The sequence below is a fragment of the Enterobacter sp. ku-bf2 genome, assembly GCF_001742765.1.
Taxonomy (GTDB): Bacteria; Pseudomonadota; Gammaproteobacteria; order Enterobacterales; family Enterobacteriaceae; genus Enterobacter; species Enterobacter quasiroggenkampii.
Genome location: NZ_MDVW01000001.1, coordinates 1,194,016 through 1,251,686, shown reverse-complemented (window position 1 = coordinate 1,251,686; position 57,671 = coordinate 1,194,016). Strand labels below are relative to the sequence as shown.

Annotated in this window: 56 protein-coding genes (2 of these 56 only partly in view); 35 read left to right on the top strand and 21 right to left on the bottom strand. The window is 55.3% G+C overall.

What is annotated here, in order from left to right:
• A protein-coding gene (gene rne / locus BFG58_RS05990; protein ID WP_069719451.1) for a ribonuclease E crosses the window boundary here: on the bottom strand, positions 1-618 show its beginning. 2,502 nt of this gene lie to the left of the window's left edge; only the first 618 of its 3,120 coding nucleotides appear in the window; the start codon lies at positions 616-618; its stop codon lies beyond the left edge, outside the window.
• Between the two features lie 572 nt (positions 619-1,190).
• Between rne and rluC the strand changes: the two genes are divergently transcribed.
• A complete protein-coding gene (gene rluC, locus BFG58_RS05985) occupies positions 1,191-2,138 on the top strand; it encodes a 23S rRNA pseudouridine(955/2504/2580) synthase RluC (RefSeq protein ID WP_048027428.1) in 948 nt (315 codons plus the stop codon).
• A gap of 79 nt (positions 2,139-2,217) precedes the next feature.
• Here the strand turns inward: rluC and BFG58_RS05980 are convergent, their stop codons facing one another.
• Complete coding sequence (locus BFG58_RS05980; RefSeq protein ID WP_069719450.1) at positions 2,218-2,802, bottom strand: nucleoside triphosphate pyrophosphatase; 585 nt, start codon at positions 2,800-2,802, stop codon at positions 2,218-2,220.
• A gap of 140 nt (positions 2,803-2,942) precedes the next feature.
• On the opposite strand from BFG58_RS05980, the gene yceD reads away from it, so the two are divergent.
• The 14 genes from yceD (at position 2,943) to ptsG (ending at position 15,268) form a co-directional block, all read left to right on the top strand.
• Entirely contained in the window at positions 2,943-3,464 is a 522-nt protein-coding gene (gene yceD, locus BFG58_RS05975) for a 23S rRNA accumulation protein YceD (RefSeq protein ID WP_014883375.1), read from the top strand.
• 16 nt (positions 3,465-3,480) lie between these two features.
• Positions 3,481-3,654, top strand: coding sequence for a 50S ribosomal protein L32 (gene rpmF, locus BFG58_RS05970; protein WP_003857964.1), 174 nt, complete (start codon positions 3,481-3,483; stop codon positions 3,652-3,654).
• 80 nt (positions 3,655-3,734) lie between these two features.
• Complete coding sequence (gene plsX, locus BFG58_RS05965) at positions 3,735-4,769, top strand: phosphate acyltransferase PlsX (protein WP_063621375.1); 1,035 nt, start codon at positions 3,735-3,737, stop codon at positions 4,767-4,769.
• Positions 4,770-4,775: 6 nt separating this feature from the next.
• Positions 4,776-5,729: a beta-ketoacyl-ACP synthase III gene (locus BFG58_RS05960; protein WP_008500797.1), complete on the top strand. Its 954-nt coding sequence runs from the start codon at positions 4,776-4,778 to the stop codon at positions 5,727-5,729.
• A 15-nt stretch (positions 5,730-5,744) separates the two neighbouring features.
• Positions 5,745-6,674: an ACP S-malonyltransferase gene (gene fabD, locus BFG58_RS05955; RefSeq protein WP_045910200.1), complete on the top strand. Its 930-nt coding sequence runs from the start codon at positions 5,745-5,747 to the stop codon at positions 6,672-6,674.
• Positions 6,675-6,686: 12 nt separating this feature from the next.
• Complete coding sequence (gene fabG, locus BFG58_RS05950) at positions 6,687-7,421, top strand: 3-oxoacyl-ACP reductase FabG (protein ID WP_008500795.1); 735 nt, start codon at positions 6,687-6,689, stop codon at positions 7,419-7,421.
• Between the two features lie 154 nt (positions 7,422-7,575).
• A complete protein-coding gene (gene acpP / locus BFG58_RS05945; protein WP_003857954.1) occupies positions 7,576-7,812 on the top strand; it encodes an acyl carrier protein in 237 nt (78 codons plus the stop codon).
• A 91-nt stretch (positions 7,813-7,903) separates the two neighbouring features.
• Entirely contained in the window at positions 7,904-9,145 is a 1,242-nt protein-coding gene (gene fabF, locus BFG58_RS05940) for a beta-ketoacyl-ACP synthase II (protein WP_045910201.1), read from the top strand.
• Between the two features lie 120 nt (positions 9,146-9,265).
• Positions 9,266-10,075 (top strand): aminodeoxychorismate lyase, encoded by an 810-nt coding sequence (pabC, locus tag BFG58_RS05935; RefSeq protein ID WP_069719449.1) that lies wholly within the window; start codon positions 9,266-9,268, stop codon positions 10,073-10,075.
• A gap of 2 nt (positions 10,076-10,077) precedes the next feature.
• A complete protein-coding gene (gene yceG, locus BFG58_RS05930) occupies positions 10,078-11,100 on the top strand; it encodes a cell division protein YceG (protein WP_069719448.1) in 1,023 nt (340 codons plus the stop codon).
• Positions 11,090-11,731 (top strand): dTMP kinase, encoded by a 642-nt coding sequence (gene tmk / locus BFG58_RS05925; protein ID WP_045910204.1) that lies wholly within the window; start codon positions 11,090-11,092, stop codon positions 11,729-11,731. Before yceG ends, tmk begins: the two co-directional genes overlap by 11 nt.
• The gene (gene holB / locus BFG58_RS05920; RefSeq protein WP_048027447.1) at positions 11,728-12,732 is read left to right on the top strand and encodes a DNA polymerase III subunit delta'; all 1,005 of its coding nucleotides are present in this window, start codon (positions 11,728-11,730) and stop codon (positions 12,730-12,732) included. Before tmk ends, holB begins: the two co-directional genes overlap by 4 nt.
• Positions 12,733-12,742: 10 nt before the next feature.
• Entirely contained in the window at positions 12,743-13,537 is a 795-nt protein-coding gene (locus BFG58_RS05915; protein ID WP_069719447.1) for a metal-dependent hydrolase, read from the top strand.
• A gap of 297 nt (positions 13,538-13,834) precedes the next feature.
• Positions 13,835-15,268 carry a PTS glucose transporter subunit IIBC gene (ptsG, locus tag BFG58_RS05910; RefSeq protein ID WP_008500788.1) on the top strand — a complete coding sequence of 478 codons (1,434 nt, stop codon included), beginning with the start codon at positions 13,835-13,837 and terminating at the stop codon, positions 15,266-15,268.
• A gap of 144 nt (positions 15,269-15,412) precedes the next feature.
• Here ptsG and fhuE read toward each other — a convergent pair whose 3' ends face one another.
• On the bottom strand, positions 15,413-17,602 hold the full coding sequence (gene fhuE / locus BFG58_RS05905; RefSeq protein ID WP_069719446.1) for a ferric-rhodotorulic acid/ferric-coprogen receptor FhuE: 2,190 nt from the start codon (positions 17,600-17,602) through the stop codon (positions 15,413-15,415).
• Between the two features lie 350 nt (positions 17,603-17,952).
• Here fhuE and hinT point away from each other — a divergent pair, with 350 nt between their 5' ends.
• The 8 genes from hinT (at position 17,953) to BFG58_RS05865 (ending at position 24,041) form a co-directional block, all read left to right on the top strand.
• Positions 17,953-18,312: a purine nucleoside phosphoramidase gene (gene hinT / locus BFG58_RS05900; protein WP_008500786.1), complete on the top strand. Its 360-nt coding sequence runs from the start codon at positions 17,953-17,955 to the stop codon at positions 18,310-18,312.
• A 1-nt stretch (position 18,313) separates the two neighbouring features.
• Positions 18,314-18,688 carry a YcfL family protein gene (locus tag BFG58_RS05895; RefSeq protein WP_045910208.1) on the top strand — a complete coding sequence of 125 codons (375 nt, stop codon included), beginning with the start codon at positions 18,314-18,316 and terminating at the stop codon, positions 18,686-18,688.
• 10 nt (positions 18,689-18,698) lie between these two features.
• Positions 18,699-19,346, top strand: coding sequence for a penicillin-binding protein activator LpoB (gene lpoB, locus BFG58_RS05890; RefSeq protein WP_045326975.1), 648 nt, complete (start codon positions 18,699-18,701; stop codon positions 19,344-19,346).
• Positions 19,327-20,151, top strand: a complete 825-nt coding sequence (gene thiK, locus BFG58_RS05885) for a thiamine kinase (protein ID WP_069719445.1) — start codon at positions 19,327-19,329, stop codon at positions 20,149-20,151. Before lpoB ends, thiK begins: the two co-directional genes overlap by 20 nt.
• Positions 20,152-20,162: 11 nt before the next feature.
• On the top strand, positions 20,163-21,188 hold the full coding sequence (nagZ, locus tag BFG58_RS05880) for a beta-N-acetylhexosaminidase (RefSeq protein ID WP_032655375.1): 1,026 nt from the start codon (positions 20,163-20,165) through the stop codon (positions 21,186-21,188).
• Between the two features lie 34 nt (positions 21,189-21,222).
• Entirely contained in the window at positions 21,223-21,765 is a 543-nt protein-coding gene (ycfP, locus tag BFG58_RS05875; RefSeq protein WP_008500781.1) for an alpha/beta hydrolase YcfP, read from the top strand.
• 238 nt (positions 21,766-22,003) lie between these two features.
• The gene (locus tag BFG58_RS05870; protein ID WP_008500780.1) at positions 22,004-23,308 is read left to right on the top strand and encodes an NAD(P)/FAD-dependent oxidoreductase; all 1,305 of its coding nucleotides are present in this window, start codon (positions 22,004-22,006) and stop codon (positions 23,306-23,308) included.
• Positions 23,309-23,501: 193 nt separating this feature from the next.
• Positions 23,502-24,041 carry a glycine zipper 2TM domain-containing protein gene (locus BFG58_RS05865; RefSeq protein ID WP_008500779.1) on the top strand — a complete coding sequence of 180 codons (540 nt, stop codon included), beginning with the start codon at positions 23,502-23,504 and terminating at the stop codon, positions 24,039-24,041.
• A gap of 59 nt (positions 24,042-24,100) precedes the next feature.
• On the opposite strand, the gene comR is transcribed toward BFG58_RS05865, so the two are convergent.
• Complete coding sequence (gene comR, locus BFG58_RS05860) at positions 24,101-24,736, bottom strand: TetR family copper-responsive transcriptional repressor ComR (RefSeq protein WP_028015740.1); 636 nt, start codon at positions 24,734-24,736, stop codon at positions 24,101-24,103.
• Positions 24,737-24,980: 244 nt separating this feature from the next.
• On the opposite strand from comR, the gene bhsA reads away from it, so the two are divergent.
• Positions 24,981-25,238 carry a multiple stress resistance protein BhsA gene (gene bhsA / locus BFG58_RS05855; protein ID WP_045910210.1) on the top strand — a complete coding sequence of 86 codons (258 nt, stop codon included), beginning with the start codon at positions 24,981-24,983 and terminating at the stop codon, positions 25,236-25,238.
• 75 nt (positions 25,239-25,313) lie between these two features.
• Here the strand turns inward: bhsA and BFG58_RS05850 are convergent, their stop codons facing one another.
• The 3 genes from BFG58_RS05850 to BFG58_RS05835 all read right to left on the bottom strand — a co-directional run bounded on the left by BFG58_RS05850 (position 25,314) and on the right by BFG58_RS05835 (position 31,432).
• Positions 25,314-26,279, bottom strand: a complete 966-nt coding sequence (locus BFG58_RS05850) for a L,D-transpeptidase family protein (protein ID WP_069719444.1) — start codon at positions 26,277-26,279, stop codon at positions 25,314-25,316.
• Positions 26,280-26,762: 483 nt separating this feature from the next.
• Positions 26,763-30,209: a transcription-repair coupling factor gene (gene mfd / locus BFG58_RS05840; protein WP_048027458.1), complete on the bottom strand. Its 3,447-nt coding sequence runs from the start codon at positions 30,207-30,209 to the stop codon at positions 26,763-26,765.
• Between the two features lie 149 nt (positions 30,210-30,358).
• Positions 30,359-31,432, bottom strand: coding sequence for an acyltransferase family protein (locus tag BFG58_RS05835; RefSeq protein ID WP_048222560.1), 1,074 nt, complete (start codon positions 31,430-31,432; stop codon positions 30,359-30,361).
• A gap of 255 nt (positions 31,433-31,687) precedes the next feature.
• Here BFG58_RS05835 and lolC point away from each other — a divergent pair, with 255 nt between their 5' ends.
• Genes lolC through cobB form a run of 5 tightly spaced genes read left to right on the top strand, consistent with a single transcriptional unit; the run spans position 31,688 to position 36,626 of the window.
• The gene (gene lolC, locus BFG58_RS05830) at positions 31,688-32,887 is read left to right on the top strand and encodes a lipoprotein-releasing ABC transporter permease subunit LolC (RefSeq protein WP_069719443.1); all 1,200 of its coding nucleotides are present in this window, start codon (positions 31,688-31,690) and stop codon (positions 32,885-32,887) included.
• Positions 32,880-33,581: a lipoprotein-releasing ABC transporter ATP-binding protein LolD gene (gene lolD, locus BFG58_RS05825; RefSeq protein WP_008500772.1), complete on the top strand. Its 702-nt coding sequence runs from the start codon at positions 32,880-32,882 to the stop codon at positions 33,579-33,581. Before lolC ends, lolD begins: the two co-directional genes overlap by 8 nt.
• A complete protein-coding gene (lolE, locus tag BFG58_RS05820; RefSeq protein ID WP_045352893.1) occupies positions 33,581-34,825 on the top strand; it encodes a lipoprotein-releasing ABC transporter permease subunit LolE in 1,245 nt (414 codons plus the stop codon). The genes lolD and lolE overlap by 1 nt, the downstream gene beginning before the upstream one ends.
• A gap of 53 nt (positions 34,826-34,878) precedes the next feature.
• Positions 34,879-35,790, top strand: a complete 912-nt coding sequence (gene nagK, locus BFG58_RS05815) for an N-acetylglucosamine kinase (protein WP_069719442.1) — start codon at positions 34,879-34,881, stop codon at positions 35,788-35,790.
• Positions 35,791-35,804: 14 nt separating this feature from the next.
• Entirely contained in the window at positions 35,805-36,626 is an 822-nt protein-coding gene (cobB, locus tag BFG58_RS05810; RefSeq protein WP_021240739.1) for a Sir2 family NAD+-dependent deacetylase, read from the top strand.
• Between the two features lie 45 nt (positions 36,627-36,671).
• On the opposite strand, the gene BFG58_RS05805 is transcribed toward cobB, so the two are convergent.
• Positions 36,672-38,603, bottom strand: a complete 1,932-nt coding sequence (locus tag BFG58_RS05805; RefSeq protein WP_069719441.1) for a methyl-accepting chemotaxis protein — start codon at positions 38,601-38,603, stop codon at positions 36,672-36,674.
• Between the two features lie 237 nt (positions 38,604-38,840).
• Here BFG58_RS05805 and BFG58_RS05800 point away from each other — a divergent pair, with 237 nt between their 5' ends.
• Positions 38,841-40,070 (top strand): EAL and HDOD domain-containing protein, encoded by a 1,230-nt coding sequence (locus BFG58_RS05800; protein ID WP_069719440.1) that lies wholly within the window; start codon positions 38,841-38,843, stop codon positions 40,068-40,070.
• A gap of 47 nt (positions 40,071-40,117) precedes the next feature.
• On the opposite strand, the gene potD is transcribed toward BFG58_RS05800, so the two are convergent.
• The 4 genes from potD to potA are packed head-to-tail and all read right to left on the bottom strand — an operon-like array spanning position 40,118 to position 43,920.
• Positions 40,118-41,152 (bottom strand): spermidine/putrescine ABC transporter substrate-binding protein PotD, encoded by a 1,035-nt coding sequence (potD, locus tag BFG58_RS05795; RefSeq protein ID WP_069719439.1) that lies wholly within the window; start codon positions 41,150-41,152, stop codon positions 40,118-40,120.
• Positions 41,149-41,940, bottom strand: a complete 792-nt coding sequence (gene potC, locus BFG58_RS05790; RefSeq protein ID WP_069719438.1) for a spermidine/putrescine ABC transporter permease PotC — start codon at positions 41,938-41,940, stop codon at positions 41,149-41,151. Before potC ends, potD begins: the two co-directional genes overlap by 4 nt.
• Complete coding sequence (gene potB / locus BFG58_RS05785; protein ID WP_069719437.1) at positions 41,937-42,794, bottom strand: spermidine/putrescine ABC transporter permease PotB; 858 nt, start codon at positions 42,792-42,794, stop codon at positions 41,937-41,939. Before potB ends, potC begins: the two co-directional genes overlap by 4 nt.
• A complete protein-coding gene (gene potA, locus BFG58_RS05780; protein WP_175430169.1) occupies positions 42,778-43,920 on the bottom strand; it encodes a spermidine/putrescine ABC transporter ATP-binding protein PotA in 1,143 nt (380 codons plus the stop codon). The genes potB and potA overlap by 17 nt, the downstream gene beginning before the upstream one ends.
• Before the next feature lie 237 nt (positions 43,921-44,157).
• On the opposite strand from potA, the gene pepT reads away from it, so the two are divergent.
• Entirely contained in the window at positions 44,158-45,381 is a 1,224-nt protein-coding gene (gene pepT, locus BFG58_RS05770; RefSeq protein WP_044596805.1) for a peptidase T, read from the top strand.
• An 88-nt stretch (positions 45,382-45,469) separates the two neighbouring features.
• Here the strand turns inward: pepT and BFG58_RS05765 are convergent, their stop codons facing one another.
• From BFG58_RS05765 to rluE, 8 genes are all read right to left on the bottom strand, one after another.
• Positions 45,470-46,591: a cupin domain-containing protein gene (locus tag BFG58_RS05765; protein ID WP_021241031.1), complete on the bottom strand. Its 1,122-nt coding sequence runs from the start codon at positions 46,589-46,591 to the stop codon at positions 45,470-45,472.
• 91 nt (positions 46,592-46,682) lie between these two features.
• Entirely contained in the window at positions 46,683-48,146 is a 1,464-nt protein-coding gene (gene phoQ, locus BFG58_RS05760; protein WP_045417076.1) for a two-component system sensor histidine kinase PhoQ, read from the bottom strand.
• Positions 48,147-48,818 carry a two-component system response regulator PhoP gene (gene phoP / locus BFG58_RS05755; protein ID WP_024908594.1) on the bottom strand — a complete coding sequence of 224 codons (672 nt, stop codon included), beginning with the start codon at positions 48,816-48,818 and terminating at the stop codon, positions 48,147-48,149.
• A 123-nt stretch (positions 48,819-48,941) separates the two neighbouring features.
• A complete protein-coding gene (gene purB / locus BFG58_RS05750; protein ID WP_045910223.1) occupies positions 48,942-50,312 on the bottom strand; it encodes an adenylosuccinate lyase in 1,371 nt (456 codons plus the stop codon).
• 19 nt (positions 50,313-50,331) lie between these two features.
• The gene (gene hflD / locus BFG58_RS05745; protein ID WP_008500756.1) at positions 50,332-50,961 is read right to left on the bottom strand and encodes a high frequency lysogenization protein HflD; all 630 of its coding nucleotides are present in this window, start codon (positions 50,959-50,961) and stop codon (positions 50,332-50,334) included.
• A 28-nt stretch (positions 50,962-50,989) separates the two neighbouring features.
• Positions 50,990-52,102: a tRNA 2-thiouridine(34) synthase MnmA gene (gene mnmA / locus BFG58_RS05740; RefSeq protein ID WP_021241033.1), complete on the bottom strand. Its 1,113-nt coding sequence runs from the start codon at positions 52,100-52,102 to the stop codon at positions 50,990-50,992.
• A gap of 40 nt (positions 52,103-52,142) precedes the next feature.
• Positions 52,143-52,616, bottom strand: coding sequence for an NUDIX hydrolase (locus BFG58_RS05735; protein WP_069719435.1), 474 nt, complete (start codon positions 52,614-52,616; stop codon positions 52,143-52,145).
• A gap of 9 nt (positions 52,617-52,625) precedes the next feature.
• Complete coding sequence (rluE, locus tag BFG58_RS05730) at positions 52,626-53,279, bottom strand: 23S rRNA pseudouridine(2457) synthase RluE (protein ID WP_045910226.1); 654 nt, start codon at positions 53,277-53,279, stop codon at positions 52,626-52,628.
• Positions 53,280-53,396: 117 nt separating this feature from the next.
• Here rluE and icd point away from each other — a divergent pair, with 117 nt between their 5' ends.
• The 3 genes from icd (at position 53,397) to BFG58_RS05715 (ending at position 55,392) form a co-directional block, all read left to right on the top strand.
• A complete protein-coding gene (gene icd, locus BFG58_RS05725) occupies positions 53,397-54,647 on the top strand; it encodes an NADP-dependent isocitrate dehydrogenase (RefSeq protein ID WP_008500752.1) in 1,251 nt (416 codons plus the stop codon).
• Positions 54,648-54,724: 77 nt separating this feature from the next.
• Positions 54,725-55,072 carry a DUF1304 domain-containing protein gene (locus tag BFG58_RS05720; protein ID WP_045910227.1) on the top strand — a complete coding sequence of 116 codons (348 nt, stop codon included), beginning with the start codon at positions 54,725-54,727 and terminating at the stop codon, positions 55,070-55,072.
• A 74-nt stretch (positions 55,073-55,146) separates the two neighbouring features.
• Positions 55,147-55,392, top strand: a complete 246-nt coding sequence (locus BFG58_RS05715) for a DUF2543 family protein (RefSeq protein WP_025911748.1) — start codon at positions 55,147-55,149, stop codon at positions 55,390-55,392.
• A gap of 289 nt (positions 55,393-55,681) precedes the next feature.
• Here the strand turns inward: BFG58_RS05715 and BFG58_RS05710 are convergent, their stop codons facing one another.
• On the bottom strand, positions 55,682-57,181 hold the full coding sequence (locus tag BFG58_RS05710) for a cyclic diguanylate phosphodiesterase (protein WP_069719434.1): 1,500 nt from the start codon (positions 57,179-57,181) through the stop codon (positions 55,682-55,684).
• Positions 57,182-57,387: 206 nt separating this feature from the next.
• Between BFG58_RS05710 and BFG58_RS05705 the strand changes: the two genes are divergently transcribed.
• Positions 57,388-57,671: the 5' end (the start) of a cyclic diguanylate phosphodiesterase gene (locus tag BFG58_RS05705; RefSeq protein WP_254665191.1), read on the top strand. The gene runs 1,267 nt beyond the window's last position; 284 of the gene's 1,551 nt are visible here — the first part of the coding sequence; the start codon lies at positions 57,388-57,390; the stop codon falls past the right edge of the window.

Sequence of the window (57,671 nt, the reverse complement as noted above, 5' to 3'; positions counted from 1 at the left end):
CAGGAACGGAGCAGGGCGGCTTTCCGCTGCTTTCTGGATGGCTTCCCAGTGCTTCAGACGGAAGCTCAGGTCCCACTGCAGCGCTTCGGCGGATTTGCCGACGCCCGCGGTACGCACGATAAGCCCCATGCCATCAGGCAGTTCAAGGCTTGCCAGCGCTTCTTTCAGTTCGGTACGGTCATCACCTTCGATACGGCGAGAGATGCCACCCGCACGCGGGTTGTTAGGCATCAGCACCAGATAGCTCCCTGCCAGGCTGATAAAGGTAGTCAGTGCGGCGCCTTTGTTGCCACGCTCTTCTTTATCAATCTGAACGATAACTTCCTGACCTTCACGCAGAACATCTTTGATGTTTGGTCGGCCATGGGCGTTGTAGTTTGCAGGGAAATATTCGCGGGCGATTTCTTTCAGAGGGAGGAAACCATGACGCTCAGCACCGTAATCGACAAATGCAGCTTCAAGGCTTGGTTCAATGCGGGTGATTTTACCTTTGTAAATGTTCGCTTTTTTCTGTTCGTGTCCAGGACTTTCGATATCCAGATCGTACAGGCGCTGCCCATCCACAAGGGCGACACGCAACTCTTCTTGCTGAGTTGCGTTGATTAACATTCTTTTCATCGTAACTTACTCGTTATTCTTACATTGACGACAAAGCTGCGGGCAAGGTGACGCTTTCCGGGGTATGAACCGATGGCCTCGTGTCTGTTCACGTCGCCAACCTCACGGTTGTCGCTCGCTTAAGAGGCGCAGAGTGTCGGTTGCCTGTATTTCATACGGAAACACAGCGCAATTATCAGGGGAATTGCCTGGGTAGAACTCTCCAGAGAACAATCCTTATACCGGGAAGTACTGCAACCCGCAGCCCGCTAACTGCCTGAAAGATCAATACGTCTTACGCCATTGCTGCGTGGATGATCGGTCAGACAAAATTGGTCATTCCGTCAACATCCTTACTTAACCAGGATTTAACACGGAAAACAGCCTCATTATTCCACTGCTCGCCGGGTTATAGCAAGATGACTTTTACCAATTATCACCCGGTTACTCACAGTTTCTTCACTTCAGAATGGCGATTGGTTTAATAACCACCAAATCGGTTGCGCGAAACGGGGGACAGGCCGGATAAAAGTAAATATAAGCATAGAAAAATGAGTGGCGCTAATGGCTGTCGATATTTAGAATCGCCAACCATGAAAACAGAGACTCCAGCCGTAAAAATGGTTGCCATCGCCGACGATGAAGCGGGGCAACGTATCGATAACTTTTTGCGTACCCAGCTGAAAGGGGTGCCAAAGAGCATGATTTATCGCATCCTGCGTAAGGGCGAGGTGCGGGTTAACAAAAAACGCGTGAAGCCTGAGTATAAACTCGAAGCCGGTGACGAAGTCCGTATTCCGCCGGTGCGCGTGGCAGAGCGTGAAGAAGAGACCGTTTCACCGAAGCTGCAGAAAGTGGCGGCCCTGAGCGATGTCATCCTTTACGAAGACGACCATATTCTGGTGTTGAATAAACCGTCAGGAACGGCAGTCCATGGCGGTAGCGGTCTGAGCTTCGGCGTGATTGAAGGGCTGCGTGCCCTGCGTCCGGAAGCGCGCTTCCTTGAGCTGGTGCACCGTCTTGACCGCGACACTTCAGGCGTACTGCTGGTGGCGAAAAAGCGTTCCGCGCTGCGTTCGCTGCATGAACAGCTGCGTGAAAAAGGGATGCAGAAAGACTATCTGGCGCTGGTGCGCGGTCAGTGGCAGTCCCATGTAAAAGTGGTGCAGGCGCCGTTGCTGAAGAACATTCTGCAAAGCGGTGAGCGTATTGTCCGCGTGAGCCAGGAAGGGAAACCGTCTGAGACGCGCTTTAAGGTTGAAGAGCGCTATGAGTTTGCCACGCTGGTGCGCTGCAGTCCGGTGACCGGTCGTACCCACCAGATCCGCGTGCATACGCAGTTTGCAGGGCACCCCATCGCCTTTGATGACCGCTATGGCGACCGCGAGTTTGATAAGCAGCTGGCGGGGACGGGACTGTCGCGTCTGTTCCTGCATGCGGCAGCGCTGAAGTTTACCCATCCGAATACCGGTGAAGTGATTCGTATTGAAGCGCCGCTGGATGAGCAGCTGAAACGCTGTCTTAAGGTTTTGCGCGGCTGATTTTGTGCCGGGTGGCGCTGCGCTTACCCGGCCTACAAAACCCGTAGGCCCATGCAAGCGAAGCGCCGCTGGGCAAAAGTCACATGATCAGCGGATTACACTCTTCTCGCCGTAACATCTGACACAAGGCAATCAGCGGTAACCCCACCAGGGTGTTGGGATCGCGACCGTCCAGCTTGTCGAACAACGCAATCCCCAATCCTTCACTTTTAAAGCTCCCCGCGCAGTTCAGCGGTCGCTCACGGCGCACATAATCCATAATCTCTTGCTCGCTGAGATGACGGAAGTGTACGTCGAACGGCTCACACTCGGTTTGCAGATGGCCTGACGCGGAGTTATAGAGGGCCAGGCCCGTATAGAAGGTCACGATAGTACCGCGCGCACGCAGAAGCTGCTGGCAGGCATTTTCCTCAGTATGGGGCTTGCCGGTGATTTCGCCGTCCAGCACGCAAACCTGATCGGAGCCTATAATCAAATGCGAAGGATAGCGTGTGGCCAGCGATTGCGCCTTCTCCTTAGCAAGACGCGTCACCAGATGGCGCGGTGACTCGCCCGGCAGTGGCGTCTCATCCACCTCTGGCGCGGCGCATTCAAACGGGATCCCGAGCTTTTCCAGTAGCATTCGGCGGTAGGGAGACGTGGAAGCAAGGACGAGATTTGGCATATTTTTATCACCAGATATAGCGTATCGATGCCAGCCATTTTAAACTACAGGCCGCAATGTGTGCGAATAATTGGCAAAAGGCAGCTCTGGTTGCCTTTTTCTTTGACTCTATGACGTTACAAAGTTAATATGCGCGCCCTATGCAAAAGGTAAAATTACCCCTGACTCTTGATCCGGTTCGTACGGCTCAAAAACGCCTCGATTACGAAGGTATCTATACTTCCGATCAGGCTGAGCGTATTGCCGAATCCGTAGTCAGTGTGGACAGTGATGTAGAATGCTCCATGTCGTTCGCTATCGACAACCAGCGTCTCGCCGTTTTAACCGGTGATGCAAAGGTGACGGTAACGCTCGAGTGTCAGCGTTGCGGGAAACCGTTTGTACAGCATGTTCACACAACGTATTGTTTCAGTCCGGTTCGTTCTGACGAACAGGCTGAAGCACTCCCGGAAGCGTATGAGCCGATTGAGGTTAACGAATTCGGTGAAATCGATCTTCTGGCTCTGGTTGAAGATGAAATCATCCTCACCTTGCCAGTGGTTCCGGTGCATGATTCTGAACACTGTGAAGTGTCCGAGGCGGACATGGTCTTTGGGGAACTGCCTGATGAAGCGCAAAAACCAAACCCATTTGCCGTATTAGCCAGCTTAAAGCGTAAGTAATTGAGGAGTAAGGTCCATGGCCGTACAACAGAATAAACCAACCCGTTCCAAACGTGGCATGCGTCGTTCCCATGACGCGCTGACTGCAGTTACCAGCCTGTCTGTAGACAAGACTTCTGGTGAGAAACACCTGCGTCACCACATCACCGCTGACGGTTTCTACCGCGGCCGCAAGGTTATCACTAAGTAATCACGCGTCAGCGTGATTAGGCTTAGTGAGGAGCTCCCCGTGCAAACGGGGAACTTACCGAACCAGGCTGCGACGATACCTTGACACGTCTAACCCTGGCGTTAGATGTCATGGGGGGAGATTTTGGCCCTTCCGTGACGGTGCCTGCAGCATTGCAGGCACTGAATTCTAATTCGCAACTCACTCTTCTTTTAGTCGGCAATCCCGACACAATCACGCCATTACTTGCAAAAGCTGACTTTGAACAACGTTCACGTCTGCAGATTATTCCTGCGCAGTCAGTTATTGCCAGTGATGCCCGACCCTCGCAGGCGATTCGTAATAGCCGCGGCAGCTCGATGCGGATAGCGCTGGAGCTGGTGAAAGAAGGTCGAGCCCAGGCTTGCGTTAGCGCGGGAAATACCGGCGCGCTGATGGGGCTGTCGAAATTATTGCTCAAACCGATTGACGGTATTGAGCGTCCGGCGCTGGTGACGGTGTTGCCGCATCAGCAGAAGGGCAAGACGGTAGTTCTCGATTTGGGCGCGAACGTCGATTGTGATAGTACAATGCTGGCTCAGTTTGCCGTCATGGGATCGGTGCTGGCAGAAGAGGTGGTCGGGATCAACACTCCCCGTGTTGCGTTACTGAACATTGGTGAAGAAGAGACCAAAGGCCTGGACAGCATTCGCGAAGCAGCTGAATTGCTCAAACAGGTTCCCTCCATCAACTATATTGGTTATCTCGAAGCCAATGAGTTGTTGACGGGTAAAACGGATGTTCTGGTGTGCGATGGCTTCACCGGGAACGTGACGTTGAAAACCATGGAAGGGGTCGTGCGGATGTTTCTTTCTCTGCTGAAATCACAGGGAGAGGGCAAAAAAAGCGCCTGGTGGCTGATTTTATTGAAGCGTTGGTTACAAAAGAGCCTGACGCGGCGATTCAGTCACCTCAACCCCGACCAGTATAATGGCGCCTGTCTGTTAGGATTGCGCGGCATCGTGATTAAGAGTCATGGCGCCGCCAATCAGCGAGCATTTGCTGTCGCGATTGAACAGGCAGTGCAGGCGGTGCAGCGACAAGTCCCTCAGCGGATTGCCGCTCGCCTGGGATCTGTATTAGCTAAAAGTGACTGAGCGTACATGTATACGAAGATTTTAGGTACCGGCAGCTACCTGCCAAAACAGGTGCGTACCAACGCCGATCTGGAAAAAATGGTAGATACGTCTGACGAGTGGATTGTCACGCGCACAGGTATCCGTGAACGTCGTATTGCCGCGCCAGACGAAACCGTGTCGACCATGGGTTACGAAGCCGCACAGCGTGCTATCGAAATGGCGGGCATTGATAAAGAACAGATCGGTTTGATCGTGGTGGCCACGACGTCTGCCACGCATGCTTTCCCAAGCGCGGCGTGCCAGGTGCAAAACATGCTCGGCATTAAGGGCTGCCCGGCGTTTGACGTCGCTGCCGCATGCGCAGGTTTTACCTATGCGCTGAGCGTAGCCGATCAGTACGTGAAGTCCGGTGCCGTTAAATATGCGCTGGTGATCGGTGCTGACGTGCTGGCGCGTACCTGCGATCCGACCGATCGCGGAACGATCATTATTTTTGGTGATGGTGCGGGTGCGGTGCTGCTGGGGCAGTCCGAAGAGCCGGGTATCATCTCTACGCATCTGCATGCTGACGGCAGCTATGGCGAACTGTTGACCCTGCCTAACGCCGATCGCGTAAATCCGGACAACTCGATTTACCTGACGATGGCAGGGAACGAGGTGTTCAAGGTGGCGGTGACTGAGCTTGCGCACATCGTTGATGAAACGCTGGAAGCGAATAACCTTGAACGCTCCGCGCTCGACTGGCTGGTGCCGCATCAGGCGAACCTGCGTATCATCAGCGCAACCGCGAAAAAGCTGGGCATGTCGATGGATAACGTTGTGGTGACGCTGGATCGTCACGGCAACACCTCTGCGGCGTCAGTACCGTGCGCATTTGATGAAGCGGTACGCGACGGGCGAATCAAACGGGGCCAGTTGGTCTTGCTTGAAGCCTTCGGTGGCGGGTTCACCTGGGGTTCCGCGCTGGTTCGTTTCTAGGATAAGGAATAAAAAATGACGCAATTTGCTTTTGTGTTCCCGGGGCAGGGCTCTCAAACCGTTGGGATGTTGTCTGAAATGGCAGCAACCTATCCGGTCATTGAAGAGACTTTCCGTGAAGCTTCTGATGCACTGGGTTATGATTTATGGGCGCTGACCCAGCAGGGTCCTGCCGAAGAGCTGAACAAAACCTGGCAGACCCAGCCCGCGCTGCTGACCGCGTCCGTTGCGCTGTGGCGTGTCTGGCAGCAGCAGGGCGGTAAAGCGCCCGCACTGCTCGCAGGACATAGCCTGGGTGAATACTCAGCCCTGGTTTGTGCCGGTGTGATCGCGTTTGCTGACGCAGTTCGTCTGGTGGAACTGCGCGGTAAATTCATGCAGGAAGCAGTGCCAGAAGGCACGGGTGGCATGTCAGCCATCATCGGTCTGGATGATGCCGCGATTGCAAAAGCGTGTGAAGAGTCTGCTGAAGGTCAGGTTGTCTCTCCGGTTAACTTCAACTCGCCGGGCCAGGTGGTTATCGCCGGTCATAAAGAAGCGGTTGAGCGTGCCGGTGCAGCCTGTAAAGCGGCGGGTGCCAAACGTGCGCTGCCGCTGCCGGTCAGCGTGCCGTCTCACTGTGCGCTGATGAAGCCCGCTGCCGAGAAACTGGCGGTTGAGCTGGAAAAAATTACGTTTAACGCACCGACGATTTCCGTTGTGAACAACGTCGATGTGAAATGCGAAACCGCGCCGGAAGCTATCCGCGACGCGCTGGTTCGCCAGCTCTACAGCCCGGTACAGTGGACCAAAACCGTTGAGTTTATGGCCTCTCAGGGCGTTGAGCATCTGTATGAAGTCGGCCCAGGGAAAGTCCTCACCGGTCTGACAAAACGTATTGTTGACACCCTGACAGCCTCGGCGATTAACGAGCCGGAAGCGATGTCAGCGGCACTCTCGCAATAAAAGAGGAATACCATGAGTTTTGAAGGAAAAATTGCCCTGGTCACTGGCGCAAGCCGCGGTATCGGGCGTGCAATTGCTGAAACACTGGTTGCGCGCGGCGCGAAGGTGATTGGGACAGCAACCAGCGAGAATGGCGCTCAGGCTATCAGTGAATATCTGGGTGCAAACGGTAAAGGTCTGGTACTGAATGTGACCGAACCTGCATCTATCGAATCTGTTCTGGAAAATATTCGCGCAGAGTTTGGCGAAGTGGATATTCTGGTAAACAACGCCGGGATCACTCGCGATAACCTGTTAATGCGAATGAAAGACGACGAGTGGAACGATATTATCGAAACCAACCTGTCATCTGTATTCCGTCTGTCAAAAGCGGTAATGCGCGCTATGATGAAAAAGCGTCATGGTCGTATTATCACTGTCGGTTCTGTGGTTGGTACCATGGGAAATGCTGGTCAGGCTAACTACGCTGCGGCGAAAGCCGGTCTGATTGGTTTCAGTAAGTCGCTGGCGCGTGAAGTCGCGTCCCGCGGTATTACGGTAAACGTTGTTGCTCCGGGCTTTATTGAAACGGACATGACGCGTGCGCTGACTGATGAGCAGCGTGCGGGTACGCTGGCGGCAGTTCCGGCGGGTCGTCTTGGCGACCCTAAAGAAATCGCCAGCGCGGTTGCATTTTTAGCCTCTGACGAAGCGGGTTACATCACTGGTGAGACCCTCCACGTCAACGGCGGGATGTATATGGTTTAACCACGATGAAAAATATTTGCGTTATTAGGGCGAATGGCCTCAAAATAACGTAAAATCGTGGTAAGAACTGCCGGGATTTAGTTGCAAATTTTTCAACATTTTATACACTACGAAAACCATCGCGAAAGCGAGTTTTGATAGGAAATTTAAGAGTATGAGCACTATCGAAGAACGCGTTAAGAAAATTATCGGCGAACAGCTGGGCGTTAAGCAGGAAGAAGTTGTGAACTCCGCTTCCTTCGTTGAAGACCTGGGCGCAGATTCTCTTGACACCGTTGAGCTGGTAATGGCTCTGGAAGAAGAGTTTGATACTGAGATTCCGGACGAAGAAGCTGAGAAGATCACCACCGTTCAGGCTGCCATTGATTACATCAACGGTCACCAGGCGTAAGTGAACATCTCCAGGCGGTCATTCGACCGCCTGAGTTTTATCTTTTTTAGTCCCACGAATCTCTTTTTTTATCCCTCCCTGGAGGACAAACGTGTCTAAGCGTCGTGTAGTTGTGACCGGACTTGGCATGTTGTCTCCTGTCGGCAATACCGTAGAGTCCACCTGGAAAGCTCTCCTTGCCGGTCAGAGCGGCATCAGCCTAATCGACCATTTCGATACTAGCGCCTATGCAACGAAATTTGCTGGCTTAGTAAAGGATTTTAACTGTGAAGAGATCATCTCGCGCAAAGAGCAGCGCAAGATGGATGCCTTCATTCAATATGGAATTGTCGCTGGCGTTCAGGCCATGCAGGATTCTGGCCTTGTGATTACGGAAGAGAACGCAACCCGTATCGGCGCCGCTATCGGCTCCGGGATTGGCGGTCTTGGCCTGATCGAGGAAAACCATACATCCCTGATGAATGGCGGCCCGCGTAAGATCAGTCCGTTCTTCGTTCCGTCCACGATTGTTAATATGGTGGCAGGTCACCTGACCATCATGTTCGGCCTCCGTGGGCCAAGCATTTCTATCGCCACCGCCTGTACGTCTGGCGTACATAACATCGGCCAGGCCGCGCGCATTATTGCGTACGGCGATGCAGATGCTATGGTTGCCGGCGGTGCTGAAAAAGCCAGTACCCCACTGGGTGTCGGCGGTTTCGGCGCGGCCCGTGCGCTCTCTACCCGCAACGATAATCCACAGGCGGCAAGCCGTCCGTGGGATAAAGATCGTGATGGCTTCGTGCTGGGCGACGGTGCGGGCATGATCGTACTGGAAGAGTACGAACACGCGAAAAAACGCGGTGCGAAAATTTATGCTGAAGTCGTTGGCTTTGGTATGAGCAGCGATGCGTATCACATGACGTCTCCTCCGGAGAACGGTGCAGGTGCTGCGCTGGCGATGGAAAACGCGATCCGTGATGCGGGTATTACCCCGGCTCAGATTGGCTACGTCAACGCCCACGGCACATCTACACCTGCAGGCGATAAAGCGGAAGCTCAGGCGGTTAAGTCTATCTTCGGCGAATCTGCCAGCCGCGTACTGGTGAGCTCCACGAAATCCATGACCGGTCACCTGTTGGGTGCGGCGGGTGCAGTAGAGTCAATCTACTCCATCCTTGCGCTGCGCGATCAGGCTGTTCCACCAACCATCAACCTGGATAACCCGGATGAAGGTTGCGATCTGGACTTCGTTCCTCACGAAGCGCGCCAGGTTAGCGGAATGGAGTATACCCTGTGTAACTCCTTCGGCTTTGGCGGCACCAACGGTTCTCTGATCTTCAAAAAGATCTGATCCTGACGTTCCGATCGCACTAAAAAAGGTCCGCTTGCCGGACCTTTTTTATTAAGGCTAATCTTCTTGTCGACTGCATGACATCCTGCCAGACTAAACGTCCACGCATAAGGAGCCACCATGTTTTTAATCAATGGCCTTGAGCAGGACACGCTGCCTGCCAGCGACAGGGCGGTACAGTTCGGGGATGGTTGCTTTACGACGGCGCGCATTCTGGATGGCCATGTTTGCCTTCTGGAAGCGCACATGCGACGCCTGCAGCATGGCTGTGAAAAGCTCATAATCCCCTTTACGCACTGGGACACCTTACGTCAGGAAATGTGCCAGCTCGCATCGGGGAAGCACAGCGGCGTACTCAAGGTTATCATCAGCCGCGGCAGTGGTGGCCGGGGTTACAGCGCTGCATCTTGTCTCGCCCCAACGCGCATTCTTTACGTGTCTGCTTATCCCGCGCATTACTCTCGCTGGCGAGAAGACGGCGTCACGCTGACGCTAAGCCCGGTACGGCTGGGACGAAACCCGATGCTGGCCAGGATTAAGCATCTCAATCGCCTTGAACAGGTGCTCATTCGTACTCATCTTGAACAGACGGACGCTGATGAGGCGCTGGTCCTTGACAGCGAAGGGTTCATTACGGAATGCTGTGCGGCTAATTTGTTCTGGCGACAGGGCAGGAACGTGTTCACCCCCGCGCTGGATCAGGCTGGCGTGAACGGCATAATGCGCCAATTTTGTTTGCAGCAGCTGGCACACTCTGACTTTCACGTTGTCGAAGTTAACGCAAAGGAAGAGGTGCTACAGACTGCTGATGAAGTCATCATTTGCAACGCGCTGATGCCTGTTGTGCCCGTTCGCGCCTGTGGCCAGCTACGCTGGTCGTCGCGCGAGCTGTTTCAGTTTTTAGCCCCGATATGTGAGCAAACCAGATAGTCATGAAAAAAATGTTGCGCTTTGTCCTTCTCTTCATTGTTGCGCTGGGCGTTGCTGGCGGAGCAGGCGTATGGAAAGTTCGCCAGCTGGCGGACAGCAAGATCCTGGTTAAAGACGAAACGATCTTTACCCTGAAAGCGGGAACCGGCCGCCAGGCGCTTGGGGAACAGCTCTACGGTGATAAAATTATCAATCGTCCACGGGTATTCCAGTGGTTATTGCGCGTGGAGCCTGAACTGTCACATTTCAAAGCCGGTACCTATCGCTTTACGCCGGGAATGACCGTCAGAGAGATGCTGCAGCTGCTGGAAAGCGGCAAAGAAGCCCAGTTCCCTCTGCGATTTGTGGAAGGGATGCGCCTGAGTGATTACCTCAAACAGCTGCGCGATGCGCCGTATATCAAACATACCCTGAAGGATGACAGCTACCAGACGGTGGCCGACGTGCTCAAGTTTGAGCATCCTGAATGGGTGGAAGGCTGGTTCTGGCCAGATACCTGGATGTACACCGCCGGTACGACCGATGTGGCGATCCTGAAGCGGGCGCACAAAAAAATGGTCGCCGCCGTGGATGCGGCCTGGGAAGGGCGAATGGAGGGTTTACCCTATAAAGATCAAAACCAGTTTGTCACCATGGCCTCGATTATCGAGAAAGAGACCGCCGTTGCCGCCGAGCGCGATCGGGTGGCGTCAGTATTTATCAACCGTCTGCGCATTGGCATGCGCCTGCAAACCGACCCTACCGTCATCTACGGCATGGGCGAGAGCTATGCCGGTAAGATCTCCAGAAAAGATCTGGAGACGCCAACGGCGTATAATACCTACGTGATTAGCGGTTTACCGCCTGGCCCGATTGCCACGCCGAGCGAGGCTTCTCTCAAAGCCGCCGCGCATCCGGCGAAAACACCGTATCTCTATTTTGTGGCTGATGGAAAAGGGGGACACGCCTTTAACACCAACCTTGCCAGCCACAATCGCTCTGTTCAGGACTATCTGAAGGCACTTAAGGAAAAAAATGCGCAGTAAATACATTGTCATTGAGGGACTCGAAGGGGCGGGTAAAACCACCGCCCGCAACGTGGTGGTGGATACGCTGAAATCGCTTGGCGTCGCCGACATGGTCTTCACCCGCGAGCCGGGCGGTACGCAACTTGCGGAGAAACTGCGCAGCCTGGTGCTGGATATTAAATCCGTTGGCGACGAAGTTATCACTGACAAAGCCGAAGTGTTAATGTTCTACGCGGCGCGCGTACAGCTGGTTGAGACGGTGATCAAACCCGCCCTGGCCGATGGCAAGTGGGTAATCGGCGATCGTCACGATCTGTCGACTCAGGCTTATCAGGGCGGAGGACGTGGTATCGACCAGACCATGCTGGCAACGCTGCGCAATGCCGTACTGGGGGATTTTCGTCCCGACCTGACGCTCTATCTGGATGTGACCCCGGAAGTGGGTCTTAAACGCGCCCGCGCGCGCGGCGAGCTCGACCGCATTGAACAAGAGTCGTTTGATTTCTTTAACCGCACCCGTGCGCGCTATCTTGAGCTGGCCGCACAGGACAGCTCCATTCGTACCATCGATGCAACGCAATCCCTGGATGAGGTGACGCGTGACATTCAGCAAACCGTGACGCAGTGGGTGCAGGAGCAGCAGGCATGAAATGGTATCCATGGTTGCGCCCGCACTTTGAACAGCTGATCGGCAGCTATCAGGCGGGGCGGGGGCATCATGCGTTACTGATTCAGGCATTGCCGGGAATGGGCGATGATGCATTGATTTATGCCATCACCCGTTTTCTGATGTGCCAGCAGCCTGAAGGGCATAAAAGCTGCGGCAAATGCCGTGGCTGTCAGCTGATGCAGGCGGGCACACATCCTGACTACTACACGCTTGAGCCTGAGAAGGGGAAAAGCGCGCTCGGTATCGATGCCGTGCGGGAAGTCAGTGAAAAATTGTACGAACACGCGCGGCTGGGCGGCGCTAAAGTGGTCTGGCTTAAAGACGCCACGCAGCTGACCGAGGCGGCAGCTAACGCCCTGCTGAAAACTCTGGAAGAGCCGCCGGTAAAAACGTGGTTTTTCCTCTCGTGCCGTGACCCGGGACGCTTGCTGGCGACGCTGCGCAGCCGCTGTCGTCTTCATCACCTTGCTGTGCCTCAGGAATCGTGGGCGCTGAGCTGGCTGGAGCGAGAGGTGACAACGTCACCTGAGAGTGCGTTGTCCGCCTTGCGCCTGAGCAGCGGCGCGCCCGCAGCGGCGCTGGCATTGCTGCAGCCTGACGTCTGGTCACAGCGAGAAACGCTTTGCCGGGCCGTCGAAATGGCACTGAATAACCACGACTGGCTAAGCGTATTGCCTGCGCTTAACAGCGATCAGGCCGTTGAGCGTCTGCACTGGCTGGCCTCGTTGCTGCTGGATGCCCTCAAACTTCAGCAAGGGGCAACGCTGCTGACCAACCCGGACGCGTGGACACTGGTGAATACGCTGGCGAACCGCCTCTCAGGGACGATTCTTCATGCGATGCTTCATGAAATTTGCCAGAGTCGAGAACAGCTTTTAACCGTGACGGGTCTTAATCGCGAGCTTTTACTGACCGACCAGTTACTGCGTATTGAACACTACCTGCAACCCGGCACCACACCGCCGGTTTCCCATCTCTGAGAGAGACATTATGTTTTTAGTCGACTCACACTGCCATCTTGATGGCCTGGATTATCAATCCCTGCATAAAAACGTGGATGACGTGCTGGAAAAAGCCGCCGCCCGCGATGTGAAATTCTGTCTTGCGGTAGCGACGACGCTGCCGGGCTATCGCACGATGCGCGAGCTGGTGGGCGTTCGCGATAACGTGGTGTTTTCCTGCGGCGTACACCCCCTGAACCAGGATGAAGAATATGACGTTGACGATTTGCGTCGTCTGGCGTCGGAAGAGGGCGTGGTGGCAATGGGCGAGACCGGGCTGGACTATTTCTACACGCCGGAAACCAAACCGCGCCAGCAGGCGTCCTTCCGCAACCATATTCGCATTGGCCGCGAACTGAACAAGCCGGTTATCGTCCACACCCGCGATGCGCGTGCGGATACCCTGGCGATCCTACGGGAAGAAAACGTGACGGATTGCGGTGGCGTACTACACTGTTTCACAGAAGACAGAGAAACGGCGGGTAAACTGCTTGATTTGGGGTTTTATATCTCGTTTTCCGGGATTGTGACGTTCCGTAACGCTGAGCAGCTGCGTGATGCTGCACGTTATGTTCCGCTCGATCGCATTCTGGTAGAGACCGATTCTCCCTATCTGGCGCCGGTTCCGCATCGCGGTAAAGAGAACCAGCCCGCGATGACGCGAGATGTGGCTGAGTACATGGCCGTCCTGAAGGGTGTCAGCATCGAAGAGCTGGCCCGCGTGACGACAGAAAACTTCTCCACGCTGTTCCATATTGACCCTGCCCGCCTGCAATCTGTCTGATACACCTGTTTTTTTTAGGCTCGTAATTAATAAATAAACCGAGTAAAGTTCACCGCCTCATTTGGGGCGGTGATGCTGTTTTTAGACACATCCGGACATGCTTTTTGTAAATAACTGAAAGTTTTTCGACCGTCTTAAGCTGAAACGTGATAGCCGTCAAACAAACTCAGAGGGAATTATTTTACTCTGTGTAATAAATAAAGGGCGCTTAGATGTCCTGTCCACGGCACGGTACTCCCCCCGGGCCAATGCGTGAAAGCGTAAAAAAAGCACAAATACTCAGGAGCACTCTCAATTATGTTTAAGAATGCATTTGCTAACCTGCAAAAGGTCGGTAAATCGCTGATGCTGCCAGTATCCGTACTGCCTATCGCAGGTATCCTGCTGGGTGTCGGTTCTGCTAACTTCAGCTGGCTGCCAGCCGTAGTGTCCCATGTGATGGCCGAAGCAGGCGGTTCTGTCTTTGCTAACATGCCACTGATCTTCGCGATCGGTGTGGCTCTGGGCTTCACCAATAACGACGGCGTATCTGCGCTGGCTGCAGTGGTTGCTTACGGCATCATGGTGAAAACCATGGCTGTGGTTGCGCCGCTGGTTCTGCATTTACCGGCAGAAGAGATCGCTGCGAAACACCTGGCAGACACCGGTGTTCTCGGCGGTATCATCTCCGGTGCGATTGCAGCGTATATGTTCAACCGCTTCTATCGCATCAAGCTGCCTGAGTACCTGGGCTTCTTCGCGGGCAAGCGTTTCGTTCCGATCATCTCTGGTCTGGCAGCGATTTTCACTGGCGTGATCCTGTCCTTCATCTGGCCACCAATCGGCTCCGCTATCCAGACCTTCTCTCAGTGGGCTGCTTACCAGAACCCGGTTGTGGCGTTTGGTATCTACGGCTTCATCGAGCGTTGCCTGGTGCCATTTGGTCTGCACCACATCTGGAACGTTCCATTCCAGATGCAGATTGGTGAATTCACCAACGCAGCAGGTCAGGTATTCCACGGCGATATCCCACGTTACATGGCGGGCGACCCAACTGCAGGTAAACTGTCTGGTGGCTTCCTGTTCAAAATGTACGGTCTGCCAGCAGCGGCGATTGCTATCTGGCACTCTGCGAAGCCAGAGAACCGTGCAAAAGTGGGCGGTATCATGATCTCCGCAGCGCTGACCTCGTTCCTGACCGGTATCACCGAGCCGATCGAGTTCTCCTTCATGTTCGTTGCGCCGATCCTGTACGTTATCCACGCGATTCTGGCGGGCCTGGCGTTCCCAATCTGTATTCTGCTGGGTATGCGTGACGGTACGTCCTTCTCTCACGGCCTGATCGACTTCATCGTTCTGTCCGGTAACAGCAGCAAACTGTGGCTGTTCCCAATCGTCGGTGCGTGCTATGCCGTTGTTTACTACACCATCTTCCGCGTGCTGATTAAAGCACTGGACCTGAAAACCCCAGGCCGTGAAGATGCGACAGAAGACAGCAAAGCGGGCGCGACCAGCGAAATGGCTCCTGCACTGGTTGCCGCGTTCGGTGGTAAAGAGAACATCACTAACCTGGACGCGTGTATCACTCGTCTGCGTGTGAGCGTTGCTGATGTCGCGAAAGTAGACCAGCCGGGTCTGAAAAAACTGGGTGCAGCTGGCGTAGTTGTTGCAGGTTCGGGTGTACAGGCAATCTTCGGTACTAAATCCGATAACCTGAAAACCGAAATGGATGAGTACATCCGCAACAACTAAGTTGTGACCCTGGGGAGACTAAGGCAGCCGAATGGCTGCCTTTTTTATTTGTGCTGTTTGTCATGCCCGGCGGCGCTGCGCTTACCGGACCTACGAAATGCAAATGTAGGCCGGGTAAGGCGTAGCCGCCACCCGGCTTAACACTCAGAAGTCGTAGCTCGCGCTTACCGAGACGTTCAGCGGCGCGCCATAAACCACATAAGAGCCGACGTAATCGTAATACTCTTTGTCGAACAGGTTGTTGACGTTCGCCTGAACAGCAAAATCTTTGGTGACCTGATAACGGCTGAACAGGTTAACCAGCCCGTAGCTGCCTTGCTCCGCGCGGGTACGGCCAGCCGGCGCGCCATCCACATCCGTCCACACCTTGTTTTGCCAGTTCACGCCACCGCCCACGGTCAGTTCCGGCAGCATTGGCAGTTGATAACGGGTGAACAGCTTCATGGTTGTACGCGGCTGATCGGAGCTGACGGCGTTGCCATTCTTATCTTCCGCAATGTAGCGGGTCGCGCCGAAGGTCAGTTGCCAGTTATCGGTCAACGCGCCGTTGAGCTCGAACTCAATCCCTTTGCTCACTACGCCGTCCAGCGATTGGTAAATCGACTCACCGCTCGGCATATAGGTATAAGTATTGCTTGCTACGTTATCCTGCTCAATGCGGAAAATCGCCAGCGAGGTGGTAAGACGGGTATTGAACCAGTCTGCTTTCACACCGGCTTCGTAGCTTTTGCCCGTAGTGGGGTCGAGATAGCGTCCGCTGGCGTCCCGCTTGTCCTGGGGCTGGAAGATAGAGGTATAGCTGACGTAGGTCGACCAGTCTTCATTGATGTCGTAGACCAGGCCCGCGTAGGGCGTCACGTCATCTTTGGTACTTTCCAGATGGGTGTCCGGGGAGCCCGCAGGGTTATAGCGAATGTTATAGTGGGTATAACGCGCGCCGAGGATCAGATGCAGCGGATCGGCCAGCGAGAAGCGGGCGGAGGTATACCCTGAGGACTGGCGAATGTCGTCCTGGCTGTAGAGTTTCCACGGCGTCCACTGCGGGTCGGCAATGTTACCGTTCCAGTTCTTAAAGTTACCCACATCAACCATGCCGTAAACCGCGTCAGGCATTGAGTTGTCGTAATGGTTACGCTGACGACTGAAGCTGCCGCCGAACATCATTTCGTGCTGACGGCCGAAGAGATCGAAATCGCCGCGCAGGAAAGCGTCCACGGCATCCTGTTTCCGTTCGCCACGGTTCCAGCCGCCGTAGCCAACCATGCCTGCACCCGTCTCTTTATCCGGATAGCCGGACATATACATCAGCTTAGAGTCGAAGTTGGTTTCAGCATGCATGCCGTTAATGTGTGCTTCCCAGCCATTATCGAAACGCTGCGTCAGGTTAGCGAAGATGCGGGTGCTGTCTTTATCAGACCAGGCCCAGTCAGGCGCGACGGTCTGGCTGCGATCGTAATGGGTTTTACTCCCGTCACTGTACCAGGTCGGGAGTCCGCCCCAGGTTGGGTCGGCGGTATGGCTTTCCTGATATTCGTATCCCACCGAGAGAGTGGTGCTGTCGGTGACGTCCGCATCCATCACGCCATAGAGGAATTTCTTTCGGTAGTGATAGTTATCCACGAAGCTGTCGTTGTCCTGATAACCTGCGATCATCCGGCCCCGTAGCTTACCTGACTCCACCAGCGGCGCCTGCAGATCCAGCACGTAGCGCTGCTTATCCCAGCTGCCATAGCTGGCCGAAACATTGCCTTTGAATTCATTGCTGTCTGCATGCTTACGCACCATGTTGACGTACGCTGCCGGGTTGCCCGTACCGGACATCAGGCCGGTTGCACCGCGGACCACTTCGATGCGGTCATAAATCGCCGTATCGGCGGCGGTATCGCCAAAGTTCCACACTTCGCTGATGGAGGTTGGCAGGTCGTCATAGGCGTAATTACTGACGAAAAATCCGCGCGAGTAAAACACGGTACGGTCGCTGTCCTGCACCTGCGCCGTTACGCCCGTGGTGTTGGTTAACACCTGGCCGATGGACTGCAGGTTCTGATCGGCCATGCGCTGCTGGCTAATCACGCTGACGGACTGCGGGATATCGCGGGGAACCAGCAACAGCTTCGTGCCGGTGGTGGTGGTTTTGACGCTGTAATCCCGCTCCTGACTTGCGGAAGGATCCTGCGTTTGGTCAAAACCGCCATCAACAATAACGGTATCTTCGGCTGTTGATGCAGCGAAAGCGGCGGCTGGCGTCAGTGCCATAGCAATGCAGCCTGCCAGCAACGAAGGCGTTGCGACAGGCTGACGTTGCCCATCCCTGGTGTGATGAATGAAAGACATGATTAAACCCTTATGAACGATGAAGAGGGTATGCGTCAGTCCCGCGGACGCGGGCTGGCGTCGTTTTCTATGTTAAAAATGCGCATGAAAATGCAAATGCGAAATATACGCATTGCTATTAATGCTGTAAACAGATGTGTCGACCGGAACTGAAATAATGTTTCAGCCCATTAAGGCCCGCGAGCGGTCACTCTTCACTCAGCTGATAAACATTAAGGAAAGAAATCGAGGGAGGAGGTTGAAAGGACAGGAGAAACTCGCTCATACTCTTGAATTGTGTCACACCCTCATCCAGAGCGTGTGTTAACAGCGGACGCATCGCGCCTGATTAATCAAAAAAGGAATAGGTCATGGCTGAAGAAACGATTTTCAGTAAAATTATCCGTCGCGAAATTCCGTCGGATATCGTCTATCAGGATGAACTGGTAACGGCTTTTCGGGACATTTCACCTCAGGCTCCGACGCACGTCCTTATCATTCCCAATATTCTGATTCCGACTGTAAACGACGTAAAAACCGAGCATGAAGTGGCATTAGGTCGTATGCTGACGGTGGCCGCGAAAATCGCCGAACAGGAAGGGATTGCAGAAGACGGTTACCGTCTGATCATGAACTGCAACCGCCATGGCGGCCAGGAAGTTTATCATATTCACATGCATCTGCTGGGTGGACGTCCTCTGGGGCCGATGCTGGCACATAAAGGTCTTTGACATGCGTAAAGGGCGTATTGCAGCGCTGGTAATGACGATGATGATTGTGGGGTGCAGCTCGCGCCCGGCGATCCCCGTGAACGATGAACAGACGCTGGTGATGGAATCCTCCGTGCTTGCCGCGGGCATCACGGCGCAACAACCCGCGCTGACCATCAGTGAAATCAATTCATCTGCCTCCTCTACGCTCTTTAATGAAAGACACGAACCCGTGACGGTCCACTACCGTTTTTTCTGGTATGACGTAAGAGGTCTCGAAATGCATCCGCTGGAGGCGCCGCGCAGCGTCACCATTCCGGCCAGATCGTCGGTAACGCTCTATGGCAGCGCCAACTATCTGGGTGCGCATAAGGTGAGACTTTATCTTTATCTCTAAGGGGTGAACCTTGATTAAAAACTTGAGCCGCTATGCGCTCGTGACAGCTTTCGCGCTGTTCCTGGCGGGGTGTGTGACCCGAACTGAACAGCCAGCGCCTGTGGAAGAGGCGAAACCGGGCACTGAACAGCCGACACAGCCAACGCAGCCGCAGCCAACCGTGCCGTCCGTACCGTCTATACCGGCACAGCCAGGCCCGATTGAGCATCCGGACCAGACGTCGCAGCCCACGCCGCGCGTGCGCCATTACGACTGGAACGGCGCAATGCAGCCCATGGTCGGCAAAATGCTGCAGGCACAGGGCGTGACGGCAGGTAGCGTGTTGCTGGTTGATAGCGTGAACAACCGTACCAACGGTTCGCTGAACGCGGGCGAAGCGACTGAAACGCTGCGCAACGCCCTGGCAAACAACGGTAAGTTTACGCTGGTCTCGGCTCAGCAGCTCGCGGTAGCCAAACAGCAGCTGGGCCTGTCGCCGCAGGATAGCCTCGGCACACGCAGCAAGGCGATCGGCATTGCCCGTAACGTTGGCGCACAGTATGTGCTGTACTCTAACGCCACCGGTAACGTGAATACACCGGCCCTGCAGATGCAGCTGATGCTGGTTCAGACAGGCGAAATTATCTGGTCAGGTAAAGGTGCGGTTACGCAACAATGACAGCACGCGTGAAGAGATTCTGACGCGCTATTTTCCTCAGTACCGCCTTATCGCGCCGCAGGCCCACTCCGGGCTTGGCGGCGCGAGTTGCATTATAGCGCAGGGCGAACGACGTCTGGTCTTGCGGCAACATCACGACCCCTATGCGCCAGCCTCCCATTTCCGTCGTCAGTTTCGCGCCCTGAGGCGTCTTCCGTCAGATCTCGTGCCTGCCCCCCGTTTTTTCAGAGAGAGCTGGATGGCCGTCGACTATCTGGACGGTGACGTGAAAAGCGCGCTGCCAGACACGCCGGCGCTCGCAGCGATGCTGTATCATCTGCACCGGCAGCCACGTCTGGGATGGCGAATCACGTTATCCCCGCTGCTGGAACGCTACTGGCAGCAGGCCGCGCCTGACAGACGCACCCCAGTGTGGCTGGCGCATCTCAAGCGGTTGCGTAAAACGGGCGAGCCGCAGCCGATTCGGCTCTCGCCGCTGCACATGGATGTTCATGCCGGAAATATTGTGCATACATCAGCGGGCATCAGGCTCATCGACTGGGAATATGCCGGAGATGGCGATGCGGCGCTGGAGCTGGCGGCAGTCTGGACGGAGAGTGACGCTGCTCGGCAGGCGCTGATCAGGGACTACGCCGAGGCGGCACATATCAACGGCGACGCGCTGAGGCGTCAGGTCAAACGCTGGCGGCCCTGGGTCGTCATGTTAATGGCTGGCTGGTTTGAAATGCGCTATCAGCAGTCCAGAGACAAACACTTTATTGCGCTGGCAGACGATGCCTGGCGTCAGTTACAAACGAAAGGATAAGAGAGGTGGATGTGGGTCCAGTCATGTTGGATGTAGAAGGGTTTGAGCTGGATGCGGAGGAGCGTGAAATTCTGGCGCATCCGCTGGTGGGTGGTCTGATCCTGTTTACCCGCAACTATCACGATCCGGCGCAGCTGCGTGAGCTGGTGCGTCAGATCCGCGCCGCGTCGCGCAATCATCTGGTGGTCGCCGTCGATCAGGAAGGCGGCCGCGTGCAGCGTTTTCGCGAAGGGTTTACCCGCCTGCCAGCGGCCCAGTCTTTTGCCGCGCTGCTCGGCACGGAAGAGGGCGGGAAACTGGCGCAGGAGGCCGGCTGGCTGATGGCCAGCGAAATGATTGCCATGGATATCGACATCAGTTTTGCCCCGGTTCTGGACGTGGGGCATATCAGCGCCGCCATTGGCGAGCGCTCGTACCATGACGATCCGCGCATTGCGCTGGCCATGGCGACCCGGTTCATTGACGGCATGCACGATGCCGGGATGAAAACCACCGGCAAACACTTCCCGGGCCACGGGGCGGTGACGGCGGACTCACACAAAGAGACCCCGCGCGATCCGCGCCCGGAAGCGGAAATTCGCGCCAAAGATATGTCGGTGTTCAGGTCGCTTATCACTGACAACAAGCTGGATGCCATCATGCCTGCGCACGTGATTTACAGCGACGTTGACCCGCGCCCTGCCAGCGGCTCTCCGCACTGGCTGAAAACCGTTCTGCGTCAGGAACTGGGCTTCAATGGCGTGATCTTCTCTGACGATCTGTCGATGGAAGGGGCGGCGATTATGGGCAGCTACGCTGAACGCGGTCAGGCGTCGCTGGATGCAGGTTGCGATATGATCCTGGTCTGCAATAATCGTAAAGGTGCCGTGAGCGTGCTGGATAACCTGTCGCCGATCAATGCAGAGCGTGTTACACAATTGTATCATAAAGGTTCATTTAGCCGTCAGGAGCTGATGGATTCGGCGCGCTGGAAGACGGTCAACGCCCGGCTTGAAGACCTGAATGAGCGCTGGCAGGCACATAAAGCCAGCCTGTAAACCCTCCCGGAAGGCGTAGCGTGGTGAGAAGACGATGATCATCTATTTACACGGTTTTGACTCAAACAGTCCTGGTAATCATGAGAAGGTGCTGCAGCTGCAGTTTATCGATCCGGATGTACGGTTGATCAGCTACAGCACGCGCCATCCGAAGCATGATATGCAGCATCTGCTCAAAGAGGTGGACAAGATGTTGCAGCTCAACGTCGACGATCGCCCGCTGATTTGCGGCGTGGGGCTGGGCGGTTACTGGGCAGAGCGGATTGGCTTCCTGTGTGACATCCGTCAGGTGGTATTCAATCCCAACCTTTTCCCGAACGAAAACATGGAAGGCAAAATCGACCGCCCGGAAGAGTATGTCGATATTGCGACCAAGTGCGTCAGCAATTTTCGTGAGAAAAACCGTGACCGCTGTCTGGTGATCCTGTCGCGTAACGATGAGGCGCTCAACAGCCACCGGGCTGCAGAACTTCTGCATCATTACTATGAGATCGTCTGGGACGAAGAACAGACCCACAAGTTCAAAAACATCTCCCCACACCTGCAGCGTATCAAAGCGTTTAAAACGCTGGGTTAATTCCTTGCCTGCAGGCGTCGAAGCCCGGCCGCGAAAGCGTGCCGGGCTTTCTTTTTGACCAGAATTGTCTACTTTTAAGCCATCAAAACTTGATGCATATCAATTTTGGTATGACCAATGCGCCTGACGTGGTATTCTCAATGCACCTGAATGGTTTCAGTGCTGTAACCTGTTGTTAATTAAGGGTTATTTTTATAACTTTTAATTAACAATTGGTTAATAATTTGAGGGGGTCACGTTGACTACGCCATTGAAAAAGATAGTGATTGTAGGCGGTGGTGCTGGCGGGCTGGAGCTGGCGACACAGTTGGGTAAGAAGCTGGGTCGCGGTAAAAAAGCCAAAATCACGCTGGTGGATCGTAACCACAGCCACCTGTGGAAACCGCTGCTGCATGAAGTGGCCACCGGCTCTCTGGACGAGGGCGTGGACGCGCTCAGCTATCTGGCGCACGCGCGCAACCACCATTTCCAGTTCCAGCTGGGCTCGGTGGTGGACATCAACCGTGAAAGCAAAACCATCACTCTGGCAGAACTGCGTGATGAAAAAGGGGAGCTGTTGGTTCCTGAGCGCAAGCTGCCGTATGACACGCTGGTCATGGCGCTCGGCAGTACCTCCAACGATTTCAACACGCCGGGCGTGAAAGAGCACTGTATCTTCCTCGATAACCCGCACCAGGCGCGTCGTTTCCATCAGGAAATGCTGAACCTGTTCCTGAAGTACACCAGCAATATGGGTGCGAACGGTAAGGTAAATATCGCCATTGTCGGCGGCGGTGCGACAGGCGTTGAGCTGTCTGCGGAGCTGCACAATGCGGTGAAACAGCTGCACAGCTACGGTTACAAAGGGTTAACGAATGAAGCGCTGAACGTCACGCTGGTCGAAGCCGGTGAACGCATTCTGCCTGCGCTGCCTCCGCGTATTTCCGGTGCGGCGCACAATGAACTCACCAAGCTGGGCGTCCGGGTGCTGACGCAGACCATGGTGACCAGCGCCGACGAAGGCGGCCTGCACACCAAAGACGGCGAGTATATCAAAGCGGATCTGATGGTCTGGGCGGCCGGTATCAAAGCGCCTGACTTTATGAAAGATATCGGCGGCCTGGAAACCAACCGCATTAACCAGCTGGTCACGGAGCCAACGCTGCAAACCACGCGTGATCCTGAAATCTTTGCTATCGGTGATTGCGCCTCCTGCGCCCGTCCTGAAGGTGGATTCGTGCCGCCGCGCGCGCAGGCCGCACACCAGATGGCAAGCCTGGTCCTGCACAACATTCTGGCGCAGTACAAAGGCAAGCCAATGAAGGCCTATGTCTACAAAGACCATGGTTCTCTGGTGTCTCTGTCAAACTTCTCTACTGTCGGCAGCCTGATGGGTAACCTGATGCGCGGCTCGATGATGGTAGAAGGGCGCATTGCCCGCTTCGTGTATATCTCCCTCTACCGTATGCACCAGATTGCGCTGCACGGCTACTTCAAAACCGGGCTGATGATGCTGGTGGGCAGAATCAACCGCGTGATCCGTCCGCGTCTGAAGCTGCACTAATCTTTCACTCCCTCCGGGCTCTCCGGAGGGAGTTTTTAGCATTTCATGCTGTAGATCACAGATTGAGTGCTTAAGAGTTCTCCTAAATACAATATATCTCCTCTGAACGTCCCTTTTTTGATCCTTTATCTGATTGGCGAAGCCGTGCCTCCATTGCAAAATTGTTACCAATAGCAACAAAGGAGGAAGTCCCGTGAATAAATCAATGTTGGCGGGTATAGGGATTGGCGTCGCGGCTGCGTTAGGTGTGGCTGCCGTTGCCAGTCTCAACGTATTAGATCGCGGCCCGCAGTATGCGCAGGTGGTTTCTGCTACACCGATTAAAGAAACGGTAAAAACGCCTCGTCAGGAGTGCCGTAACGTCTCCGTGACGCATCGTCGTCCGGTGCAGGATGAAAACCGTATCGCCGGTTCTGTTCTGGGCGCGGTAGCGGGTGGCGTGATTGGTCACCAGTTCGGCGGCGGCCGGGGTAAAGATGTGGCGACCGTGGTCGGCGCGCTGGGTGGCGGCTATGCCGGTAACCAGGTGCAGGGCGCGATGCAGGATAACGATACCTACACCACGACTCAGCAACGCTGCAAAACCGTCTATGACAAGTCGGAAAAAATGCTGGGCTATGACGTGACGTACAAAATTGGCGATCAGCAGGGCAAAATCCGCATGGACAAAGACCCTGGCACGCAAATTCCACTGGATGGAAATGGTCAGCTGGTTCTGAATAACAAAGTGTAAAAAAGATGTTCTCTGAATTTAGCTCCTCATGCGCTCAGGCTGAGGAGCTTTTTTTTGTTTTAGATTTTGAGGAGCTCAGGCCACAGCCGCAGCGTGGTTTCGCTAATATTCTGCAGTTTTTCCAGCGTTGCCCCTTCACGGGCGCTGATCGACATCCCCTGCAAAATACAGCTCAGGTATTGTGCCAGCAGTTGGGGATTGCACTGCGCAGGGATTTCACCGCGCTGCTGGCGCTGTGCCAGAAAGGCGCTTAGCGTCTCCTCCTGCATCGCATGACGCGATTTCACCGTATTGGCAATCTCTTTCGAGGACGCCGCCAGGGTGGCAGAGGTGTTAATCATAAAGCAGCCCGCAGGCGTATCTTTACTGGTGAAGCAGGTCGCGACGGCGGTGAAGTAATCCCGAAGCGCCTGTTCGACGCTTTTCTCTTCACAAAATAGCTGGGCTTCATGTTTCGCCGCAAAGCGTGAAATGTATCTGTCCAGCACCGCCCTGAACAGCCCCTCTTTATTGGTAAATTCGGCATACAGCGTCGGCGCTTTGGCTCCGGTAGCTTCTACCAGATCGGAAAGCGAGGTTGCTTCATACCCATGTTGCCAGAAGAGAGTCATGGCCTTATCAAGCGCTGCATCCCTGTCAAACACTTTTGGTCGGCCACGGCTTTTCTTCGCACAACTCGTGACGTCGGTTGTCATGTGCCGTTGGTCCTCTGTTGGTTTGGTGAATAACCATTATAAAAATAAACGCAACCCACCACCAGTGCTGAATGCTTAAAAATATATTAATCATATCTATATGAAAAATAACGACTTTAAAATTAAGTTAATGGTCGTTATAAAATTATGTTGACGCGTGACCTGGATCACATTTATGATTTACCTATCGATCGTTAACTAAATAGATAACGACCTCCAAATTCATCTGCTAAAGGTAAACATCATGAAAAACGTAAAAACCCTCATCGCTGCTGCTGTTCTGAGTTCACTTTCTTTCGCAAGCTTTGCGGCTGTACAAGTACAGTCCACCCCGGTCGATCAGCATAAAGTCGGGACGATCTCTGCGTCTGCCGGTACTAACCTGGGTTCACTGGAAGATCAGCTGGCACAAAAAGCGGAAGAGATGGGTGCTAAATCTTACCGCATCACCTCTGTGACCGGTCCTAACACCCTGCACGGCACCGCCGTCATCTACAAATAAGCCGGGCATAAACCCTCATTTATGCCACTGCAATAAAAAACGCCCTGCTGAGCAGGGCGTTTTTTTATTTATGATTTACATCGATTGCTGGATTACATCATGATGCCGGGTGACATCGGTCGGCATGCCTGAGCGGGCCTCCATTGCACGCTCCATCACCATGCTGTTGGTATTCGCATTCGTTTTGAAGCTCACCATTGCGGCATTCAGGTTAATGGGCAGCGTCTGCGGGTCATCGCCAATGTTTTTCGATAGCGGCTGGTGAATTTCGACCAGCCGCACGCCGCCCGGCTCCTCAGAAACCTTAATCGGCGTATTGATGATATTCACTTTGGTACCCGGCGTAACAACGTTAAACAGCGTTTTGATATCGTCATCGCGCAGACGAATACAGCCGGAGCTGACGCGCATGCCGATCCCAAAGTCCGCGTTCGTTCCGTGCAGCAGGTAAACGCCACCGTAGGCCGCCAGGCGGATCGCGTGGTGACCCATCGGGTTATCCGGGCCTGCCGGCACCACGGCCGGAAGATCGATGCCCTGAGCTTTATAACGGGCACGAATATTGGCCGTCGGGGTCCAGGTTGGATTCGCGCGTTTATCCGAGACGGTGGTGACCATCGTCGGCGTCAGGGTGTCGCCGCCCAGCTGACCAATACCAATCGGGTAGACGGTCACCTCATTTTTACCCGGCGGGTAATAGTACAGACGTAGCTCCGCCAGGTTTATCACAATTCCCTCGCGCGGGGCGTCCGGCAGGATCGTCTGTAACGGGATAGTCAACACGCTGCCCGCTCGCGGAACGTAAGGGTCGACGCCGGGGTTCGCCTGCAGCAGAGCCAGAAAACCGACGTTATATTTTTTGGCAATGGCTTCCAGCGAACCGCCATTATTTTCAACCACATGAAAGCGGTTTTCCCCCACCACCTTGCTGCCGGGCGGAGGAAGGGGCCAGGTATTTGCGCGAGCGGGAAGCGCCACCGCAACGGTGGCTGCCAGCGCAAACAGGGTTAACCAGCGAGTAAAACGCGAAAAGGTCATCATCACCATAATCCATGCAAATGATAAGGTTATTGTTTTATAAGGCGTTAATGATAATTATGGCGAATGGGTGTGTCGGGAAGATCGGGTGAAGTGCAAAGAGTTTGTAAATTGTCCCCCCGTAGCGCTGGGCTAACAGGGGAAGGGATCCCCATAAAATAATGCCTGCACGGACGACCCCCTCTCCTTTGAGGGAGAGGGCTGGGGTGAGGGGGAACATACGACTCTGGTGGTCATTCCGTTCACTTTATGTCCCTTAGTACTCTGTAACGACATGACCTGTGAACGTGCCAGGGTGGCTCAGTCGCCACCACCCTGGCGACCCGGGCTCCCGGCGGTAAATCGCCGCTACGCGGTCAGGAAACGCCTCAGCGATTTACAGCCGGACCAGGGTGTCGCTGTAAGCTATTCATTTTCCGGAAGCAACTTTCATCGCTTCCGGTTAATAAACTACATGAAATTCCTTAGTTAAGAGGGGAATGGAGGTCAGGCGATCGCGTTCTCTTCCAGCTGGCGCATAAAGTTACGCACCCAGTCCATGCGGGTTTTGCGCTCCGTCAGTTCCTGGGTGAATTTCAGACGCGTTGGGCCATCCAGACGGAAATGCTGCGGCTGTTTTTGCAGCAGGCCGATGAGCCACATCGGGTTGACGTGGTTCTTCTCCGCGAACTCAATCACGCCGCCTTTTTCGTTGCCTTCAAGCTTGCGAATGCCCAGTTTCTGCGCCTGCTGGCGCAGGCGAGCGATATCCAGCAGATTTCGCGCCGCATCGGGCAGCAGACCAAAGCGGTCGATCAGCTCAACCTTAATCTCTTCCAGCTCGTTTTCCGTCTTCGCACTGGCGATGCGCTTGTAGAACGACAGTCGGGTATTCACATCCGGAATGAAATCGTCCGGCAGCAGGGAAGGCATACGCAACTCGACCTCGGTCTGCTGGCTGGTGAGATCTTCCAGCGACGGCTCGCGCCCGGCCTTCAGGGCATCAACCGCGTTTTCCAGCAGTTCCATATAGAGCGAGAAGCCGATGGTCTCCATCGAGCCGCTCTGGTCCTCACCCAGCAGTTCACCGGCACCGCGGATCTCGAGATCGTGCGTGGCCAGTGCGAAGCCTGCACCGAGGTCTTCCAGAGAGGCGATGGCTTCCAGACGCTTTTGCGCGTCGGTGGTCATCGCTTTTGGATGCGGCGTCAGCAGCCAGGCGTAAGCCTGATGGTGCGAACGCCCGACGCGGCCGCGCAGCTGGTGAAGTTGCGCCAGGCCAAAGTGATCCGCACGTTCAATGATGATGGTGTTCGCGGTCGGAATGTCGATCCCGGTTTCGATGATGGTGGTGCACACCAGCACGTTAAAGCGCTGGTGGTGGAAGTCGTTCATCACCCGTTCCAGCTCGCGCTCGCGCATCTGCCCGTGACCGATAGCAATGCGCGCCTCCGGCACCAGCTCCGCCAGCCTGTCGGCCGCTTTCTGGATGTTTTCCACGTCGTTGTACAGGTAATAGACCTGACCCCCGCGCAGCACTTCACGCAGAATGGCCTCACGCACCACCAGATTATCGTACTCGCGGACGAAGGTTTTCACCGCCAGACGGCGCGCCGGCGGCGTGGCGATAATCGACAGATCGCGCATGCCGCTCATCGCCATGTTCAGGGTTCTCGGGATCGGCGTCGCGGTCAGGGTCAGGATATCGACGTCGGCGCGCATCGCTTTGATGCGCTCTTTATGACGCACCCCGAAGCGGTGCTCTTCGTCGACAATCAGCAGCCCCAAATCTTTCCACTTCACGTCGCTTTGCAGCAGCTTATGGGTGCCGATCAGAATATCGATCTTGCCTTCGCTGGCCTGCTCCAGGATCTGCGTCTGCTCTTTGGTGCTGCGAAAACGTGACAGCATCTCGATGCGTACCGGCCAGTTGGCGAAGCGGTCGCGGAAGTTGTCGAAGTGCTGCTGAGCGAGCAGGGTGGTCGGCACCAGCACCGCCACCTGCTTGTTGTTTTCCACCGCAAGGAAGGCGGCGCGCATCGCCACTTCGGTTTTACCGAAGCCAACGTCGCCGCAGACTAAGCGGTCCATTGCCAGCGGCTGGCACATGTCGCTCAGCACGGCGTTAATAGCCTGAGCCTGATCCGGCGTGGTTTCAAACGGGAAGCTGTCGCAGAACAGCTGATACTGTTCCTTATCATGCTTAAACGCGAAGCCCTCTTTGGCCGCGCGCTGGGCGTAGATATCCAGCAGCTCGGCGGCCACGTCGCGCACTTTTTCCGCGGCTTTCTGGCGCGCGCGCGCCCAGGCATCGCCGCCCAGCTTGTGCAGCGGCGCGTTCTCTTCGGCCCCGCCCGCGTAGCGGCTGATCAGATGCAGGGACGACACCGGGACATACAGTTTGGCGTCGTTAGCGTAGGTCAGCATCAGGTATTCACCTTTAATGCCGCCCGCCTCCAGCGTGGTCATCCCCTGATAGCGTCCAACGCCATGCTCCAGGTGAACAATCGGCTGGCCCGGGTGCAGCTCGGCCAGGTTACGGATCAGCGTGTCCGGGTTGATGGTTCGACGGCTGTCCTGCCGACGGCGCGCGACGCGCTCACCCAGCAGGTCGCTTTCGCAAATCAGCGCCAGGTTGTTGAGCGTGTCGATAAAACCGTGCTCGGCGGCGCCAATCATCAGGTAACGACCGTTTCCGGTCGCTTCGCTCAGGCGCAGGATGCGCTTCGGCGCCACCTTAATGCGCCCCAGCAGCTCACCTAACGCTTCGCGGCGGCCTTCACTCTCAACGGAGAACACCACCGGGCCGGTAAACGACTCCAGGAACTTGCGCAGATTATCCAGCGGGGATTTCTGCTGCGCCTGTACGGCCAGGTCCGGCAGCGTCCGAAAGGCGAGGTTGGTGTTGGCGGCCTTATCGGCAAGCGAATCGGTTTTCAGCTGCATGCGCGGCCAGCGCTTCAGCTCGGCGTTGAGCTCGTCGGTACGTAGCCACAGCGCTTCCGGCGGCAGCAGCGGACGCATCGGGTCAACGCCCCGGTTTTCGAAGCGAGCGCGGGTTTCGCTTTCAAAGCGGCTGGCGCTGGCGTCGATATCCCCGGTGTTAACAATCAGGGTATTCGCCGGGAAGTAGCTGAACAGGGCAGGGAGCGGCTCGCTGAAGAACAGCGGCTGCCAGTATTCGATCCCGGCAGGCAGCGTGCCTTTGCTGACCTGCTGATAAATATGTTCCGCGTCGCGCTTCACCTCGAACCTATCGCGCCACTGGCTGCGGAACAGTTCGATAGCGGTTTTGTCCGTCGGGAACTCATGTGCGGGCAGTAAATTGATGGACTCCACTTCCTCCAGCGTGCGCTGCGTGTCGGCGTCGAAGACGCGCAGGCTGTCGATTTCATCATCGAAAAAGTCCAGACGATACGGCTGGTCGCTGCCCATCGGGTAAAGGTCGAGCAGCGCGCCGCGGGTCGCGTATTCCCCGTGCTCCATCACTTGGTCGACGTGGCGATAGCCGGCACCGTCAAGCTGCGCGCGCAGGGCATCACGGGACAGACGCTGGCCTTTTTTCATCACCAGCGCGTGGCCGTGCAGGTAGCTGTGCGGACAGACGCGCTGCATCAGGGTATTCACCGGCACAATCAGCACGCCGCGCTGCATGGTCGGGAGTTGATACAGCGTCGACAGGCGCGAGGAGATGATCTCCTGGTGCGGAGAGAAGCTGTCATAGGGCAGCGTTTCCCAGTCGGCCAGGCTGAACACCAGATTATCGGTGAACTGGCGAATTTCATCGTGCAGGCGCAGGGCGTTTTGCATATCCGGGGCAACCAGGATCACCGGGCCAGGATGACGCTCGGCGATTTCCGCTACCAGCGTGGCGCACGCTGCGCCCGTGAGTTCACCCAGCTGGCGCTGGTCGCCCGCTTTGACAGGCAAGGAATAACGATAGTGTTCAGGCATGGCTATGTCAGAGTCTCTTATGGATATACCAACAGTATTGGGGCATATCACTGATACGCAATGTCTTTATTATCCTCGATCGTTTTACATAAGCAAATCGTAACCGCACGGCGGGATTATACGCCCCCGGAAGGGGGGCGGTGAGGGCATTAACGGGTGGTGGGTGACAGCGTGAGCGGTGAAGGCGGAGAGAAGAAAATGTCCCCAAACAGCGCGGTGGAAATCTTACGCACCCCGAGTCCGGCAAGGGTACAAATCAGCAGGCTGGCAAACGGATAGACAAGAATTAGGGATAGCTCGGCCCAGACCGGCCAGTAAGCGGCATTCATCTCGCCGATCAGGAACAGGCTGAAGGCCTCAATGAGGATGCGGTGAGTGGTATAAATCGCAATGGTATTGGAGCCAATCACGTTCAGCAGGTTGTCAGGGTGAACGGCATAGCGCTGCTCAAAGCTGTAGAACAGCTTCATGATCAGCACAATCGACAGCAATGAGAGCAGCAGCGGAACGTTAGCAAACCACAGCACCACGGAGACGGCGGCGAAAGCGCCGGTTGTCAGCCAGCTGCGGCGCAGGCTGAGGTTTTTCATCCACGTCATCAGCGCTGCGCCATACCACGCCCCGAGGCTGTAGTAGATCATGTTGCGTACCACGCTGTTCATTCCCCACCACGGCAGCGGCAGGAAGTTGATCGCGATGCTTGCCAGCGCCAGCAGCCCCAGCATCGGTAGCTTCCAGCGGCTCAGCAGTTTACACAGCGTGAAGTACACAACCAGGGCATACAGATACCACAGGCTGGTGCTGGCGGTGAGCATGCCTCGCACAAATCCCGGGAGGGAATCGGCATAGGCCGCGTTCGACGAGGTGGCAAGCTCACGATCGGGCGCCAGCCAGGCATTCAGGTGGGTCAGCGCCTGCCATTGCAGAATCCCCCACAGCGCCAGGACCCAGACAATGCTCCAGATTCGCTTGTCGAGACTGGTTCGCCAGTCCACCTCGTCAATATAACGACGGATCAGATAGCCGGAGATAAAGAAAAAGACCGGCATACGGAAGGGGGCGAGGTAGAGATTAAAATAGACCCAGCATTTGGCGAGAAGGCCGGAGAGCGGGTGTTGCAGCCCGATCAGGTGCGGATAAAACGTGATAACCGAATGATAGATAACCACCAGGCAGATACACAGCCCTTTTATCTGGTTAATCCATAATGCTTTTTGCTTCATTGTTCGCAACTACCTTATTGCCATAGACGAACGAACAATTGTTGTTAAACGAAACCGGGCTGTAATGGGTAACAGTCTGTATCAGGAGGTTTTTCGGAAAAGGTGGAGGTTGCGAGGGGCGGTTTCAGACATTAGTACCCTGATTTATCTGAATTTTCGGAAAAATGATTACCAAAGCTTACGGTTTCAGTCATTTACGCTTAACGGATTCGCTTATATACTCGTGGGTCTGCTATCAGCAAACAGACGGACTTCATGTATCAACCTGTCGCACTCTTCATAGGCTTACGCTACATGCGTGGGCGCGCCGCGGACCGCTTCGGTCGCTTTGTCTCCTGGCTTTCGACTATTGGCATTACGCTTGGCGTGATGGCTCTGGTGACGGTGCTTTCCGTCATGAATGGCTTTGAGCGCGAGCTGCAAAACAATATCCTGGGGCTGATGCCGCAGGCCGTTCTCTCATCGACTAACGGTTCGGTTAACCCACAGCAGCTGCCGGAAAGCGCGGCGAAGTTACAGGGCGTCACGCGCGTTGCGCCGTTGACCACCGGTGACGTGGTGCTGCAAAGCGCCCGCAGCGTGGCGGTCGGCGTGATGCTGGGTATCGACCCGGCGCAAAAAGATCCGCTGACGCCGTATCTCGTTAACGTGAAGCAGACCGACCTGGAAGCCGGGAAATACAACGTGATTCTGGGTGAGCAGCTTGCCGGCCAGCTTGGCGTCAACCGTGGCGACCAGCTGCGCGTGATGGTGCCTTCAGCCAGCCAGTTTACGCCGATGGGGCGCCTGCCAAGCCAGCGCCTGTTCAACGTAATTGGTACCTTTGCCGCCAACAGCGAAGTCGATGGCTACCAGATGCTGGTTAACATCCAGGACGCGTCACGCCTGATGCGCTACCCGGCCGGAAATATCACCGGCTGGCGCTTGTGGCTTGACGCGCCGCTGAAGGTGGATACCCTCAGCCAGCAAAAACTTCCGGACGGCACCAAATGGCAGGACTGGCGCGAGCGCAAAGGCGAGCTGTTCCAGGCCGTGCGGATGGAGAAAAACATGATGGGGCTGCTGCTGAGCCTGATCGTCGCCGTGGCGGCATTTAACATCATCACCTCGCTGGGGCTGATGGTGATGGAGAAGCAGGGCGAGGTCGCTATCCTGCAAACCCAGGGGCTGACGCCGCGCCAGATCATGGCCGTGTTTATGGTGCAGGGCGCTAGCGCTGGTATCATCGGTGCGTTGCTCGGTGCCGTGCTGGGGGCACTGCTTGCCAGCCAGCTCAACAACTTAATGCCGATTATCGGCGCGCTGCTCGACGGCGCAGCGCTGCCGGTGGCTATCGAGCCGCTGCAGGTGATCGGTATTGCGCTGGCCGCGATGGCCATTGCGCTGCTTTCAACGCTTTATCCTTCCTGGCGCGCCGCCGCCACTCAACCCGCTGAGGCTTTACGTTATGAATAAGATCCTGTTGCAATGCGACAACCTGTCCAAACGCTATCAGGAAGGCACTGTGCAAACCGACGTGCTGCACAATGTGAGCTTTAGCGTGGGCGAAGGCGAGATGATGGCGATTGTCGGCAGCTCCGGCTCCGGTAAAAGTACCTTATTACATTTGCTGGGCGGGCTGGATACCCCAACCAACGGCGACGTGATTTTCTCCGGCCAGCCGATGAGCAAAATGTCCTCGGCGGCGAAGGCCGAGCTGCGCAACCGCGAGCTGGGCTTTATCTACCAGTTCCACCACCTGCTGCCGGATTTCACGGCGCTGGAAAACGTGGCGATGCCGCTGCTGATTGGCAAAAAGAAACCCGCAGAAATTAACGCCCGCGCCAGCGACATGCTGAAAGCGGTAGGGCTGGGCCATCGCGGTAACCACCGTCCGTCGGAGCTGTCCGGCGGCGAACGCCAGCGCGTGGCGATTGCCCGTGCGCTGGTCAACAACCCGCGTCTGGTGCTGGCGGATGAGCCCACCGGTAACCTGGACGCCCGCAATGCGGACAGTATTTTCCAGCTGCTGGGCGAGCTGAACGCCTCACAGGGTACCGCGTTTCTGGTGGTGACCCACGATCTGCAGCTGGCAAAACGCATGGGGCGCCAGCTTGAGATGCGCGACGGTCATCTGAACGCGGAACTGACCCTGATGGGAGCAGAGTAATGGCGTCACCGTTATCGTTACTCATCGGTTTACGTTTTAGCCGCGGCCGCCGCCGCGGCGGCATGGTGTCGCTGATCTCCGTCATCTCGACCATCGGTATTGCGCTGGGTGTGGCGGTGTTGATCGTCGGCCTGAGCGCCATGAACGGTTTTGAGCGCGAGCTGAATAACCGCATTCTGGCGGTGGTGCCGCACGGGGAGATCGAACCGGTTAACCAGCCGTGGACGAACTGGAGCGATGCGCTCACCAAAGTTGAAAAAGTGCCGGGCATCGCCGCGGCCGCGCCCTACATTAACTTTACCGGGCTGGTGGAGAGCGGGGTAAACCTGCGCGCCATTCAGGTGAAAGGGGTGAACCCGGCGCAGGAAGCGCGTCTCAGCGCGCTGCCGAACTATGTGCAGAACGGCGCGTGGGCCAACTTCAGGGCGGGCGAGCAGCAGATCATCATGGGTAAAGGCGTTGCTGATGCCCTGAAGGTGAAGCAGGGCGACTGGGTGTCAATCATGATCCCCAACGCCAGCGCCGATCACAAACTGCAGCAGCCAAAACGCGTGCGCCTGCACGTTACCGGTATTCTTCAGCTGAGCGGCCAGCTTGACCACAGCTTTGCGATGGTGCCGATGGAGGATGCGCGCCAGTATCTCGACATGGGCGACAGCGTGACGGGCATAGCGATTAAGGTGAACGACGTCTTTAACGCCAACAAACTGGTGCGCGACGCGGGCAGCGTGACCAATAACTATGTCTACATCAAAAGCTGGATCGGCACTTACGGGTATATGTACCGTGATATCCAGATGATCCGCGCCATTATGTATCTGGCGATGGTGCTGGTGATTGGCGTCGCGTGCTTTAATATCGTCTCGACGCTGGTCATGGCGGTCAAGGACAAGAGCGGCGACATCGCCGTGCTGCGTACCCTCGGAGCTAAAGACGGTCTTATTCGCGCCATCTTCGTCTGGTACGGTTTGCTGGCGGGTCTGTTCGGTAGCCTGTGCGGCGTGGTGATTGGCGTGGTGGTTTCCCTGCAGCTGACGCCGATTATCAACGGGATTGAAAAGCTTATTGGTCACCAGTTCCTGTCGGGTGATATCTATTTTATTGACTTCCTGCCGTCTGAACTGCACTGGCTGGATGTTTTTTATGTGCTGCTTACAGCACTTTTACTGAGTCTGCTGGCAAGCTGGTATCCGGCGCGTCGCGCAAGCCGAATTGATCCGGCGAGGGTATTAAGTGGCCAGTAATTACGTCATGATCTAGCGGCTTTCGGGTCGCCAGATCGAAAGAGGAATGCGTTATGTATTATGGATTTGATATTGGCGGCACCAAGATTGCGCTCGGCGTGTTTGATAAAGACCTCAAACTGCAGTGGGAAACCCGCGTTCCCACGCCGCGCGACAGCTACGACGAATTTTTAAACGCCATTGCCGCGCTGGTGGCGCAGGCCGATGAACGCTTTGGCGTGAAAGGCAGCGTCGGCATTGGTATTCCGGGCATGCCGGAAACCGACGACGGTACGCTTTACGCGGCCAACGTGCCTGCCGCCAGCGGTAAACCGCTGCGCGCCGATCTCTCTGCTCTCCTTGAACGCGACGTGCGTTTAGATAACGATGCCAACTGCTTCGCGCTCTCTGAAGCCTGGGATGATGAATTCCGTCGCTACCCGCTGGTGATGGGGCTGATCCTCGGTACCGGCGTCGGCGGCGGAATCGTCATCAACGGTAAGCCCATCACCGGCCGCAGCTACATCACCGGCGAGTTTGGTCATATTCGCCTGCCGGTGGATGCCCTCGAGGTGGTGGGACGTGATTTTCCGCTAACCCGCTGCGGCTGTGGCCAGCACGGCTGTATTGAGAACTACCTTTCCGGCCGCGGGTTTGCATGGCTTTACGAACACTTCTATCATCAGAAACTTGAGGCCCCTCAAATCATTACCCTGTGGGAGCAAGGGGATGCGCATGCGCGTGAGCACGTCGAGCGCTATCTGGATCTGCTGGCGGTATGTCTGGGCAATATTCTCACTATCGTCGACCCGGATCTGCTGGTGATCGGGGGAGGGCTCTCAAACTTTACCGCGATTACGGAACGGTTGTCCGGGCGTTTGCCCCGACACTTATTGCCGGTTGCCCGCGTGCCGCGTATTGAACGCGCGCGACACGGGGACGCAGGAGGCATGCGCGGAGCCGCATTCCTTCATCTCACCGATTAGTTTACGAGGTTACTATGCTGTCGCGTCGCCAGGGTCGACTCAGCCGTTTTCGCAAAAACAAACGCCGCTTGCGTGAGCGTCTGCGCCAGCGGATCTTTTTCAGAGACAGAATGATGCCAGAAGCGATGGATAAACCCAGAGTGGTGGTGCTGACCGGGGCGGGGATCTCCGCCGAGTCAGGAATTCGAACCTTCCGCGCGGCGGACGGGTTGTGGGAAGAGCACCGCGTGGAGGATGTCGCCACGCCGGAAGGCTTTGCCCGCGACCCGGATCTCGTGCAGGCGTTTTATAACGCTCGCCGCCGTCAGCTTCAGCAGCCTGACGTCGCGCCGAATGCCGCGCATCTGGCGCTGGCGAAGCTGGAAGAGGCGCTGGGCGATCGTTTTCTGCTGGTAACGCAGAATATCGACAACCTTCACGAGCGGGCCGGTAACAAGAATATCATCCATATGCACGGCGAGCTGCTCAAGGTTCGCTGCGCCTGGAGCGGTCAGGTGCTGGACTGGAAAGAGGACGTGCTGCCGGAGGATAAGTGCCACTGCTGCCAGTTCCCGTCGCGCCTGCGTCCGCACGTGGTCTGGTTCGGCGAAATGCCGCTGGGAATGGATGAGATCTACAGCGCGCTGGCGATGGCCGACGTGTTTATCGCCATCGGCACATCCGGTCATGTTTATCCGGCGGCGGGGTTTGTCCACGAAGCGCGACTGCACGGCGCGCATACCGTTGAACTCAATCTTGAGCCAAGCCAGGTGGGCAGCGAGTTTGAAGAGAAACACTACGGCCTTGCAAGCACGGTTGTTCCGGAATTTGTCGACAAGCTGCTGAAAGGGCTGTAACGCGAATCGCGTGAAAAGGCACCGGCTGGACGGGTGCCTTTTTATTTAAGAATGAAAGAACGCCAGCGTCTTCTCCAGCGATTTAGCCTGCTCGTCCAGCGAGAGCGCCGCCGCTGAGATCTGCTGAACCAGTGAAGCGTTCTGCTGGGTGGTGCTGTCCATCTGGTTTACGGCGGTACTGACCTGGCTAATCCCCCGATTCTGCTCGTCCAGCGCCTGAACAATGTCATTGATGACCAGATGAACGTGCGACACCGCCTCAATCACCTGTTTCATCATTACGCCGGTCTCATTGACCAGCTCAACGCCTTTGCTGACGCGGCCTGAGGACTCGGCAATCAGTTGAGAGATTTCTTTGGCCGCGTTAGCGCTTCGCTGGGCAAGATTGCGCACTTCACCTGCGACAACTGCGAAACCGCGTCCCTGTTCGCCTGCGCGCGCCGCTTCAACGGCCGCATTCAGCGCCAGAATATTGGTCTGGAAGGCGATGCCGTCGACGATGCTGTTAATCTCACCGATCTTACGTGCGCTCTCGTCAATCTCCCCGATCACCATGACCACGTCGTTTACCAGCGTTTCGCCATGCCCGGCGAGGCTCGCGGCGCGATCGGTCAGCGTGGTGGCCTTGTGGGCGTTGTCGGCGTTATTCTTCACCGTGACCGAAATCTCTTCCATGCTGGCAGCCGTTTCAACAATCGCCGCCGCCTGTTCTTCGGTACGCGAGGCGAGGTCAAGGTTGCCCGCCGAAATTTCGCTGGTCCCGCCGTGCACCGAATGGCTGGCTTCGCTGATGTTGCCGACGATGCGCTTGAGCTGCGTCTGCATGGTGTGCAGGGCATAAAAAATGCTGTGGGTATCCCCGGAACGCACCGGGATGGTGTTGTTCAGATCTCCCCGGGCGACGGCCAGGGCAATACCAGCGGCCTCGGAAGCTTCTCCCCCCACCGGACGGTCAACCTTGCGGGTAAAGATCTGGGCCATCACCAGGCTGACCGCAACGATGCTTAACACCATCAGGACGATGGCTTTCAGTAAAAATGCGCGCGCTTCGGCCATCACTTCGCTGACCGGGGTGATAATAGCCAGTTTCCACGGCGTCTGGCTGTTGCCGACGGCGATGTCCTGCCAGGTGATAAACACCTCTTCCTTCAGCAGCGGATCGTTTACCCGGGTGACATCATGACCGGCAATCTGACCCGCGTAAGGCTTGCCTGCAGCCCGTTTGTCCGGGCTGGACACCACGTTATTGCCCGCAGACAGGAGGAGGGCGTAGCCTGTGCCGTTCCACGGTTTAATTGCGCCGATCGTGGACTGCAGCGTGGCGAGCGAGAAGTCAGAGGTGACCGAGCCCAGAAACTGACCGTCACGCATGATGGGGGCGGCAATCGAGGTGAGCATCACGTCCACGCCGTTGTAGGGGTAAATATAGGGTTCGATGATCACATCTTTATGCCGCTGTTTCGGCAGCAGATAATAATCACCGCTGCCGGGCGTTTCGATGTCCGTCAGCAGGTGCAACGCCGGTTTGCCGGTGGCATCGCGGTCGACGTAGCGGGCGTAGCGCCCGGCAGGATCTTCACCGCTCTGACCGGCAAAGGCGGTATCTTTATCGTCAAACGCGTTGGGCTCAAAGGCCATCGACATGGAGAGAAACGACGGGTGAGCCGAGAGGTAGTGGATGAGCAACTGGTTAAGGCTCTGGCGATCGGATACGCCCGCCTCGCGCAGCGCCAGGGCACTGTTGCCCATATCCCGGGCGGCAGTCAGGGCGGAATCCAGCTGTTTGCTGACCTGTAAAGCCTGTACCTCGGCTATCTGGCGGATATGTTTTTTGGCCAGCACCTCTTGCTGCGCCATCCACTGCCACATCATAAACCCGATCGTTGCCGTAAAGCCCACCGTCACGGTGAGGAAAATGGACAATAGCATCAACGTCTTGACTCTTATTTTTTGTTTTCGGACCATGGCGTCTTTCATTCTCATCTCCCGTAATGTCGTGCATGTCGGGCAGGCACACAGTACTTATCGGATATTTCGTTCTCTTTCTGTAGAGCGCCGGATATATTTAATTTAAATTCCAGAATATTAAATCCCGTTAATTAGTGTGGATGCTTTTATTTTGTGCATTCAATCAAAATAGCGCTCGATAATGCTCGTTATCATCGTGTAGAAAGAGGATGCTAATAAATATTAAGTGGTAGAGGAGGATGGGATATGTACGGATTTATCGCGCGACAACCCATTTTTAACCCAGAGATGAATACCGTGGCCTATGAGCTGCTTTTCAGAGACGGGATGACAAATCGTTTTCCGGATGTGTCGGCGGAATATGCTACGTCCAGAATGATATCCGATCAGTTTTTATGTGTGCCGTCCCAGCGCATCGCCGGGGCACATACGTCGTTTATTAATTTCCCTTCAAGGATGGTCATTGACCGCAGTGGCGAAGCGCTTGATAAAGAGAGCGTGGTGATTGAGATCCTTGAAGATGCTGTGCCGGGGGCCGAACTGCTGCAGGCCGTCAGGGAGATGAATGCGCATGGCTACCAGTTTGCGCTTGATGATTTCACCCTTGCGCCAGAATGGGATGCTTTTTTACCCTATATTTCGATCCTGAAATTCGACGTCAGAAATTATACTTTAGCGCAAATTAAAGCGTATCTGAAAGCACGTCAACATCTGACCGGTCATATTAAATATCTCGCTGAAAAAGTTGAGACTAAAGAGGAATTCAACCAATACAGGGACGAGGGGTTCTCGCTGTTTCAGGGCTATTTTTTCTGCCGCCCGGAGGTCATTAAATATAAACGGCTGTCGCAAAATCAGCTGGCGATTTTCCGGCTGCAAATGGAGGTCGGACGCAATAAACCTGATTTTCGAATCATCGAGTCGTTGATAAAAACGGATCTGACGCTCTCTTATAAAATCATGCGCTATATGAAGCATACGGCGTTTAAACATGTCGGCGCCTGTAATTTCAGCAAGTTAACCCTGAGCGAGGTGCTCAGGTATCTTGGCGAAAATCAGCTCCGACGGTTTGTTGCCGTCGTGGTCCTCGCCAGTGCGGGTAATGACACCGTCAGCGAGCTTTACCCGCTAAGCATGATGCGCGGCAAGTTCTGCGAACTGATTGCAGAGACGATGAAAGACCCGATTCTGGCTGAAAATGCGTTCATGTGCGGCCTGTTTTCTTTGCTCGATACCCTTCTTGAGCTGCCGATGGCCGAGTTGATGAAGCAAATTGCGGTACCGCAGAGCGTGAGCAACGCGCTGTGCCATCAGGAGGGACAGTTAGCCGACATGATCAACCTCTGTCGTTATTATGAACAGCAGCGCTGGGACGAGGCAACCCGGGTTCGTCAGACGCTGGGTCTGTCTGATGAGGAGGTGGTGGAGGCGATGCGAAAGGCGACGATCTGGGCAGGAGAGAATGCGGTCAGTTAATTCCCCCTCACGCCGCGCAGGCGGCGTGAGGAAGAACGCGATACCGGTTAGCGGCCCGCTTTTAACTTCTGGTAATACTCTTCGTAGAGGCGGCTGGCGTCGCCGACATCGTTCTGCCATTCACCTTTGCTGATGGTTTCGGCGTCCGGGTAGAGCGACTTATCGTTAGCGACGTCAGGCTTCAGCAGCTTGCGTGCGGCCAGGTTGGGCGTCGGGTAGCCAATCGTCTCGGCAACCTGTTTCGCCACGTCAGGGCGCAGCAGGAAGTCAATCAGCTTATGCGCCCCGTCCACGTTTTTCGCGTTGGCCGGGATTGAAAGACTGTCCATCCAGAAAATCCCGCCCTCTTTTGGCCAGACAACCTCAAGCGGCGTACCGGCCTGGCGGGCGACATACGCGGAACCGTTCCACACCATCCCCAGGTTCACTTCGCCTTCCATATACGGGTTTGCCGGGTTATCGGAGTTGAATGCCGCCACGTTAGGCATCAGCTTTTTCAGCTCGGTATACGCCGCTTCAATCTCTTTTGGATCCGTCGTATTGCCCGAGTAGCCCAGCTTGCGCAGCGCGACCTGGAACACTTCTCGCGCGTCGTCGGTCAACAACAGGCTGCCTTTGTACTCCGGTTTCCACAGGTCGGCCCAGCTTGTCACCGATTTCGAATCGACGGCCTCGCTGTTAACGCCAATCGCGGTTGCCCCCCAGATATACGGAATGGAGTAGTCGTTATTCGGGTCAAACGGCTTGTTGAGCATCTCCGGATCGAGGTTTGAAAAATGGGTTAGCTTCGTTTTATCGATCTTCTGGATCATGCCCTCTTTGCGCATTTTGTCGACAAAGTAGGTGGAAGGAACCACCAGATCGTATGCGCCGTCTTTGTAGGTTTTGAGCTTGGCATACATGGTTTCATTCGACTCGTAGGTCGAGTAGATCACCTTGATGCCCGTCTCTTTGGTGAACTGTTCCAGCAGCCCCGGCGGCACATATTCGGTCCAGTTGTAGAAGTAGAGCGTTTTGCTGTCATCAGCGTGCGCGGCACCCATGCCAAGCACCAGCGCGGCAGCGGCGAGCATTTTTTTCATTTCATTGTCCCCTGAGATTTTGTTTTATCACGAGCAATAACCTGGCTGGCGATCACCAGAACCAGCGAAAACACCAGCAGAATGGTCGCCAGCGCGTTCACCTCAGGTGAAACGCCGACTTTCACCATCGAATAGATTTTCAACGGCAGAATTTCATAGCTCGGCCCGGTCACGAAAGAGGAGACCACCACGTCATCCATCGACAGGGTAAAGCTCAGCAGCCATCCGGCCGCCACGGCGGGCATCGCCAGCGGCAGGATGATTTTGCGCAGGATGGTCAACTCGCTGGCGCCCAGATCTTTCGCCGCCTCCAGCATGCGCACGTCGAACCCTTTCAGGCGCGCAAAGACGGTCACCACCACAAACGGCAGGCAGAAGGTGATATGGGAAAACAGCAGCGACCAGAAGCCAAGCTGAACGCCCAGCAGCATAAACAGCACCAGCAGCGAAATCGCCATCACGATGTCCGGCGACATCATCACCACAAACAGCATGCCGCTGACGAACGGCTTACCGCGAAAGCGATAGCGATAGAGCGCCACGGCGGTCAGGGAGCCAATCAGCGTGGCGAAGGTGGCGGAGAAGAGCGCCATCGTCAGCGAGTGCTGAGCGGCCTGCAGCAGGCTGTCATTGTTCATCAGCAGTCTGTACCAGTCGGTGGTAAAGCCCTGCCAGTTAATCCCAAAGCGCGAGCTGTTAAACGAGTTCACGATCAAAATAATGATCGGGATATACAGGTAAGCGTAAATGGCGGTCATAAAACCGCCGCGAAGCAGTCGACCGATCATTCGAGTTCCACCTTCTTATTCAGCAGCCGTGAGGCGCGCCAGTAGACCAGCAGCATCAGACCCATCACCACCGTCAGCGTGATGCTGGTGGCGGACCCGAACGGCCAGTCGCGGATGTTGAGGAACTGGCTCTTGATCACATTCCCAATCAGCAGGTTTTTCGCCCCGCCCATCAGGTCAGAAACGTAGAACAAGCCCATCGCCGGGAGCATCACCAGCAGACAGCCCGCGATAATGCCGGGCATGGTCAGCGGGATAATAATGCGGATAAAGGTCTGGAACCTGTTGGCACCCAGATCTTTTGCCGCTTCCAGCAGCGGTTTATCCAGCTTCTCAATGCTGGAGTAGAGCGGCATCACCATAAACGGCAGCAGGATATAGACCAGACCGATAATCACCGCGCTCGGGGTGAACATGATGCGGATCGGCGTATCGATCACTCCCAGCCACAGCAGAAATTCATTGAGGTAGCCTTTGGTGCTGAGGAAGATTTTCAGCCCGTAAATGCGAATCAGCGAGTTGGTCCAGAACGGCACAATCAGTAAAAACAGCAGCAGGGGCCGCACCTTTTGCGGCAGGCCCGCGAGGAACCACGCGAAGGGATATCCCAGCACCAGACAGGCAATCGTGGCAATCAGCGCCATATTCAGTGAGTGCAGCAGCACGTCAAAATAGAGCGGATCGAGCAGGCGCGTGTAGTTGTCCAGCGTAAAGACCAGCGAAACGAAATGGGTATCGTCGCGGGTCAGGAAGCTGGTGGCGATAATCATCAGGTTGGGGAGAAAGACAAACAACACAAGCCAACCGACGATCGTGGCAATCACCACATTCTGGAACTTACTTGTGTTCTTCATCAGCCAGTACAACCTCCCAGCTTTCTACCCAGTTGATAACCATTTTCTGGTCGAGAGAGTGGTCGAAGTCAGGGTCGTCCTCGTTAAAGAACTCGCTGACCATCACCATTTTGCCGTTCTCCAGCTCGACGACAGACTCCAGCGTCATCCCTTTGTAGTTGCGCTCGCGGATATAGCCGATTAACCCTTCGGCCTTGGCATTGCCGTGGATTTCATCGACGCGCAGATCTTCCGGGCGCAGCAGAACGTTGAGCTTTTGTCCCTTTTCGACGGGGAAATTCACCGTGATGGCGCACTCCCGTCCTTCGACGCGGGCCCGGACGCGCTGGTCGTCCAGACGTTCGATCACCGTGGCGTCGAAGATATTGATTTCACCAATGAAGCTGGCGACAAACAGGTTCTTTGGCTCTTCGTAGATTTCACGCGGCGTGCCGTCCTGCTCGATTTTACCGTCACGCATCACCACGATGCGGTCGGACATGGTCAGGGCCTCTTCCTGGTCGTGGGTGACGAAGACAAAGGTAATGCCGAGCTTGCGCTGCAGAGCCTTGAGCTCGTTCTGCATCTGCTTGCGCAGCTTGTAATCCAGCGCGGAGAGGGATTCATCCAGCAGGAGCAGACGCGGCTTGTTGACCACGGCGCGGGCGATGGCCACGCGCTGCTGCTGGCCGCCGGAAAGCTGATGCGGTTTTCGCTGGGCAAACGTCTCGAGCTGCACCATGCGCAGGGCTTCGGTGACGCGCGGTTCGATCTCACTCGCCGGAGTTTTTTGCATCCGCAGGCCAAACGCCACGTTTTCAAACACGGTCATGTGCGGGAAGAGGGCATAACTCTGAAAGACAGTGTTGACGTGGCGGTCTTCGGCGGGAACCTGGGTGATGTCCTGGTTTTCAAGATGGATATGGCCGTTATCGACGCTTTCCAGCCCGGCGATAAGGCGCAGTACGGTTGTTTTGCCGCAGCCGGAGGGGCCAAGCAGCGTCAGAAACTCACCGTCATTGATGGTGAGAGTGAGGTCGGAAATGACGTCCTTGCCATCAAAACTTTTACGAATTCGTTCCAGTTTCACCAGCGGTGAACGGGTTTGTGTATTCAATTTTTGCGCTGTCCCATATAGACGCCTCAGGCAGCAGACTGAAGCGGGGTTTGTGTGTAACCACCTTGGTGACTCGTAATGAGGGCGGACATTCTACGGCAATCCCCTGCAATCGCCAATCCTTGTCACTGATTCATAAGCTACATTTACTAACGCATAACGATATAAACGGAAAATATTCTCGTTTGCGGGATAAAAGTGACCTGACGCAATATTTGCGTTTTGATGCTTATTGATAATGTTGTCACAAAAAGTGAGGGTGACTGCATGGATAAATTACTTGAGCGTTTTTTACAGTACGTTTCGCTGGATACCCAATCTAAACCGGGTGTTCGCCAGGTGCCGAGCACCGAAGGCCAGTGGAAGTTATTAAACCTGCTTAAAGAGCAGCTTGACGCCATGGGGCTGGTCAACGTCACGTTAAGCGAGAAAGGCACTGTGATGGGAACGCTGCCGGCGAATGTCCCGGGTGACATTCCGGCGATTGGCTTTATCTCCCATGTCGACACCTCTCCGGATTTTAGCGGTAAACATGTGAACCCGCAGATTGTTGAAAACTACCGCGGCGGCGACATTGCGCTGGGCATAGGCGACGAAGTGCTCTCGCCCGTCATGTTCCCGGTGCTGCACCAGCTGCTGGGCCAGACGCTGATCACCACCGACGGAAAAACGCTACTGGGGGCGGATGATAAAGCGGGGATCGCGGAGATCATGACGGCGCTGGCGGTGTTGAAGGGCAAAGATATCCCGCACGGCGATATCCGCGTGGCCTTTACGCCGGATGAAGAGGTCGGCAAGGGCGCGAAGCACTTCGACGTGGACGCCTTTAACGCGCAGTGGGCCTATACCGTTGACGGTGGCGGCGTCGGTGAGCTGGAGTATGAAAACTTCAACGCTGCCTCGGTGACGATCAAAATTGTCGGCAACAACGTTCACCCCGGTTCGGCGAAAGGCGTCATGGTGAACGCGCTGTCGCTGGCGTCGCGAATTCATGCGGAAGTCCCGGCGGAAGAGAGCCCCGAACAGACCGAAGGGTATGAAGGGTTCTATCACCTGACCAGCATCAAAGGCACCGTGGACAGCGCGCAGATGCACTACATCATCCGCGATTTCGACCGTAAAGCCTTTGAGGCGCGCAAGCGTAAGATGATGGAGATCGCCAAGAAGGTGGGCAAGGGCCTGCATCCTGACTGCTATATCGAGCTCATCATCGAAGACAGCTATTACAATATGCGCGAGAAGGTGATGGCGCATCCGCATATTCTCGATATCGCCCAGCAGGCGATGCGCGACTGCGATATTGAACCGCAACTGAAGCCGATTCGCGGCGGCACCGACGGTTCTCAGCTGTCATTCATGGGGCTACCGTGCCCGAACCTGTTTACCGGTGGCTATAACTACCATGGCAAACATGAGTTTGTGACGCTGGAAGGAATGGAAAAGGCGGTGCAGGTGATTGTGCGGATCGCGGAGTTGACCGCTAAACGCTAAAAAAACGCCCGGTGGCGCTACGCTTACCGGACCTACGATCCGAATGTAGGCCGGGTAAGCGAAGCCGCCACCCGGCAAATATCACGACTCAGTCCTCAAAGAACCAGTACCCGCTGTTGACCAGTGCGGCCAGCATCGCGAGGAAAGACGGGTCTTCCAGCGCATCGCCAAAGGTATCGGCAGTCAGCACCAGATGGCTGGCAATCGCTTCCAGCGCCGGACGGTGTGGAGAGTCCAGCTTCTCGCCATTGACGAACACGTCCTCACCAATGCGCAGCACGCGTAGCCCGCCCAGACGCGTCAGCTTGTCGCCCTGCTGAAGCGCATCATAAATCTCGTCAGCCTGATAAGGCGGCTCCGGTGGTGCAACGTCCAGCTCGTGGCGGGACTGGCTGATAAACTCGCCAAACCACTGTTTGAAGTGCTCCGGCTCGTTAATCAGATCCAGCATCATGCCGCGCAGCTTATCCAGCTCTGCGGGCAGGATATCGGCCGGATGCTCGCGTGCAGGCACATCAGGGTCGCTGTAACGATAGCTGCCCAGCTCGCGCTGCAGAACATAGTCGGCAAATCCGCTGATCATCTCGCGGCCGCTTGGCGCGCGGAACCCGACGGAGTAGTTGAGGGAATTCTCCAGGGAGTAACCTTCGTGAGGGAATCCCGGTGGAATGTAGAGAATGTCACCCGGCTCCAGCTCTTCGTCGATAATCCCGTCAAACGGGTCAACCTGAAGCAGGTCCGGATGCGGGCAGTGCTGCTTCATGGGGACTTTTTCGCCCACGCGCCAGCGGCGGCGGCCCGTACCCTGAATAATAAACACGTCGTACTGGTCCAGATGCGGACCGACGCCACCGCCAGGAACGGAGAAGGAGATCATCAGATCGTCCATGCGCCAGTCGGGCAGGGCGCGGAACGGACGCATTAAGGCGGCCGTTGGCTCGTGCCAGTGGTTGACCGCCTGCACCAGCAGCGACCAGTTGTTTTCACCGAGGTGATCGTAGCTTTCGAAAGGACCGTGGCTAACCTGCCATTTCCCGTCCTGGTGGCTGACCAGACGGCTGTCGACTTCGTTTTCCATGGCCAGACCGGCCAGCTCGTCAGGCGAGATGGGGTCGACAAAATTGCTGAACCCACGTTTCAGAACGACCGGGCGTTTTTGCCAGTAACGTTCAATAAACTCGGGCCAGTTAAGCGTTAAGTGATAATCCATATTTTTTTATTCCGCAGGCTCTTACTGACTCGGATTATAACGGAAGCTCAGCCCCCCGGCTGCGAGATCCTCGCATTTTTCACATAACGGGTTAACTATCGTTCGATGTAGGCTGCTGGCGACCAAAAATGACCTCCATTCGCGCGCCGCCCAGCAAACTTTCACTGGTTTCGATTTTCCCGTCGTACTGATCGACAATCTCACGCGCGACGGCTAATCCAACGCCCTGGCCAGGACGTAGCGTATCGGCGCGTTGACCCCGATCGAACACCACATCACGTTTATTGCGCGGGATCCCCGGGCCATCATCCTCAACGATGATATGCAGTTCGTTATCCGTCTGCCGCGCCGACACTTCCACGAACTCCAGACAGTATTTGCAGGCGTTATCCAGCAGGTTACCCATCACTTCCATGAAGTCATTTTTTTCACCCACAAAGCTTATCTCTGGCGAGATATCAAGGCTGATGTTCACCCCTTTACGCTGATACACCTTGTTGAGGGCAGACGTGAGGTTATCCAGAAGCGGGGCGACCGGATGCAGCTCGCGGCTCAGCAGCGCGCTGCCGGAACGCATGCTGGCGCGGTGGAGGTAATAGCCAATTTGCTGGGAAATACGGCTGATCTGCTCCAGCATCACCGGCTCGGCATCGTCAACGCTCAGCTTCGAGCTGCGCATGGAACGCAGGGTGCTTTGCATGACTGCGAGCGGGGTTTTCAGGCTGTGGGTCAGGTCGGTAAGTGTCGTGCGGTATTTATCATAGCGTTCGCGTTCACTTTTCAGCAGGCGGTTGAGGTTTCGCACCAGGCTGGTGAGCTCGCGGGTGGTTTCCGGATTAAGCTTTTCGCGATGATGTTCTTCCAGCTCGCGAACCTCTTTCGCCAGTGATTCAATGGGGCGCAAGCTCCACCACGCCGCCACCCACAGCAGCGGGATCACCAGCAGCAGATTTGCCGCCAGAACGTAGATGAACCAGCTCCAGACCATATAAGAACGCTTCAGCTCGACCGGAATGGTGTCGATCACCACGATGGTCAACTGCGGCATGTTTAGCGTCGCCGGATAGAGGTTAATCGCGACGGAGTGCGTCATCTCTGTTTCGGCATCGTCGGCGCGGATCTCGTTTAGCTTTTGCTGCAGGGAGCGATCTTCACGGATCAGCGAGCTGGTGGTGTTGAGATCGGCTTCAATTTCATGAAACCCGTTGGTTTTGAGCCAGTCCGGACGAATGCTTTTGACCAGCCACGGAATGTCCCGCTGTGCCCACAGTAGCTTCCCCTTTTCGTCATAAATCAGGGCCAGCGTGGGGCTCTGCTGATTGAGGTTTTCCGGCATTTCGACGGTGATTTTATTGTCTTCCCACTTCGCCAGGGTATAAAACAGATTGCTTTCGCCACGCAGCAGGCGAAAGGTGGTTTTATCGAAGCTGACGCTGTAGCCCACCAGGGCGACCATGCCGTAGGAGAGCGACAGCACCAGCACGACGGCTGCCGTTGCCAGTAAAAAGCGCACCCGCAGCGAGAGGGGCAAAATATGGCGCAAGATCCGTCTCATTTAGCGTAATTCGAACAGGTAGCCCTGGCCACGGACGGTGGTAATCACATCCTGTGGATATTGCGCCTGAATTTTCTTACGTAAACGTCCCATCAGCACGTCAATGGTATGGCTCTCACGCAGTTCAGCATCAGGATAGAGCTGGAGCATCAAGGAGTCTTTGCTCACGACCTTGCCGTTGTTGCGGATCAGCGTCTCCATGATGGTGTATTCGAAAGCGGTGAGCTTGATCACTTCATCATTGATGGATAATTCCCGGCGGGAGAGATCAACCTGGAAAGGCGGGATGGAGATAACCTGAGACGCCAGCCCGCTGTTGCGACGAAGCAGCGCCTGCATGCGGGCCGCCACCTCTTCAATATGGAACGGCTTGGTGACGTAATCATCTGCACCCGCGCTCAGCACTTCAACCTTGTCCTGCCAGCCTTCACGGGCGGTCAGCACCAAAACCGGCAGAGAAACATCGTGGCTGCGCCAGCGACGAATCAATGACAGACCGTCTTCATCAGGCAACCCTAAATCGACAATGGCGATATCCGGCAGGTGTTCATTGAGATAATAATCGGCTTCTTTTGCATCTTCAGCATCGTCCACCTGATGTCCCATCTCCTGAAGCTGAACCTTCAGGTGATGACGTAGCAATGCGTTATCCTCAACAACCAGTACGCGCATCATCTTTTCTCCCAGAATAAATAGTATGAATAGTTTAACGCTGATTATGTTGCTGTGGGGATAAACATTGAGTAAACCGGGGAAAAGCAACCCCCTTTCCGGGCGGAAAGGGGGGAGAGGAGATTACTTCAGCTCGTCAACCATGGTGATGGCGCGGCCAATGTAGTTCGCCGGAGTCATCGCCTTCAGGCGGGTTTTCTCTTCTTCCGGCAGCGCCAGGCCGTCGATAAACTGCTTCATACCTTCGGCGTCAACGCGTTTGCCGCGGGTCAGCTCTTTCAGTTTTTCGTACGGCTTTTCGATGCCATAACGACGCATCACGGTCTGAATCGGCTCCGCCAGCACTTCCCAGTTGTGATCCAGTTCATCCAGCAGACGATCGCGGTTCACTTCCAGCTTGCTCACGCCTTTCAGGGTGGACTGGTACGCAATCAGCGCGTAGCCGATGCCCACGCCCAGGTTACGCAGCACGGTGGAGTCGGTCAGGTCGCGCTGCCAGCGGGATACCGGCAGTTTGCTTGCCATATGCTGCAGCACGGCATTCGCCAGCCCCAGGTTGCCTTCGGAGTTTTCGAAGTCGATCGGGTTCACTTTGTGCGGCATGGTGGAAGAGCCGATTTCGCCCGCGATGGTTTTCTGTTTGAAGTGGTTCAGGGCGATGTAGCCCCACACGTCACGATCGAAGTCGATCAGGATGGTGTTGAAGCGCGCGATGCAGTCAAACAGTTCGGCGATATAGTCGTGCGGCTCAATCTGGGTGGTGTACGGGTTCCACTGAATGCCCAGAGAGGTCACGAACTCTTCGCTGAACTGGTGCCAGTCCACTTCCGGGTACGCGGCGATGTGGGCGTTATAGTTACCGACCGCGCCGTTGATTTTGCCCAGAATTTCAACCTGTTCCAGCTGACGATACTGGCGCTCCATACGGTACGCGACGTTCGCCATCTCTTTACCCATCGTGGATGGGGTGGCTGGCTGGCCGTGGGTACGGGAGAGCAGCGGAATGTCGCGGTATTCCACGGACAGTGCTTTCACCGCGTCGATGATTTTACGCCAGTAAGGCAGCACCACCTCTTTGCGCGCGGTAGAGAGCATCAGGGCGTGCGACAGGTTGTTGATGTCTTCAGACGTACAGGCGAAGTGGATGAACTCAGACACGGCGTGCAGCGCAGGAACGCTTTCCACTTTCTCCTTCAGGAAGTACTCGACCGCCTTCACGTCGTGGTTGGTGGTGCGCTCAATGGTTTTAATGCGCGCAGCATCTTCTTCATTGAAGTCGGCAACGATTTTATCAAGGTAATCGTTTGCCTTTTCATCAAAAGCAGGAACTTCCTTGATTGCTGCCTGGGCGGCCAGCTTTTGCAGCCAGCGTACTTCAACCTGAACACGGAACTTCAGCAAACCATATTCGCTGAAGATCCCGCGCAGCGCGCTGACTTTATCGCCGTAGCGTCCATCGACAGGGGATACGGCGGTCAGTGAGGATAATTCCATAATTCGCAACTCCGGGAGGTTAACAATGAGCAAGAATTTGTTTTGCCTGAGTGGTCAGGCGATTACGAGAAAACATTAGCTGCAGGCGGCCACCGCCAACCTGGTGCCACAGCACGGCAGCGCGGATCCCAGCCAGCAGGGACGCGCGCACTTTTGCCTGTACCTGCGGACTTTGCAGCACGGCAGGGGAGCCGGTGACCTGTATACGCGGTCCCAGCGGGCTGATGACGTCAACATAAATGCCGGCCATGGCGCTCAGCAGTGTGTCGGACTGCAGGTCAAAATGATCGAGCTGACGCTGTAGCCCGGCAATGCGATCGCCCAGGGTATTAAGCGCGCCTTTTGCTGCGCTCAGCTTACGCTCCAGCACCATCAGGCTCAACGTGTAGCGGGTCAGCTCTGCGTTTAACCCCTGACGGCTGCTGGCGTTAAGCACGCCAAGCAGGGTTTCAAGACCGAGACGAAGATTGGTTTCACTGCCACCGAACACGCCCAGGGTTGAACCGGGGTTGAGGTCGATAACGCTGTTGAGTGAAACGTGCAGGGCGTCAGCGTCGCAATGACCCTGATGCGCCAGCTGTTGCACCAGACGGGCTGACTGGCAAATTCCCGCCAGCGCCAGGGTGATGTCATAGTAGTTCTTCGCCACACGGTCTCCTTTATGTGTGCAATCGCTGTTAAACAGCGGGCAGCGGCAGGCGCTGTTCAATGATCCCGCCGCCCAGGCAGATTTCGCCGCTGTAGAAGACAGCAGACTGGCCCGGGGTGACGGCGGCGACCGGCTCGTCGAAGCGCACGTCAATGCGATCGTCATCGAGCGCGGTAACGGTGCAAGGAATATCGGTCTGCCGGTAGCGTGTTTTCACCGTGCAGCGCAGCGTGCCTTTCAGCGGCTCACGATCGACCCAGTGCAGCTGTTGCGCAATCAGGCCAACGGACATCAGACGCGGATGGTCGTGACCCTGAGCAACAACCAGAATATTGTTTTCGACATCTTTGTCGACCACGTACCACGGATCTTCGCTACCTTCTTTCGTCCCGCCGATACCCAGGCCTTTACGCTGGCCTAAGGTGTGGTACATCAGCCCCTGATGCTGGCCAATCTCTTCCCCGTCGACGGTGACAATTTTACCCGGCTGTGCGGGCAGGTAACGTCCGAGGAAATCGCGGAATTTGCGCTCGCCGATGAAGCAGATGCCGGTAGAGTCTTTTTTCTTCGCGGTGATCAGGTCCAGCTCTTCGGCGATTTTACGCACCTGCGGCTTTTCCAGCTCGCCGACAGGGAACAGGCTCTGGGCGATTTGCTCGTGGCTCAGCGTATAGAGGAAATAGCTTTGATCTTTATTGCCGTCCAGACCGCGCAGCAGCTGGCTTTTGCCATTCACGTCTGCGCGACGCACGTAGTGACCGGTCGCGATGTAGTCTGCGCCCAGATCTTCCGCAGCGAATTCGAGGAAGGCTTTAAATTTGATCTCTTTGTTGCACAGAATATCCGGGTTCGGCGTGCGGCCTGCTTTGTACTCTTCAAGGAACAGTTCAAACACGTTGTCCCAGTATTCTGCGGCAAAGTTAACGGTGTGCAGTTCAATGCCGAGCTTATCGCATACGGCCTGCGCATCGGCGAGATCCGCAGCGGCAGTGCAGTATTCCTCGCCATCATCTTCCTCCCAGTTCTTCATGAACAGGCCCTCCACCTTATAGCCCTGTTGCTGTAACAGGTAGGCGGAAACGGAGGAATCGACACCGCCGGACATGCCGACGATCACTTTTTTCTGGCTATTATCTGACATGGAATACTCACGACATTGAACTTCAAGGCGGCGTATTCTATCACGCCCCCCCACCATTGGCACCCTCTGTAAACGGCCAGTTAAAAGCGCCGATGACATCCAGCGGCAGGCGTGCGCCTGACTGCCAGCAGCGAATGCTTTCCGCAACCAGCGGCGAGCGCAGGTTTCGCGCGTTCAGGATCTCGTTGGCGGTGACCCACAGACAGCGGTCGATATCGTCATCCTGCGGCTCAGTGGCGCACGTTTCGCTAAGCTCAACGGCAAATAAAAAACGCAGGAAGGGGGTGCTGTCGGGTGCAATCCACTGGTGCATACGGATGAAGTGCTGGGGTTCAGCGTGAATGCCGGTCTCTTCCCACAGCTCGCGTTTTGCGGCCTGAAGAAGGGTCTCATTGGCTTCAAGATGTCCGGCTGGCTGGTTCCACAGCGCTTTGCCGTTAATGCTCTCTTCGACAACCAGGAATTTACCCCGGGCGTGGACCACGCAGGCAACCGTGACATGAGGTTTAAACATAGTGACTCCTTAAAAGGTAACGTCTCGCCATTCACCGTTTGCCAGCGTTTCCAGGGTGTAGTTACCCATAGCGTAGCGAATCAGACGCAGGGTAGGGAAGCCGACGTGCGCGGTCATCCGCCGAACCTGACGGTTGCGGCCTTCATAAAGGGTGATTTTGAGCCAGCTGGTCGGAATGGATTTGCGTTCGCGGATCGGCGGATTGCGCGGCCACAGCCACTCCGGTTCATTCACGCGTTCAATACCTGCCGGCAGGGTGGGACCGTCGTTCAGCGTGACGCCTTTGCGTAATTTATCCAGCGTTTCTTCGTCCGGCTCGCCTTCGACCTGGACGAAGTAAATTTTGCCGGTGCGTTTTCCCGGCTGCGTGAGCTTCGCCTGCAGCGCGCCGTCGTTGGTCAAGACCAGCAGGCCTTCGCTGTCCCGGTCCAGACGCCCGGCCGCGTAGACCCCCTGAACAGGGATGTAGTCCTTTAGCGTGCTGCGTCCGGCTTCGTCGGTGAACTGCGGCAAAACATCGTAGGGTTTATTGAACAGAATCACCCGCTTTGGCTGGGTTTCTTGCGGTCGTCTGGCGGCTTGTCGCGAGCTGAATCGCTCAACCCGGTGTTTTGTAAAAGAAGTTTTCTTCATGGTATTTTCAGGCGTTATCAATTGCCGCATTATAGCCTAATAACGAAGACCTTTCATGGCGTCGGACAATCAGGTACTATCGAAGGGCTCATTACAATTTATTAACATAAGATCAGTAACAACCAGAAGCGCTCGAAGGAGAGGTTAATGGAAAGCAAAGTAGTTGTTCCGGCGGAAGGTAAAAAGATCACCCTGCAAAACGGCAAGATTAACGTTCCTCACAATCCGATTATTCCGTTCATCGAAGGCGACGGTATCGGTGTAGACGTTACCCCGGCAATGCTGAAAGTGGTTGATGCCGCTGTTGAGAAAGCCTACAAAGGCGAGCGTAAAATTTCCTGGATGGAAATTTACACCGGTGAGAAATCGACGCAAGTTTATGGCCAGGACGTCTGGCTGCCAGCAGAAACGCTGGACCTGATCCGCGACTACCGCGTTGCTATTAAAGGCCCCCTGACCACCCCAGTCGGCGGCGGTATCCGTTCTCTGAACGTGGCTCTGCGTCAGGAGCTGGACCTGTACGTGTGTCTGCGTCCGGTTCGTTACTATCAGGGCACCCCAAGCCCGGTGAAGCACCCGGAACTGACCGACATGGTTATCTTCCGCGAAAACTCAGAAGACATCTACGCGGGTATCGAATGGAAAGCGGACTCTGCTGACGCAGAAAAAGTGATTAAATTCCTGCGCGAAGAGATGGGCGTGAAGAAAATTCGCTTCCCTGAGCATTGCGGTATCGGCATTAAGCCGTGCTCCGAAGAAGGGACTAAGCGTCTGGTGCGCGCGGCCATCGAATATGCGATCACCAACGACCGTGACTCTGTGACCCTGGTTCACAAAGGCAACATCATGAAGTTCACCGAAGGCGCGTTCAAAGACTGGGGCTACCAGTTGGCGAAAGAAGAGTTCGGCGGTGAGCTGATCGACGGCGGCCCATGGCAGAAGATCAAGAACCCGAACACCGGCAAAGAGATCATCATTAAAGATGTGATCGCCGATGCGTTCCTGCAGCAGATCCTGCTGCGTCCTGCAGAATACGACGTGATTGCCTGTATGAACCTGAACGGTGACTACATCTCTGACGCCCTGGCTGCACAGGTTGGCGGTATCGGTATCGCCCCTGGCGCGAACATCGGTGACGAGTGCGCCCTGTTCGAAGCGACCCACGGTACGGCACCAAAATACGCAGGTCAGGACAAAGTGAACCCAGGCTCTATCATCCTGTCCGCAGAGATGATGCTGCGCCATATGGAATGGTTCGAAGCCGCAGACCTGATCGTTAAAGGTATGGAAGGCGCGATCAACGCGAAAACCGTAACTTACGATTTCGAACGTCTGATGGAAGGCGCTAAGCTGTTGAAATGTTCAGAGTTTGGCGACGCGATTATCGCGAACATGTAATCCAGATTCTGGGTTAAACAAGAGCGGGGGCCTGAGGGTTCCCGTTTTTTTTGCCTCTGCCTGCAGGAGACAACACGATGTTAGCCACTGTCCTTATCGCTGTCGTTGCACTCATCCATCTCTACATTCTTGTGCTTGAAATGTTCCTGTGGAATACCAAAACAGGGCACAAGGCTTTTAATCTGCGTCCTGATTTTGCGCGCGACACCCGCGTGCTGGCCGCGAATCAGGGGCTCTACAACGGTTTTCTGGCAGCCGGTCTGCTCTGGAGCCTCTGGCTCGGCGAAAAGGGGATTCAGGTAGCCATCTTCTTCCTGAGCTGTGTACTGATCGCCGGACTTTTTGGCGCAGCCACCGCCAGCCGTAAAATTTTGTATGTGCAGGCCATACCCGCGCTTGCAGCGCTGCTTGCGTTACTCCTCTGAAGCAATGCTTTGGTTGAGATAACGCCTCCGATATACTCGTGACGTTACCTTTATTGACCTGAGACGAGACTGTTATGCACAACGACATCCCACTGAAATATTATGACATTGCCGACGAGTACGCGACGGAAGCCGCAGAGCAAGTCGCGGAGTCAGAGCGCGACGCGCTGGCACACTATTTCCAGCTGCTGCTCACCCGCTTAGCGAATAATGAGGAGATCAGCGAGGAAGCCCAGCAGGAGATGGCCACTGAAGCCGGGATCCGTGCGGGTCGCATTGATGATGTTGCGAACTTCCTCAATCAGTGGGGAAATGAATAGCCTGCCTTAGAAACCGTTATGCTGATGCTTTGCGATACAGCTCAGCATCACGCTATCGGACCACATGCATTTTTTCCGCAGAATAGGCGAAGCGGGTTTATCGATAAACAGCGCGAAAATAACGATCAGAAAGAACAGTACCACTGGAAAAAGTAAGGATAATTTCACGTTTTTAACCAAAATAAGAGTGTGCTTCAGGGTAATCTACCGTCTGAATATGACGACTATATGTTTTGGCGGAAAAAATGGAAACGCCTGAGCGTAAAAAAACGTGCATGGCAGGCTTCGATTACGGGGCGACGCCGGTGAGTCGCTTCGCTAGTTCGCTCCGGGTGAGTGCTTTTGAAAAATACCATCCCTGGATCAGGGCATCGGGATATCTGTCCGCAATGAAGCGATATTGAATTTCATTTTCCACGCCCTCGAAAACAAGGGTTTTATTCAACTTCGCAAGGGCATCGCTGAAGATAACAAAGATGTTTTGCTTATAATGCTCGCTGACGCCATCCACCAGCGACTTATCAATTTTAATTTCATCATATTCAAGCTGCGACAGCCGGGCCAGGTTTGAATTTTGCACGCCAAAATCATCGATTGAAATTTTAACGCCAAGCGACTTCAGTTCCTGACAGAACTCCTCGAGGATACCCGCCGCGGAAACGGCTTTCTCAGAAAGCTCGACCTTCATCAGGGAAAGGGGGAGGCGATTGGCTAAGCACTCGCGACGCAAAATGTTAATAAACTGTCCGTCTTCAATTTCTTTTCGCCCAACGTTGATTGAAACGATCAGCTGATGCTTAATCGCCAGCGGGGCAATTTCTGAAAGGGACTTCCCGATAATATTGCTGTAATATTTTTTATACAGACCGATTTTCTTAATTAATGGGATGAACAGCTCCGGCGAGACGTCTCCGTGCTTTTGATCGCGCCATCGCGACAGAACTTCGACACCCACGATTTTTTGATCGCGAATACGAATAATGGGCTGATAATTAACGCTGAAGGTATTCGTTATCACGGCTTTGATCAGCGTGCGTTCCAGCGAAAAACGGTCTTCATAGAGACGGAAGATAAATAACGTTATCGCGACCCAGATAAAAAAGAGTATGACCGCGAGAAACGTAAAGATAAACGGGGGGAGCGAGGCCAGTCCCGCATCGTGGTGTTTTACAATCACGCATAAATCCCACGAGGCGCTGCACTGTGTAATGGTCAGGGTGAACAATGTCGCATGCAGCCAGCTCCGCGGCTTCAGCTCAGGGGCGGCTGAAAAAAAGATCCGGCCAAAGTCCTTCGTGGTGGCGCTCAGAGAATAGCTTGCGGTTACCGGGGTAAATTTATCGTAAGCATAGCGGGAGGTGAAGATAATAATATTATTATAAATAGCCGCATTGCCGGTGAAAAAGTCTTTTCTGGAAAACTGCGCCAGGAGAAAACCTCTCGGCGTTTTATGCAGTTCCGCAGGAAGTGGAACGGGCGTCGCGAGTTTACCCCAAAAAGCGGTACAGACAATTTTTCCCTTTTCGATAAAACCGATATCGCTGAAATAGAGGTTATTAAGCTTTATTTGCCTGTAGCTATCAAGGCTGGCTTTATCACATCCCTGCGTCGTTATGCTTTTGAGGCCCAGCGCCACGCTTTGGGACAGATCTTCTGAATAATGTAAAAGGGTTTGGGATATTTCAAGCTGTTTGGTTTTTTGCTGGCCGATGATAACCACGTTGACCGCATAAAGAGACAGGATGACCAGAAGCGTTGAAACGATCGCAACGGCAATGCGCTTTTTCATTTTCCAGTTATCCTGTCCGCTCCCTGATTTCACAAAGCTTAACACAGCCAGGGCAAGGCACAAGCCTGATAGTCTCGTCGGGTGAGCAAATTTGAGCGGGTGAACTCATACGAAAGCATCAGTTTTTTAAGATAATTCTCAGCTAAGCTATTTTCATTGTGATAAGTAACGCCGGTTAAACCACGGGTTCTTCTTTCCGATCCTCCATGCTTGTTTATTCTATTAAGGAAAACATCGTGCGTAACGTGATGATCCCTGTTCTCAGTGCCTTGTTTCTTTTTCTGATCGGCATACTGATTATTAACTGGCAGTTATGGCAGATGGCGAAAATGAATAACGTTCATACCGCCACGGTAAGCACCCAGAAAATAGAAAGCATTCTGTCGGAAGCCGTCAGTGCGGCCAGCACGGCGAAGCGCGTTGCGGAGCAGGGCTGTAGCAGCAGCGGGCAGTTGGCGCTGGGGACAGAAGCTGCGTTAAAACCGCATCT

Coding starts and splice junctions, on each gene's coding strand:
- rluC (WP_048027428.1), top strand. CDS start 1,191: ATGAAAACAGAGACTCCAGCCGTAAAAATGGTTGCCATCGCCGACGAT.
- BFG58_RS05980 (WP_069719450.1), bottom strand. CDS start 2,802: ATGCCAAATCTCGTCCTTGCTTCCACGTCTCCCTACCGCCGAATGCTA.
- yceD (WP_014883375.1), top strand. CDS start 2,943: ATGCAAAAGGTAAAATTACCCCTGACTCTTGATCCGGTTCGTACGGCT.
- rpmF (WP_003857964.1), top strand. CDS start 3,481: ATGGCCGTACAACAGAATAAACCAACCCGTTCCAAACGTGGCATGCGT.
- BFG58_RS05960 (WP_008500797.1), top strand. CDS start 4,776: ATGTATACGAAGATTTTAGGTACCGGCAGCTACCTGCCAAAACAGGTG.
- fabD (WP_045910200.1), top strand. CDS start 5,745: ATGACGCAATTTGCTTTTGTGTTCCCGGGGCAGGGCTCTCAAACCGTT.
- fabG (WP_008500795.1), top strand. CDS start 6,687: ATGAGTTTTGAAGGAAAAATTGCCCTGGTCACTGGCGCAAGCCGCGGT.
- acpP (WP_003857954.1), top strand. CDS start 7,576: ATGAGCACTATCGAAGAACGCGTTAAGAAAATTATCGGCGAACAGCTG.
- pabC (WP_069719449.1), top strand. CDS start 9,266: ATGTTTTTAATCAATGGCCTTGAGCAGGACACGCTGCCTGCCAGCGAC.
- yceG (WP_069719448.1), top strand. CDS start 10,078: ATGAAAAAAATGTTGCGCTTTGTCCTTCTCTTCATTGTTGCGCTGGGC.
- tmk (WP_045910204.1), top strand. CDS start 11,090: ATGCGCAGTAAATACATTGTCATTGAGGGACTCGAAGGGGCGGGTAAA.
- holB (WP_048027447.1), top strand. CDS start 11,728: ATGAAATGGTATCCATGGTTGCGCCCGCACTTTGAACAGCTGATCGGC.
- BFG58_RS05915 (WP_069719447.1), top strand. CDS start 12,743: ATGTTTTTAGTCGACTCACACTGCCATCTTGATGGCCTGGATTATCAA.
- ptsG (WP_008500788.1), top strand. CDS start 13,835: ATGTTTAAGAATGCATTTGCTAACCTGCAAAAGGTCGGTAAATCGCTG.
- fhuE (WP_069719446.1), bottom strand. CDS start 17,602: ATGTCTTTCATTCATCACACCAGGGATGGGCAACGTCAGCCTGTCGCA.
- hinT (WP_008500786.1), top strand. CDS start 17,953: ATGGCTGAAGAAACGATTTTCAGTAAAATTATCCGTCGCGAAATTCCG.
- BFG58_RS05895 (WP_045910208.1), top strand. CDS start 18,314: ATGCGTAAAGGGCGTATTGCAGCGCTGGTAATGACGATGATGATTGTG.
- ycfP (WP_008500781.1), top strand. CDS start 21,223: ATGATCATCTATTTACACGGTTTTGACTCAAACAGTCCTGGTAATCAT.
- comR (WP_028015740.1), bottom strand. CDS start 24,736: ATGACAACCGACGTCACGAGTTGTGCGAAGAAAAGCCGTGGCCGACCA.
- bhsA (WP_045910210.1), top strand. CDS start 24,981: ATGAAAAACGTAAAAACCCTCATCGCTGCTGCTGTTCTGAGTTCACTT.
- BFG58_RS05850 (WP_069719444.1), bottom strand. CDS start 26,279: ATGATGACCTTTTCGCGTTTTACTCGCTGGTTAACCCTGTTTGCGCTG.
- mfd (WP_048027458.1), bottom strand. CDS start 30,209: ATGCCTGAACACTATCGTTATTCCTTGCCTGTCAAAGCGGGCGACCAG.
- BFG58_RS05835 (WP_048222560.1), bottom strand. CDS start 31,432: ATGAAGCAAAAAGCATTATGGATTAACCAGATAAAAGGGCTGTGTATC.
- lolC (WP_069719443.1), top strand. CDS start 31,688: ATGTATCAACCTGTCGCACTCTTCATAGGCTTACGCTACATGCGTGGG.
- lolD (WP_008500772.1), top strand. CDS start 32,880: ATGAATAAGATCCTGTTGCAATGCGACAACCTGTCCAAACGCTATCAG.
- lolE (WP_045352893.1), top strand. CDS start 33,581: ATGGCGTCACCGTTATCGTTACTCATCGGTTTACGTTTTAGCCGCGGC.
- nagK (WP_069719442.1), top strand. CDS start 34,879: ATGTATTATGGATTTGATATTGGCGGCACCAAGATTGCGCTCGGCGTG.
- cobB (WP_021240739.1), top strand. CDS start 35,805: ATGCTGTCGCGTCGCCAGGGTCGACTCAGCCGTTTTCGCAAAAACAAA.
- BFG58_RS05805 (WP_069719441.1), bottom strand. CDS start 38,603: ATGAAAGACGCCATGGTCCGAAAACAAAAAATAAGAGTCAAGACGTTG.
- BFG58_RS05800 (WP_069719440.1), top strand. CDS start 38,841: ATGTACGGATTTATCGCGCGACAACCCATTTTTAACCCAGAGATGAAT.
- potD (WP_069719439.1), bottom strand. CDS start 41,152: ATGAAAAAAATGCTCGCCGCTGCCGCGCTGGTGCTTGGCATGGGTGCC.
- potC (WP_069719438.1), bottom strand. CDS start 41,940: ATGATCGGTCGACTGCTTCGCGGCGGTTTTATGACCGCCATTTACGCT.
- potB (WP_069719437.1), bottom strand. CDS start 42,794: ATGAAGAACACAAGTAAGTTCCAGAATGTGGTGATTGCCACGATCGTC.
- pepT (WP_044596805.1), top strand. CDS start 44,158: ATGGATAAATTACTTGAGCGTTTTTTACAGTACGTTTCGCTGGATACC.
- BFG58_RS05765 (WP_021241031.1), bottom strand. CDS start 46,591: ATGGATTATCACTTAACGCTTAACTGGCCCGAGTTTATTGAACGTTAC.
- phoQ (WP_045417076.1), bottom strand. CDS start 48,146: ATGAGACGGATCTTGCGCCATATTTTGCCCCTCTCGCTGCGGGTGCGC.
- phoP (WP_024908594.1), bottom strand. CDS start 48,818: ATGCGCGTACTGGTTGTTGAGGATAACGCATTGCTACGTCATCACCTG.
- purB (WP_045910223.1), bottom strand. CDS start 50,312: ATGGAATTATCCTCACTGACCGCCGTATCCCCTGTCGATGGACGCTAC.
- mnmA (WP_021241033.1), bottom strand. CDS start 52,102: ATGTCAGATAATAGCCAGAAAAAAGTGATCGTCGGCATGTCCGGCGGT.
- BFG58_RS05735 (WP_069719435.1), bottom strand. CDS start 52,616: ATGTTTAAACCTCATGTCACGGTTGCCTGCGTGGTCCACGCCCGGGGT.
- rluE (WP_045910226.1), bottom strand. CDS start 53,279: ATGCGGCAATTGATAACGCCTGAAAATACCATGAAGAAAACTTCTTTT.
- icd (WP_008500752.1), top strand. CDS start 53,397: ATGGAAAGCAAAGTAGTTGTTCCGGCGGAAGGTAAAAAGATCACCCTG.
- BFG58_RS05720 (WP_045910227.1), top strand. CDS start 54,725: ATGTTAGCCACTGTCCTTATCGCTGTCGTTGCACTCATCCATCTCTAC.
- BFG58_RS05715 (WP_025911748.1), top strand. CDS start 55,147: ATGCACAACGACATCCCACTGAAATATTATGACATTGCCGACGAGTAC.
- BFG58_RS05710 (WP_069719434.1), bottom strand. CDS start 57,181: ATGAAAAAGCGCATTGCCGTTGCGATCGTTTCAACGCTTCTGGTCATC.